57 protein-coding genes (2 of these 57 cut by a window edge) are annotated in these 56,992 nt (G+C 47.4%); 38 read left to right on the plus strand and 19 right to left on the minus strand.

Annotated features, from left to right (window positions below; genetic code table 11):
* The 4 genes in view from HQ29_RS05790 to HQ29_RS05805 are tightly spaced (at most 15 nt apart) and all read left to right on the plus strand, a layout consistent with a single transcriptional unit that may run on beyond the window.
* Positions 1-360: the 3' portion of a hypothetical protein gene (locus HQ29_RS05790; protein WP_036868207.1), read on the plus strand. It extends 477 nt beyond the left edge of the window; 360 of the gene's 837 nt are visible here — the last part of the coding sequence; its start codon lies beyond the left edge, outside the window; it ends in the stop codon at positions 358-360.
* A 15-nt stretch (positions 361-375) separates the two neighbouring features.
* Positions 376-1,134 carry an RsmE family RNA methyltransferase gene (locus HQ29_RS05795; protein WP_052089888.1) on the plus strand — a complete coding sequence of 253 codons (759 nt, stop codon included), beginning with the start codon at positions 376-378 and terminating at the stop codon, positions 1,132-1,134.
* 9 nt (positions 1,135-1,143) lie between these two features.
* Positions 1,144-2,337: a DNA recombination protein RmuC gene (locus tag HQ29_RS05800; protein WP_052089889.1), complete on the plus strand. Its 1,194-nt coding sequence runs from the start codon at positions 1,144-1,146 to the stop codon at positions 2,335-2,337.
* The gene (locus tag HQ29_RS05805; protein ID WP_036868209.1) at positions 2,312-3,544 is read left to right on the plus strand and encodes a THUMP-like domain-containing protein; all 1,233 of its coding nucleotides are present in this window, start codon (positions 2,312-2,314) and stop codon (positions 3,542-3,544) included. Before HQ29_RS05800 ends, HQ29_RS05805 begins: the two co-directional genes overlap by 26 nt.
* 605 nt (positions 3,545-4,149) lie before the next feature.
* On the opposite strand, the gene HQ29_RS10455 is transcribed toward HQ29_RS05805, so the two are convergent.
* Positions 4,150-4,329 carry a hypothetical protein gene (locus tag HQ29_RS10455; protein WP_162531363.1) on the minus strand — a complete coding sequence of 60 codons (180 nt, stop codon included), beginning with the start codon at positions 4,327-4,329 and terminating at the stop codon, positions 4,150-4,152.
* A 73-nt stretch (positions 4,330-4,402) separates the two neighbouring features.
* On the opposite strand from HQ29_RS10455, the gene HQ29_RS05810 reads away from it, so the two are divergent.
* Both HQ29_RS05810 and HQ29_RS05815 read left to right on the plus strand, forming a co-directional pair.
* Entirely contained in the window at positions 4,403-5,638 is a 1,236-nt protein-coding gene (locus tag HQ29_RS05810) for a site-specific integrase (RefSeq protein WP_013815804.1), read from the plus strand.
* Between the two features lie 17 nt (positions 5,639-5,655).
* Positions 5,656-6,018 (plus strand): hypothetical protein, encoded by a 363-nt coding sequence (locus HQ29_RS05815; protein WP_036850025.1) that lies wholly within the window; start codon positions 5,656-5,658, stop codon positions 6,016-6,018.
* A gap of 49 nt (positions 6,019-6,067) precedes the next feature.
* Here the strand turns inward: HQ29_RS05815 and HQ29_RS05820 are convergent, their stop codons facing one another.
* Positions 6,068-6,370 (minus strand): helix-turn-helix domain-containing protein, encoded by a 303-nt coding sequence (locus HQ29_RS05820; protein WP_025837558.1) that lies wholly within the window; start codon positions 6,368-6,370, stop codon positions 6,068-6,070.
* Between the two features lie 36 nt (positions 6,371-6,406).
* Positions 6,407-6,685, minus strand: coding sequence for a helix-turn-helix domain-containing protein (locus HQ29_RS05825; RefSeq protein WP_004584305.1), 279 nt, complete (start codon positions 6,683-6,685; stop codon positions 6,407-6,409).
* A 221-nt stretch (positions 6,686-6,906) separates the two neighbouring features.
* On the opposite strand from HQ29_RS05825, the gene HQ29_RS05830 reads away from it, so the two are divergent.
* Both HQ29_RS05830 and HQ29_RS05835 read left to right on the plus strand, forming a co-directional pair.
* Positions 6,907-7,260 carry a helix-turn-helix domain-containing protein gene (locus HQ29_RS05830; RefSeq protein ID WP_004584306.1) on the plus strand — a complete coding sequence of 118 codons (354 nt, stop codon included), beginning with the start codon at positions 6,907-6,909 and terminating at the stop codon, positions 7,258-7,260.
* Entirely contained in the window at positions 7,244-7,561 is a 318-nt protein-coding gene (locus HQ29_RS05835; RefSeq protein WP_013815805.1) for a helix-turn-helix domain-containing protein, read from the plus strand. Before HQ29_RS05830 ends, HQ29_RS05835 begins: the two co-directional genes overlap by 17 nt.
* A gap of 104 nt (positions 7,562-7,665) precedes the next feature.
* Here the strand turns inward: HQ29_RS05835 and HQ29_RS05840 are convergent, their stop codons facing one another.
* The 4 genes from HQ29_RS05840 to HQ29_RS05855 all read right to left on the minus strand — a co-directional run bounded on the left by HQ29_RS05840 (position 7,666) and on the right by HQ29_RS05855 (position 17,272).
* Positions 7,666-13,158 (minus strand): helicase-related protein, encoded by a 5,493-nt coding sequence (locus tag HQ29_RS05840; RefSeq protein WP_036868215.1) that lies wholly within the window; start codon positions 13,156-13,158, stop codon positions 7,666-7,668.
* Positions 13,145-13,576, minus strand: a complete 432-nt coding sequence (locus HQ29_RS05845; RefSeq protein WP_013815807.1) for a DUF1896 family protein — start codon at positions 13,574-13,576, stop codon at positions 13,145-13,147. The genes HQ29_RS05840 and HQ29_RS05845 overlap by 14 nt, the downstream gene beginning before the upstream one ends.
* 137 nt (positions 13,577-13,713) lie before the next feature.
* Positions 13,714-15,843: a type IA DNA topoisomerase gene (locus HQ29_RS05850; RefSeq protein WP_036868224.1), complete on the minus strand. Its 2,130-nt coding sequence runs from the start codon at positions 15,841-15,843 to the stop codon at positions 13,714-13,716.
* 34 nt (positions 15,844-15,877) lie between these two features.
* A complete protein-coding gene (locus tag HQ29_RS05855; protein ID WP_036868227.1) occupies positions 15,878-17,272 on the minus strand; it encodes a DUF3945 domain-containing protein in 1,395 nt (464 codons plus the stop codon).
* 249 nt (positions 17,273-17,521) lie between these two features.
* Between HQ29_RS05855 and HQ29_RS05860 the strand changes: the two genes are divergently transcribed.
* The 10 genes from HQ29_RS05860 to HQ29_RS05915 all read left to right on the plus strand — a co-directional run bounded on the left by HQ29_RS05860 (position 17,522) and on the right by HQ29_RS05915 (position 32,376).
* Positions 17,522-18,211, plus strand: coding sequence for a TetR/AcrR family transcriptional regulator (locus HQ29_RS05860; RefSeq protein ID WP_052089891.1), 690 nt, complete (start codon positions 17,522-17,524; stop codon positions 18,209-18,211).
* Positions 18,212-18,611: 400 nt separating this feature from the next.
* On the plus strand, positions 18,612-20,981 hold the full coding sequence (locus tag HQ29_RS05870; RefSeq protein WP_036845235.1) for an efflux RND transporter permease subunit: 2,370 nt from the start codon (positions 18,612-18,614) through the stop codon (positions 20,979-20,981).
* Between the two features lie 20 nt (positions 20,982-21,001).
* A complete protein-coding gene (locus HQ29_RS05875) occupies positions 21,002-22,780 on the plus strand; it encodes an ABC transporter ATP-binding protein (protein ID WP_036845234.1) in 1,779 nt (592 codons plus the stop codon).
* The gene (locus tag HQ29_RS05880) at positions 22,773-24,497 is read left to right on the plus strand and encodes an ABC transporter ATP-binding protein (protein ID WP_036868230.1); all 1,725 of its coding nucleotides are present in this window, start codon (positions 22,773-22,775) and stop codon (positions 24,495-24,497) included. The genes HQ29_RS05875 and HQ29_RS05880 overlap by 8 nt, the downstream gene beginning before the upstream one ends.
* A gap of 22 nt (positions 24,498-24,519) precedes the next feature.
* Positions 24,520-25,305 (plus strand): outer membrane lipoprotein-sorting protein, encoded by a 786-nt coding sequence (locus tag HQ29_RS05885; RefSeq protein ID WP_036845232.1) that lies wholly within the window; start codon positions 24,520-24,522, stop codon positions 25,303-25,305.
* Positions 25,305-26,564, plus strand: coding sequence for a DUF1302 family protein (locus HQ29_RS05890; protein ID WP_036845229.1), 1,260 nt, complete (start codon positions 25,305-25,307; stop codon positions 26,562-26,564). Before HQ29_RS05885 ends, HQ29_RS05890 begins: the two co-directional genes overlap by 1 nt.
* A gap of 10 nt (positions 26,565-26,574) precedes the next feature.
* On the plus strand, positions 26,575-28,917 hold the full coding sequence (locus HQ29_RS05895) for a TonB-dependent receptor (protein ID WP_036845226.1): 2,343 nt from the start codon (positions 26,575-26,577) through the stop codon (positions 28,915-28,917).
* Positions 28,918-28,952: 35 nt separating this feature from the next.
* Positions 28,953-30,191: a DUF5074 domain-containing protein gene (locus HQ29_RS05900; RefSeq protein ID WP_036845220.1), complete on the plus strand. Its 1,239-nt coding sequence runs from the start codon at positions 28,953-28,955 to the stop codon at positions 30,189-30,191.
* A gap of 485 nt (positions 30,192-30,676) precedes the next feature.
* Positions 30,677-31,012 (plus strand): RteC domain-containing protein, encoded by a 336-nt coding sequence (locus tag HQ29_RS05910; protein ID WP_036845210.1) that lies wholly within the window; start codon positions 30,677-30,679, stop codon positions 31,010-31,012.
* 152 nt (positions 31,013-31,164) lie between these two features.
* Positions 31,165-32,376 carry an ATP-binding protein gene (locus HQ29_RS05915; RefSeq protein WP_036845207.1) on the plus strand — a complete coding sequence of 404 codons (1,212 nt, stop codon included), beginning with the start codon at positions 31,165-31,167 and terminating at the stop codon, positions 32,374-32,376.
* A gap of 263 nt (positions 32,377-32,639) precedes the next feature.
* Here the strand turns inward: HQ29_RS05915 and HQ29_RS05920 are convergent, their stop codons facing one another.
* The 4 genes from HQ29_RS05920 to mobA form a co-directional block, all read right to left on the minus strand.
* Positions 32,640-32,843 (minus strand): hypothetical protein, encoded by a 204-nt coding sequence (locus HQ29_RS05920; protein ID WP_028897442.1) that lies wholly within the window; start codon positions 32,841-32,843, stop codon positions 32,640-32,642.
* A gap of 303 nt (positions 32,844-33,146) precedes the next feature.
* Positions 33,147-35,159, minus strand: coding sequence for a conjugal transfer protein MobC (gene mobC / locus HQ29_RS05925; RefSeq protein WP_036868233.1), 2,013 nt, complete (start codon positions 35,157-35,159; stop codon positions 33,147-33,149).
* A 14-nt stretch (positions 35,160-35,173) separates the two neighbouring features.
* On the minus strand, positions 35,174-36,403 hold the full coding sequence (gene mobB / locus HQ29_RS05930; RefSeq protein ID WP_036868236.1) for a conjugal transfer protein MobB: 1,230 nt from the start codon (positions 36,401-36,403) through the stop codon (positions 35,174-35,176).
* On the minus strand, positions 36,388-36,801 hold the full coding sequence (gene mobA, locus HQ29_RS05935; protein WP_013815816.1) for a conjugal transfer protein MobA: 414 nt from the start codon (positions 36,799-36,801) through the stop codon (positions 36,388-36,390). The genes mobB and mobA overlap by 16 nt, the downstream gene beginning before the upstream one ends.
* A 794-nt stretch (positions 36,802-37,595) precedes the next feature.
* Here mobA and HQ29_RS05940 point away from each other — a divergent pair.
* The 20 genes from HQ29_RS05940 (at position 37,596) to HQ29_RS06035 (ending at position 53,369) form a co-directional block, all read left to right on the plus strand.
* Complete coding sequence (locus HQ29_RS05940) at positions 37,596-38,378, plus strand: ParA family protein (protein WP_036868239.1); 783 nt, start codon at positions 37,596-37,598, stop codon at positions 38,376-38,378.
* Positions 38,362-38,790, plus strand: coding sequence for a DUF3408 domain-containing protein (locus tag HQ29_RS05945; RefSeq protein WP_036868241.1), 429 nt, complete (start codon positions 38,362-38,364; stop codon positions 38,788-38,790). Before HQ29_RS05940 ends, HQ29_RS05945 begins: the two co-directional genes overlap by 17 nt.
* Before the next feature lie 25 nt (positions 38,791-38,815).
* Positions 38,816-39,169 (plus strand): DUF3408 domain-containing protein, encoded by a 354-nt coding sequence (locus tag HQ29_RS05950; RefSeq protein ID WP_036868445.1) that lies wholly within the window; start codon positions 38,816-38,818, stop codon positions 39,167-39,169.
* Positions 39,166-39,756, plus strand: coding sequence for a hypothetical protein (locus HQ29_RS05955; protein WP_036868243.1), 591 nt, complete (start codon positions 39,166-39,168; stop codon positions 39,754-39,756). The genes HQ29_RS05950 and HQ29_RS05955 overlap by 4 nt, the downstream gene beginning before the upstream one ends.
* A 29-nt stretch (positions 39,757-39,785) precedes the next feature.
* Positions 39,786-40,526 carry a ParA family protein gene (locus HQ29_RS05960; protein WP_036868244.1) on the plus strand — a complete coding sequence of 247 codons (741 nt, stop codon included), beginning with the start codon at positions 39,786-39,788 and terminating at the stop codon, positions 40,524-40,526.
* Positions 40,514-41,101 carry a conjugal transfer protein gene (locus HQ29_RS05965; protein ID WP_036868246.1) on the plus strand — a complete coding sequence of 196 codons (588 nt, stop codon included), beginning with the start codon at positions 40,514-40,516 and terminating at the stop codon, positions 41,099-41,101. Before HQ29_RS05960 ends, HQ29_RS05965 begins: the two co-directional genes overlap by 13 nt.
* 175 nt (positions 41,102-41,276) lie before the next feature.
* Positions 41,277-41,576, plus strand: a complete 300-nt coding sequence (locus HQ29_RS05970; protein WP_036868249.1) for a DUF4134 domain-containing protein — start codon at positions 41,277-41,279, stop codon at positions 41,574-41,576.
* A gap of 4 nt (positions 41,577-41,580) precedes the next feature.
* A complete protein-coding gene (locus HQ29_RS05975; RefSeq protein WP_036845177.1) occupies positions 41,581-41,958 on the plus strand; it encodes a DUF4133 domain-containing protein in 378 nt (125 codons plus the stop codon).
* The gene (locus HQ29_RS05980; RefSeq protein ID WP_036868252.1) at positions 41,955-44,441 is read left to right on the plus strand and encodes a TraG family conjugative transposon ATPase; all 2,487 of its coding nucleotides are present in this window, start codon (positions 41,955-41,957) and stop codon (positions 44,439-44,441) included. Before HQ29_RS05975 ends, HQ29_RS05980 begins: the two co-directional genes overlap by 4 nt.
* A 33-nt stretch (positions 44,442-44,474) precedes the next feature.
* On the plus strand, positions 44,475-45,104 hold the full coding sequence (locus HQ29_RS05985) for a DUF4141 domain-containing protein (protein ID WP_052089894.1): 630 nt from the start codon (positions 44,475-44,477) through the stop codon (positions 45,102-45,104).
* Positions 45,105-45,106: 2 nt separating this feature from the next.
* Positions 45,107-46,198, plus strand: coding sequence for a conjugative transposon protein TraJ (gene traJ, locus HQ29_RS05990; protein WP_036868255.1), 1,092 nt, complete (start codon positions 45,107-45,109; stop codon positions 46,196-46,198).
* 6 nt (positions 46,199-46,204) lie between these two features.
* Positions 46,205-46,828 carry a conjugative transposon protein TraK gene (gene traK, locus HQ29_RS05995; protein WP_036868258.1) on the plus strand — a complete coding sequence of 208 codons (624 nt, stop codon included), beginning with the start codon at positions 46,205-46,207 and terminating at the stop codon, positions 46,826-46,828.
* Positions 46,825-47,157, plus strand: a complete 333-nt coding sequence (locus HQ29_RS06000) for a TraL conjugative transposon family protein (protein WP_036868260.1) — start codon at positions 46,825-46,827, stop codon at positions 47,155-47,157. The genes traK and HQ29_RS06000 overlap by 4 nt, the downstream gene beginning before the upstream one ends.
* Positions 47,108-48,469, plus strand: a complete 1,362-nt coding sequence (gene traM / locus HQ29_RS06005) for a conjugative transposon protein TraM (protein WP_082226850.1) — start codon at positions 47,108-47,110, stop codon at positions 48,467-48,469. The genes HQ29_RS06000 and traM overlap by 50 nt, the downstream gene beginning before the upstream one ends.
* A gap of 37 nt (positions 48,470-48,506) precedes the next feature.
* On the plus strand, positions 48,507-49,427 hold the full coding sequence (gene traN, locus HQ29_RS06010) for a conjugative transposon protein TraN (protein WP_036868263.1): 921 nt from the start codon (positions 48,507-48,509) through the stop codon (positions 49,425-49,427).
* 1 nt (position 49,428) lies between these two features.
* The gene (locus HQ29_RS06015; protein WP_036868265.1) at positions 49,429-50,013 is read left to right on the plus strand and encodes a conjugal transfer protein TraO; all 585 of its coding nucleotides are present in this window, start codon (positions 49,429-49,431) and stop codon (positions 50,011-50,013) included.
* Positions 50,013-50,867, plus strand: a complete 855-nt coding sequence (locus HQ29_RS06020; protein ID WP_036868268.1) for a toprim domain-containing protein — start codon at positions 50,013-50,015, stop codon at positions 50,865-50,867. The genes HQ29_RS06015 and HQ29_RS06020 overlap by 1 nt, the downstream gene beginning before the upstream one ends.
* Before the next feature lie 20 nt (positions 50,868-50,887).
* Complete coding sequence (locus HQ29_RS06025) at positions 50,888-51,349, plus strand: DUF3872 domain-containing protein (protein WP_036868271.1); 462 nt, start codon at positions 50,888-50,890, stop codon at positions 51,347-51,349.
* Complete coding sequence (locus HQ29_RS06030) at positions 51,333-51,842, plus strand: glycoside hydrolase family protein (RefSeq protein ID WP_036868274.1); 510 nt, start codon at positions 51,333-51,335, stop codon at positions 51,840-51,842. Before HQ29_RS06025 ends, HQ29_RS06030 begins: the two co-directional genes overlap by 17 nt.
* Positions 51,843-52,175: 333 nt before the next feature.
* Positions 52,176-53,369, plus strand: a complete 1,194-nt coding sequence (locus tag HQ29_RS06035; protein ID WP_036868277.1) for a hypothetical protein — start codon at positions 52,176-52,178, stop codon at positions 53,367-53,369.
* A gap of 233 nt (positions 53,370-53,602) precedes the next feature.
* Here HQ29_RS06035 and HQ29_RS06040 read toward each other — a convergent pair whose 3' ends face one another.
* The 8 genes in view from HQ29_RS06040 to HQ29_RS06075 are tightly spaced (at most 26 nt apart) and all read right to left on the minus strand, a layout consistent with a single transcriptional unit that may run on beyond the window.
* The gene (locus HQ29_RS06040) at positions 53,603-53,833 is read right to left on the minus strand and encodes a hypothetical protein (protein WP_036868280.1); all 231 of its coding nucleotides are present in this window, start codon (positions 53,831-53,833) and stop codon (positions 53,603-53,605) included.
* Between the two features lie 4 nt (positions 53,834-53,837).
* A complete protein-coding gene (locus HQ29_RS06045; protein ID WP_036868283.1) occupies positions 53,838-54,092 on the minus strand; it encodes a hypothetical protein in 255 nt (84 codons plus the stop codon).
* A 26-nt stretch (positions 54,093-54,118) separates the two neighbouring features.
* Positions 54,119-55,393 (minus strand): PcfJ domain-containing protein, encoded by a 1,275-nt coding sequence (locus tag HQ29_RS06050; protein ID WP_036868286.1) that lies wholly within the window; start codon positions 55,391-55,393, stop codon positions 54,119-54,121.
* Positions 55,394-55,415: 22 nt separating this feature from the next.
* Positions 55,416-55,835, minus strand: coding sequence for a PcfK-like family protein (locus tag HQ29_RS06055; protein ID WP_036868291.1), 420 nt, complete (start codon positions 55,833-55,835; stop codon positions 55,416-55,418).
* A 15-nt stretch (positions 55,836-55,850) separates the two neighbouring features.
* Positions 55,851-56,441, minus strand: coding sequence for a hypothetical protein (locus HQ29_RS06060; RefSeq protein WP_036868293.1), 591 nt, complete (start codon positions 56,439-56,441; stop codon positions 55,851-55,853).
* Between the two features lie 12 nt (positions 56,442-56,453).
* Positions 56,454-56,735: a hypothetical protein gene (locus HQ29_RS06065; RefSeq protein ID WP_004584360.1), complete on the minus strand. Its 282-nt coding sequence runs from the start codon at positions 56,733-56,735 to the stop codon at positions 56,454-56,456.
* An 11-nt stretch (positions 56,736-56,746) separates the two neighbouring features.
* Positions 56,747-56,965 carry a hypothetical protein gene (locus HQ29_RS06070; protein WP_004584361.1) on the minus strand — a complete coding sequence of 73 codons (219 nt, stop codon included), beginning with the start codon at positions 56,963-56,965 and terminating at the stop codon, positions 56,747-56,749.
* Between the two features lie 12 nt (positions 56,966-56,977).
* A protein-coding gene (locus HQ29_RS06075) for a hypothetical protein (RefSeq protein WP_036868295.1) crosses the window boundary here: on the minus strand, positions 56,978-56,992 show its 3' portion. The gene runs 195 nt beyond the window's last position; 15 of the gene's 210 nt are visible here — the last part of the coding sequence; its start codon lies beyond the right edge, outside the window; its stop codon occupies positions 56,978-56,980.

Raw genomic sequence — 56,992 nt, forward strand, 5'->3', positions numbered from 1 at the left:
GATCACATTATTATAAGATTGAATTTGGAAGACAGCAAGCAAAAGTCTTCTTTGATAGCTCTTGGAGAGAATAGTGGGAAAGGGAATACTATTAGACGTGTCTTCAATGAGACTTACGCTGTCTTAGGAAAGGAAATCTCTGATGAACAGCTTGAGAGACTGCATATTTTAGAAGTCTTTCAAGAGAAGATAGAAAGTACTATTCCGGATCAGATCCCTTTGATAGACTTGTTGGTTGAGGCTGATATGAAAGATCTAAAAGAGGTCTTGGGTACTATGGTGAAGGAAGAAAAGTATGAATGGGCATCCATCCTTCATGATGTTATTAAACAGAAAGGATGTTCTGATGATATTTCTTAGTAAAGCTAAACTGAGATGAAAAAGGGAACAAGAGCTACGAAGATGATTTTTAATGAGTTGCCTTCTTTTTATTGTCCTGACGTAGAACTCTCTCCGGTGCTCTCTTTGGAAGAGTCCGCTCATGCCGTAAAGGTGCTTCGATTGCAATCCGGAGACCGGTGCAATGTTTTGGACGGTAAAGGCAAAATGTATGCTTGCACTCTTGCAGAGACAGATCCGAAGGCAGCAATAGTTTCGGTAGATTCTGTTATTCAGGAAATCGAAAAAGGAGAGATTTCTAAGTGTATAGTTTGTATGGCTCCCACTAAAAACAGAGATCGTACGGAGTGGTTCATCGAGAAAGCTGTCGAACTGGGCGTTTCGGATATTATTCTTTTGCATTGTGATCGTTCCGAAAGAGAAAAAGTAAGCGTAGAGCGTCTTGAGAAGATAATGGTATCGGCAATGAAGCAGAGCAGGCATCTTTTCCTGCCTTCATTGAGCGTTGGTCTTTCCGTTGAAGATGTGTGCTTGAAATGGAAGGATATAGAGCAAAAATTCATAGCTTATTGCGCTGAAACTTATCCTAAGAGAGACCTTGCTTCAACCATGACAGCCGGTAGTGATAGTATAATAATGATAGGTCCGGAAGGAGATTTTACGGATACTGAGGTTAAGAAAGCAGTGGATAATGGTTATATCCCTGTTTCTTTGGGTACATATCGCTTACGAACAGAGACAGCGGCTCTCTATGCTCTTGCGTCTTTCAGATGTATCAATGATAGAAAACAATAATTCCACCTTATGGATATCTTTATTTTTCTTACTATTCTCTTCGCCATTGCGGTTGTTGTTTTGCTTTACTTTTTATCTGCCTTAAAGACGGAAAACAGATTTTTGAAGCAGACTTGTGAGCAGGAGAAGCAGCGACAATCAGATTTGAAACAGGAAGTAGAAAAAGGTTTTGCTTCCGTAGCTCGTGAGATATTGGATGAGAAGGCAGAATCACTGGAAAAAGGAAACAGAATTACCATACAGGAGATTCTTTCTCCTCTGAGTAAAGATATTCAGCAGTTCAGACAGCAAGTGGAGAATGTCTATATCAACGAAGCAAAAGAGAGACATCTGCTTAAAGGTGTTATAGAGAATCTCATGGAGCAGAATAAAAGCATCTCAAAGGAGGCCAATAATCTGACTCAAGCACTTCGAGGTAAAAATAAAGTACAGGGAGACTGGGGAGAAATGATCTTGGAGCGCGTCTTGGAAGACTCCGGTCTTATTCGCGGAAGAGAATATGATCTGCAACACACGATAGTGGAAGGCTCCGGCGTAGTAAGAAATGAAGAGACAGCAAGAGCCATGCGCCCTGATGCCATCGTTCATTATCCTCAGGAGCGCGATGTCATAATAGACTCTAAAGTATCGTTGTCTGCCTATTATGACTTCTTCTCTGCGGAGTCGGAAGATGAAAGAAAAGATGCAATGAAGCGTCATCTGACATCTGTGAAGAGCCATATCAGGGAGTTGAGTGTTAAAGATTACTCGCGTTATCACTCGACATCGTTGGAGTTTGTCGTTTTGTTCTTCCCGAACGAAGGTGCATTCAATCTTGCATTGCAGTTGGACCCGAACCTTTGGATGGATGCTTACAATAAAAAGGTTGTCCTCATGGGGCCTCTCAACCTCATCGCGATGCTTCGCTCTTTACTGGATTTATGGAAGAAAGAGTATCAGATCCATAACATACAAGACATTGTTTCGGAGGCAAACAAGCTTTATGATAAGTTTGTTTCGTATGCAGAGAAGTTCAGTCGGGTAGGCTCGCAGATAGAATCCTTGCAGAAGACTTATGACGAAGCATATAATCAGCTCACCGCCGGGCGGGGAAATATTGTGAGCCGATTAGAGAAAATGCGTGCGCTTGGGCTTTCTCCGAGTAAATCTCTTCCATCCAATATGCAAAATCTTGACAATGGAAGTGCCGGCGAAGATTCTTAATCTGATCGAACAATACAAGTCCGAGAATGCTTATGAGCTGAGCATGCGTCTGAAGGACTTTACTCCTGAAGAGCGGATGCAGATCTCAACAGGAGTCCTTTCCAAGCAGAAGATCCGACACAAGCTCCCTCTCTGGTACGAGAACCGGGACGTTTATATCCCCGATCCGACCATTGCCGAGCAAGCCTCATCCCATATCACCGCGACAGAGAAGTGCAGATGGATATCTTCCTACGACATTATCATTGATCTGACCGGAGGCTTAGGAGCCGACACCATCGCCTTTTCTGCCAAAGCGAAACAGCTTATCTACGTGGAGCCTTCTTCCGAGAGGGCGGATGCTTTCAGGCGCAATGCCGAAGTTTTGAGACAGAAGGTGGAGGTGTACAATGCAACGGCGGAAGATTTCATTCGCAACACTTTTCCGAGCATAGACATAGAGCAGAAGAAGATACTCCTTTACGCGGATCCCGACAGACGCCCCGATGGCAGCGGTAGGAGAGAGCAGGATCCGCGCAACTGTGTGCCGGACATCATCGAAACAGAATCTCATCTTCGCTCCCACCATCCTTCTGCGGACTTGTTGGTAAAACTCTCGCCGATAGCAGACATATCACTGCTGAACCGGCTGTTCTCTTCCGCGCCCTCCGTCATTCATGCTTTGGCTTTGGATGGGGAGCTTAAAGAGGTCTGTCTGCTTTTCGACAGAGCCGCCTCCGAAGATTCGTTCCTCACCGCCACTCACATTTCCCACGGCATTTCGGAGAGCACCACTAAGCCCAACAAGAGATACCCCGACCTTCCGATCTTGCAAGACTTGGACTCGTTCCGATACCTCTACATCCCGAATCCTGCCCTTAGTAAGATCGGGCTGGGCGGTACTCCATGGGCGGATCGGCTGTTCAAGATCGCACCCTCCACCCATCTCTACTTCTCCAAAGAGCCGATGCCGTTTCCCGGAAGAGTGTACGAGATTCTCTGCGAGCACTCTTGGAACAAACGAACGATAGCCTCTTTTTCCGGAAAATCTTATGGATTGATCGCCAAAAATTTCGATCTGAAAGCCGAAGAGCTGCGCAAGAAGCTCAAGATCCGGGAGGGCGATCACAGTTATCTCTTTGCATTCAGAGACTCCGACTCCAAGCGCCGCCTCTTGGAAGCTCAAAAGATTGTCATCAAAGAAGGCTCCAACAAAGAGAGCCGATAAATCACCTCTCTCCTCTTTCATAATTACCGTTTCACGGATTAGTAATTACCATTTTTAGAAAGGAAACTAACCTCATTCTGGAAAGCACTAAAGGTTTTGGAGAAAAGCACTAAAGGTTTTAGAGAAAAGCACTAAAGGTTTTGTGGAAAAGCACTAAAGGTTTTGTGGAAAAGCACTAAAGGTTTCGGGGAAAAGCACTAAAGGTTTCTGGAAAAAGCACTAAAGGTTTCGGGGAAAAGCACTAAAGGTTTCGGGGAAAAGCACTAAAGGTTTCGGGGAAAAGCACTAAAGGTTTCGGGGAAAAGCACTAAAGGTTNGGGGAAAAGCACTAAAGGTTTCGGGGAAAAGCACTAAAGGTTTCGGGGAAAAGCACTAAAGGTTTCGGGGAAAAGCACTAAAGGTTTTGGAGGAAAGCACTAAAGGTTTTGGAGAAAAGCACTAAAGGTTTCAGGGAAAAGCACTAAAGGTTTCGGGGAAAAGTACCTAATCTTTTATGAAAAAATCTATCCTCAAGGTTCAAGAAAAGGCGAAATGGCGCAAATGAATTGTGAGTCAGTCAGTTTTGGATTTTAAGCCATTTGGCGGAGAACTTCGAAAAGACGGATTTATGCCACCTCCGGACAGAGCAGCGTTACCAAAACATTACCACCTCCTTTGCAAGTGAGGGTTGGGAAAAGCGGTAACGAACAGCGCAATATCCGACCTGAACTTCGGGGATTACCTCCTGCAAAGGTACTTCGATGAAAGGAAACAGGCAAATAAATTGCGGACTGCTTCTTTACCATTGAACGACAATGTTTTGCGTAGCAACAAATAACCTGACAATAAATAGTTTTGTAAACCATAAAAGTCAGAGTTATGCGTAGTACGTTTAAGGTTCTGTTCTACCTCAAAAAGAACGCTCCCAAGAAGAATGGTTCCGTTCCCGTGATGTGTCGTATCACCATTGACGGCACCATTGCCCAGTTCAGTTGCAAATGCGACATCCATCCCGATTTGTGGGACATCAAGAGCAATCGCGCTTCTGGAAAAAGTACCGTTGCGTTGGAAACCAACCGTTTCTTGGACAAGATACGTGTCGGTATCAATGCCAAATACAAGGAGATAGCCGAGCGGGATAACTATGTCACTGCCGAGAAAGTAAAGAACGCTTTCTTGGGTTTGGAAATGCGGCATGAAACCTTGCTGAAAGTCTTCGCGCAGCACAATGAGGACTTCGCCAAACTGCTCAATGCCGGTTTGCGAAGCAAATCTACCTACGAAAAATACTGTACGGTCTACAAGCATTTGGAGGAGTTCATCAAGATGCGTTACCATGTCAGCGATATTGCTTTGAAAGAACTCACTCCGCCTTTCATTACGGACTTTGACATCTTCCTGCGCACCGAAAAGCAATGCTGTAACAATACGGTATGGATTTACATGATGCCCCTGCGCCGTATGATTGCCATTGCCCAGAACCACGGATGGATAGTCCGTGACCCTTTTGTCGATTACAGCATATCTGCCGAGAGTACCGATAGAGATTATCTGACGAAAGAAGAGATTCGCAGGCTGTTGGATTTGAGATTCCGCCGCAAGTCGATGGAGCTGGTTCGGGATTTATACATCTTTTGTTGCTTTACAGGTTTGTCCTTTACCGATATGAAGAACCTGACCAAGGATAATCTTCAAACCTCCTTTGACGGGAAACTCTGGATTATGACCAAGCGACAAAAGACAGGGGTGGAGTCCAACATCATGCTCTTAGATATTCCTAAGCAGATTATCGAGAAATACGATGGTATGGCGAATGATAATTTGCTTCTGCCCGTTCCGACGTATATAACCGCTTGCAAGAACATCAAGAAAATCATCGGACTCTGCGGTATCGAAAAAGAGATTACGTGGCATACCAGTCGCCATACCATGGCAACGGAAATCTGCCTGACCAACGGCGTTCCTATCGAAACCCTTTCCAAGATGCTCGGACACACGAATATCCGCACCACGCAGATTTACGCTAAAATCACCCACGAAAAGGAGAGTCGGGACATGGCGGCACTCTCCGATAAACTGAGTAAGGTAGAACAGTTCAATGAGATCACGATATAATACGAGGAGGACAAACGATGAAAAGAGAAATCATAACCATTGGAGAAAGCGGAAAGGTACATATTCCGACAAGCCCTGTTTGGATGTCGGCTTGTGAAATAGCCGATTTGTTCGGCGTATTCTCCGGTAAGGTAAGCAACCACATCAAGTCTATCTTCAAAGAGGGCTTACTCAGGGAAGATGAGGTGATGCGAAGGTTAATGTTTAAGGACGGTGCTGTAGAGTTATACAATCTTGAAATGATAACGATGCTATCGTTTCGATTTGCCTCTCCAGAAGCCAAGAGCTTCCGTAAATGGATAATCGGAAGAGTGACCGAAAAGAAGAGAACAAGTTCTCCACTACTTGTGTGTTATGGCAAAGGTGGATGGTACAACTGAATATGAGAACAGGCAGTAAGAAAAATGCTTCTTGCTGCCTGTTTTTCTGTCAAGGCTTCTCAAACCGAGGGCGATAATTCTCTTGCAACAGCTTTTCCACATCCTCTTCTCGGTAGAGTACCTTTCCGCCTAACTTGATAAAGGAAATCCTTCCCATGTTGCGATAGTCTTGCAACGTGCGTCGATTGATATGCAATAGACGGGACAACTCATCATCCGTCAGGTAGCGATGACCGTTAAGCAGAGGTCTGTTCTTTTTCCGCAGAGCATCTATGCCTTTTATCATGCGGTCACCGGCGTTGAAAAAGTACGCAATCTCTTTGTCGTTCTTTGTCTTTACGTCATTGTTCATATTTACGTTGGATTTAGTGGTTAGATTGTTTATTGGTTATAAAGCGGAGGATCGTTCGAGCAGTTTTCCGACATCCTCCGGTTTATAGAACATCTTATACCCTATTTGCGTGTAGGGCAACATTCGGTTGCTACGATAGGTTTGCAGGGTACGCAAACTGATGTTCAGGATTTGGCAGACATCCTGATTGTCCAGCCACCTGCCCATACGCTTCTCGTCACACTCCCGACACAGGGCATCGACTTTGGCTGTCAGAATGCGGAAATGCTCCATCATGGCTTCATACGTTTTCCTCTCTATTGCTATTACTTCCATAATTCTTGTCCGTTTTAATTTTCACTTCCACACAAATGTAGTTACGAAAAGAGACTCCTGCCCCTGATTATCCATTATAGCGTACTTGTGGCTTCGATATGGATGCCTTTGTCGAAGAATATTTGAAACTGAGGCGAAAAATCTTTATTCAGTACATATTTACCATACAATTCATCCTATTGTCCCTCCCGAACTTTGTGCCATAATCAAGTCAAATAGTTATGGATGTCATTACACTAGAAAGCAGAGCCTTTCAGGAACTGATAGGTAAGATAGAAAAGATTCTTCGGTATGTGGAGCAGGAGAAAAAGGCAAAGACGGAGTATGAAAACCGCCTTATCTCCAATGATGAGTTAGCCGAGATACTCGGTATCAGTAAACGTACCCTCCAGCGTATGCGCAGTGCAGACCGAATCGGCTACAAGATAATCTATGGGCGTTGCTACTACGACCTACATGACATCGAGGAGGCGATACGCAACAGAAGTCTCTACTGTAATCCGAAGAACATGGAAGAACTACGGCATAACTTCAAACTTAAAAGTAGGAAGATAAAGGATGGAACTATTGGATAGAGAGACCTTTCTTGACTGGATGGAACGCATCATGAAGCGTTTCGATGAGTTGAAACAGACGACTCCCGACATTCCCCAACGTCCGATGATAGATGGAGAACCGTTGTTGGATAACCAAGAGGTATGTATGATGCTTCAAATCAGCAAGCGTACTCTGCAACGTTACCGTGCTTCCGGGACACTTCCTTTCCACATTATCTACCATAAAACTTGGTACTTGGAATCGGAAATTCTCTCTTTCATGAAAGCCCACTTTACCGAAAACCTAAAACGAAAAAGAACAAAGAAAAAACCTATGTGACTTTAGAGTGAGTAGATTGATTGTGCACAGTCGTTAAGCCCCCGTTTTGTCGTGATGACAAGGCGGGGGCTGCTGTTTGAGGTATTAATTAGAGAGAAATCATTTTATAGTTTAGGTCTGACAATAAACACTTTTCTTGCCAGAGACGGCGGTAGTCTGTCCATTGCGGACTGTGTAGCGGAGCTACTCTGCCCGTTGCTTTCCAACGGTCTGTCGGATTGAGCCACAGAAGTATCGACAGAGGGAGCAATGACGGACGGCTCAATCGGACATGACTGTTCCATTTCCTTCGTCTCTCCTGCTTCATCTTGCATCATCTCCATTCCCTCCTGTTGGCTTTCTCCCTCTTCAATCGGCTTTAGGGAAAGCTGTATTTTTCGGTCAAGTGCGGCAAGTTCCGTTTTGAGCTCTTTGAGCTGCTCTTCTTTCTTCCAAGAACCATTTACCACCTCCAGCAAAACAGGAATATCCTTGGCTATCTTTTCGGTGTCTGCCTGATATTTCTCAATCAAGCCGGGTATCTTCTCCAATGCATTCAGGAAATTCATACAGGCGAGTTGCGGGTCTGTCGCAATCTTGCCGTTGTTGTAACTGTACTTCATTCCGCTTTCTCCCATCACGAAGAATTTGTTCTGTGAAAGGTCAAACAGATCTTTGGAAGAGGATTCTGTCTTGACCACGAGATTAAATCCGTAGAGGCTTCCAATACTAAAGTATTCTCCCTGAGTACGAGCTTTTTCATTGATTTCTGTCAGTTTAGCTGCAATGCGTTTGGGGTCTCTACCCTCTACTCCTTTGAGGGTTATCGGGTTGAGTATGTTGCCCTCTTTATCTTTTTGCACTCGGCTTTGATATAAATCCCAATCGCTTCTGAAACGACCAATCAGTTCCCTATTGCTATCCACTGCTCGCATAACCTCCTCCAAACGACTTCGGGAGGATGATTTACTGCGGATGAAGGCCTGTCGCTCACTCTCCAAACCGGCTATTTTCTTTTCCAATTTCGCCTTTTCCAACAAGTCGGTATTTCCTGAAAGAATGGCTACATACTCGGAAAAATTCATTCCCGACTTCTCGTCCATACTGCCCTCATCGATGGTACGACTACCCATACGGTTGTTTTTCAGCTGTTCGATGAAAAGCTGCTTATTGTGCAACAGGTTGAATTTATAGCTGTCAAGTGACTTCTCCACCGCATAGATGATAACATCCACCTTATTGTCTGCATAGAGTTTGGCTACCTCGTTTCCCTTACGCACGGCTCGTCCATCCCTTTGCTCTAAATCAGAAGGACGCCATGGTGTATCCAAATGATGGATAGCGACAGCACGCTTTTGGGCGTTTACACCCGTTCCGAGCATTGAAGTAGAGCCGAACAATACTCGGATTGAACCTTCATTCATGCCTGCGATGAGCGTCTTTCTTGCCTTGTCAGTCTTGGCTTCCTGAATGAAGCGTATCTCCTGAGCGGGTATGCCGTGATCTTCCACCAACTTGCGCTTGATTTCGGAATAGGGATTCCATTCGCCCGGCTTGTAGGTGCCTAGATCACTGAATACAAATTGCGTTCCTTTCTGTTCCTCAAACTTGTGGTAATACTCCGCAATCTTGGCAGCACAGTGGGAGGCTTTGTTGTCCACATGATCTCCGTACTTGTTAGGATCAATAAGTCTCAAATCTAAGCTCATCTTTCGAGCCATGTCCGTTGCGATAAGCATCTTGGCTTTCTCCTCTCTATCGGAGAGTTTCTCTCGTCCCAATAATTCCGCATTACCTGTCTTGGCAAACTCCACCAACTTGGCTATGAACTCCTCCTGTTCGGGTGTAGGCGGTATGTTGTGCATAATCTCATTCTTTTCGGGGCGGTCTATGCCGATCTCCTTTGCCGTTCGATAATCGGTGATTTGAGCGTAGAATGCCGCCAACTCCGGCACTTTGATGAAATAGCGGAAACGCTCTTTCTGTACAATCTCATTGGTAACGGAGAACTCATAGTCCACAGACTTCTTGGCGAAGATGGCAGCCCATGCGTCAAAGGTCTTGATGTTCTGTGCTTCGAGGGCTTGGGGACGTAGGTATTTGAAAAGCAGGTACAACTCCGTAAGCGAGTTCGATATGGTCGTACCCGAAAGGAAGGTGGCTCCCAAGTCTTTCCCCGTCCGCTCTTGTATCGTGCGTATGGCAAAGAGCATATTCAAGGCACGCTGACTACCCTCACTGTTCCCAAGCCCTGCCACTCTGTCGTGGCGAGTATTGAACATCAGGTTCTTGAACGTATGCGACTCGTCTACGAAAAGATGGTCTATACCCATGGTCTTGAAATCCACTATATCGTCCTTTCGGTTCTCTATCTTGAACTTGATTTCATCCAACTTCGCCTGCAAATTCATCTGTCGCTTGACAAGCCCCTTTTCCATGGCACGAGAGATACTGCGCCCCTGCTGACGCAGGACATCCAAGTTCTCCTCTACACTGTCCAACTCATCCTGAAGGATTTTCTGCTGTATCTCGTCCGATTGCGGTATCATACCGAATTGGTCGTGTGTGAGGACAATGCAATCCCAGTTGTTATTCTTGATATCGTGGAAAATCCTTTGCCGTTTGTCGGGGGTGAAGTCGTTTTTGCCCGGATAGAGCAGTTTTGCATTCGGGTAAGCCGTTTGGAAGGTCTGTGCTATCTCCTGCACGTTAGCCTTGAGAGCGAGTATCATCGGCTTGTTTGCCAAGCCGAGCCGTTTCATCTCATAGGCTGCAGTACACATGATAAGCGTTTTCCCTGCCCCTACTTGATGGTCACAGATACCCCCTCCGTTAAGCTTCAACATCCACACGGCATCCTTCTGACTGTCGTACAGGCTTTCGATACCCAAGCCTTTCAGGTTGAGGTCGGGGAATGTCTGATGGGATCCATTATACTGAGGACGAACAAAACAATTGAAAGTATCATTATATAGTTTCTCCAATCGCTTCTTGAACTCATCGCTCTGCTCGTTCAACCAATCAGTAAAGCCGTTTCGTATCTCATCGATTTTAGCGTTTGCCATCTGTATGGCTTCGGTATCTCGTACCTTGACTTCTTTGTCTCCGACCATGATTTTCTTGGTGATGTCCGGCGTTGTATTCAGCAGGGCATGCTTCATCAGGGCAATACCATCGTAGCGACGATGCTGTCCCCGCACACAGAATCTGTCCCAGATGTTGGCATTGTGGCCCCGTGCATCCACGGAGTATTCATCCGCACTCGAATTGTAGCGTATCGTCACCTCGGTATCGAAGAGGTGCGAGGCATAATCAGAGTAAAGGTTTACGGGAATCCATCGCTCCCCGAAGTTGAAATCCAAGTCCACGAAAGGAATCGGTTCGGGGATGGCATCTTTCAGGGCCTGCAAGGAGACTTGCGCCCTTGTGTCCTCCGGATGCTCCAAGAGATATTGTTCGATACGTTCCGATGCGGCAACCACATTGCCCGATATGAACTTTTCGGCGATTTCATACTCTCCCTCCAAGGGATTGTAATAAATTTTGCCGTGCAAGTCGGAGAGCATCTCCTCTTCGGAACTTTCGGGAAGCAAAGAGAGCATATATCCGGTGTCCACCGCTCCGAATTTATTGAGTGAAGCCGAAAGTGCTTCTTGGGCATTGCTCACCTCTGTCACTTCGTGCAGACTGAACGAAACGGGCTGATGGAAAATATCGGCTTTGAGCGTTTCTTTATCTACCTTTCGTTCCAAAAAGAGAATTTCCCTGCCACCCGCATCCATCAGGATCTGCTCGTGGTTCTTGCGGTCATTCAGATGCCCGTACAGCCGCACGAAACGGTCGTACAGTTCATTGAGGTTCTGTCGCAAGGATTCATTCGCCACCTTACGTTCCGCTTCATAATCATAGAGGGCGTGGTAGGCATCCCGCAGGTCTATGTAGAGCAACATCTTCTGCCGTTCTTGGGAAGAGAGGTCTATGGGCTGGAACATTCGGTTGTCCTCCATATCACGGACAAGCATTCCGACTTGAAAGTCCGAGGCAAGCAAAGAACCTTCTCTGAGGTGTTCATGCCATAAGCCCTCATAGGGACGCAGCCGCATACCTTTCTCCTTGTCCTGCTGCCACCACAACTCTCCTGTCTCCAACAGTCCCATAGCAGTCTCTTGTTGCTTTATTTCGACAGTGGGAGAAGGGGCGGAAGCCACGGCACGTTTCATCGAGGAGTTTTTTCGTTTGGGCTTCTCCTCTTGAATGATATTGCCAAAAAGGTCGAGTAGTTGTACCTGTGGTGCAACACTGCTTCGGGGTTGCTCTGTCGGCTGTTCCTTTTTCAGTTGCACCACCTCTTGGTGTGATTGCTCTTCTTCCGAAGTGGCAGACGTAAGCGTCACTTCTCGCTGTTTTATTTCGGGAGGAACGGCAATGCTAACTTGGGGTTGCTCCTGTATGAAGATATGCTTTTGGTACAACGCCATATCCAAGCGTTTGGCTAAATCAGCCCGTAGGATTTTACCCATATCGGTGGCGATGCCTTCCGCTCCACCCTCGTGATGGAACAGAATGGCAGGCTTGCCGTAAGGGTCGGTGTCCTGCTTCCACTCAGTATGTACGATCTGTGACATACTTCGCAGATAAGTGTTGAACAGCACCCCGCTAGGGCGTTTCTCACTCTTGATGAAACGCAGTTCCTCTTCGGTCAAACTTGTCTTGCCACTCTGCTTTTGCAGGACGATAAGGTCACTGCCCACTTCTGTCCCCGCATTTTCCGAGAAGAGATTATTAGGAAGGCGAATCGCCGAGACAAGTCGGGTATGGTTCATCAGCCACTCCCTTACAGGCTCGTTCGTTGGCGCGTTCATAACGCCTTGCGAGGTGATGAATGCCAGCACGCCACCCTCACGGAGCATATCTACCCCCTTGACGAAAAAGTAATTGTGCAGGGATGTGCGGGCGACCTTTCGGGCTGGTTCGTCCGTCTTGCTGAAAACAGGGTCGAAGACAGCCATATCTCCGAAAGGAATGTTGCTGCTAACCACGTCGAAATAACCGTTGAGCTTGGATTCGATTTCCTCGAAGCCCCGGATGCGTATCTTGTCTTCGGGATGCAGTGCGGAGAGCATCTGTCCCGTGAGGATGTCTTTCTCAAAACCGAAGGTCGTATGCTCTTCGGCTGCAATGGCATCAAAAGAGCGGATGAACTCGCCCATTCCCGCCGAAGGGTCAAGGATTCGCTTGGGGACGATACCTGCCTCCTGTAAGGCAACGGCAATCTCCCGTACTATGGGCGCAGGAGTATAGAAAGCGGTCATCACGGAGTTTTTCAGGCTCTGCATATAACTCTTGTATTGCGATTCGGAAGCGGTGTTGTCTCTAATGATGCTGTGCAACTCCATCACCAAGGGGAAAAGCTCCAGCTCCGACTTGTTCCATCGGGCGATGTCCTCCATCGTGTTGGCAGGAGAGAGGATACACTTCAAAGCCCCGAAGCCCGTATAGGCTTCCAATATCGTACGCTCTTCGGGTGTCGCCGTGCGCTGTTCCCGATGCAGGGCAAAGACCGTCTTGATGGCTTCTATGTTTGCCCTTAGATGCTCCTTCTTATTATAGCTTGCCATCTTCTTCGAGTTTTAGTTGAACAAAACCCGTAATCTCCGTATAGAGGGAGTTGTATTCGGGCATATAGGCGAACTCGTCCGAAATCGGATACTTGGCGAAGATGCTTTCTAAGAGCGGGCGCAGGCGGATAGCTGTCTCCCTGACCGCTTCAAGCGGCACTTCAGCAGAGAACTCGTTCCAAAGAACAGAGGAGATGGTATCGTGGTGGGAAAAGTGCAAACCCGCATAGAGCGTCTTGTTGGCGATACCGATACATTCGGTTATGGGAAGTCCGGCATCGAAGGCTTCGGCATAGGCTTCGGAAGCAGCTGCCGCACGCTCTTTGATAAAAGAAATATCACCGGCTTTTTCGGGATGACTTTCCCGAAGAAAGGAGAGCAGAGATAGCTCGTAATAGGAAAATCGAATGGCTGTCATATCTGTGATTTTAATGGGTATATAATGCAAAGGCACTCGACGTCCCCGCCGAGTGCCACCACTAAAATCCGCAGTAAAAACAACAGGATTGTTTATGACCGCATCATTCAGTGGCAAAATTAGCAAATTACGGGGAGTTACCTTCGGGATTTGCCCGTTTTCTTGCGTTCAGGGAAGATGAAGACCGTCTTGAACTCTCCGTCCAAAGAGAGCGAAGCCTCGAAGCTCTTACCTGCTTTGGAGGTAAAGCCCTTAATGACACCTGTCTCCCCGTTCACCGCCAATTGCGTCAGTTGTTCGTCTGTGAGGCTCTTGCCTGCCACATTGCGGAAAAGGGTTAGCCCGCAATCGGCCTCGGAACATTTGGCACATCGAGGATAGAAGACCAGTGAGCCTTTTCCGCATTTGGGGCAATGGATGTCGCTCTGTTTCTTGGGAAAGAGGATTTTGGAGGAGAGCAGTTCGTCGGTAATCTGTGTGGCATAGCTTTCGATGCCCTTGCGGAAGTCTCGCTCTTTCAATTCTCCCCGTTCGATTTTCGCCAAGTCCGCTTCCCACTGTCCGGTCATCTCGGCATTGCCGATTTTCATCTCCCGAACGATGGAATAGACGGCAAGTCCTTTCTCCGTGGGGACGAGCGACTTCTTTTGGCGCACCATGTACTCGCGAGCAAAGAGGGTTTCGATGATGGCTGCACGGGTAGCGGGCGTCCCGATGCCGCAATCCTTGAGTTGCGCACGCAGTTCCTCGTCCTCCAACTCCTTACCTGCCGTCTCCATAGCTGCCAACAGTGAACTTTCCGTATGCAGGGGCTTGGGCTTGGTCGTCCCTTGTGCCAGCGAACAGGCGCAGAGCGGGAGTTGCTCGCCTTCCTCCCATTGGGGGATGATGATGCCTTCCCCATTTTCTCGACTTTCTCGTTCTTCAGCTTCCTCCTGCTCCTTGTCTTTTTTCCTGCTGTTTTTGAGGATGGCACGCCAACCCTCTTCCTTGATGATTTCACCTTTGAGGATGAACTTCACACCTTCACAGATGGCAGTAACCGTACTGACATCTTTCACGCAACGGGCGGAAAAGGCTTCAAGCATACGTCCGACTATCATATCGTAAATGACCGCCTCGTCTCCAAACATGTCTATCGGCTTCTTGCCCGTGATGAGCAGGGCATGGTGGTCGGTCACTTTCTTGCCGTCCACAGAATGCGTATTGAGGTCGGTCAGTCGGCGGGCATGAATGCCCCAGACGGGATGGTCGTGCAAAAAGGCTATCAAAGCGGGAATTTCGGCAAAGACATCTTCGGGAATATATCGGCTACCCGTGCGAGGATAGGTGATGTATGCCTTTTCGTAGAGTTTCTGCGCCAAAGAAAGGGTCTGTTCTGCCGAATAGCCGAACCGGCTGTTCGCTTCTTTCTGTAAGGTGGTCAAGTCATACAGAAGCGGTGGTTCCTGTTTGGTCTCTTTGCGTATTACCGTCTCCACGGTGGCAACAGAAGCATTTCGGAGTTTCTCATACAGGGCGGTGGCTTCTGCCTTATCGAACCAGCGGTCAGCGGAGGAGAAGCGGAAGCTCTCATCTCCCTCCTTTACAGCAAGGCTGAGTTGCCAGAATGGCTGTGGCTCGAACTTCTTGTTCTCCAAGAAACGGGAGCAGACCATACAGAGAGTCGGAGTCTGAACCCTGCCCAAGGAGTAGGTGCCACGCCCGGCGGCAATGGATATGGCTTGGGTGGCATTGATGCCCACCAACCAGTCGGCTTCGCTGCGGGCACGGGCGGCATAATAGAGATTGTCATACGCCGCTCCGCTTTGAAGATGGGCGAGCCCCTCTTTGATGGCTTTGTCCGTAAGCGAGCTGATCCACAGACGTTCGAAGGGTTTAGAGATGCCGAGATACTCGTAGATGAACCTGAAGATTAACTCACCTTCCCTTCCTGCGTCGGTGGCGACGATAATGCCTTCGCACGCTCGGAAGAGTTTTTCAATGACTTTCAATTGGGCGACTGCCGCAGCGTCGGCTTTATAGCCTTTATCATCCTTGATTTGACGGGGAATAAGGGTAAATACGGGAGGAAGAATCGGCAGGTTTTCTTTGTGGAAACCCTTGATGCCGTAGGCTTCGGGCATGGCTGCCGTTATCAGGTGTCCCAATGCCCACGTAACGGCATAGCCGCCTCCTTCGATATAGCCGTTTTTCTTGTTGGTTGCCCGAACAACGCGAGCGATTTCACGAGCTACGCTCGGCTTTTCTGCTATAATGACTTTCATTTGTTCTTACTTTTTGGATGTTAGTGGTGGCGGATTACATTTTCATTCCCTTGGAACGTTTTTTCTCTTCTTGCTTTTGTTCCTGCCCTGTGGTAGGCTCTGTCTGTCCCTGCTTGAGCGGCTCCCTCACATGCTTGGTAGCCTCGTTGGTCTTGCCTTCGGAATTGACAGCGACCTGCGTGCGGGAAGCATTGTCGGGAATGACCTCTTTGGTTTGGGACTTGTCGGGATTCCATTTGAGGAAATTGAACTTGTTCTGCTCGAAATTCGGACGCACATAGGCATTGAAAGGTTCTCCCTTCTTGTCGATAAGCCCGGTCATATAGACCGTCTGCCCTGCTTTGAGCTTCGCTTGTTCTTCGGGAGAGATGTCGCGTCCCAGCATCTTCTTGGGGACACGCAGTTCTTTCTGCTCTGTCTGTTCCTGCCCTTCGGAGACTTGTCTTTGTCGTTGTCCCTGCTTGGGAGAGCCGAAACGAAATTCAATCGACCGCTTGTCGGCATTGAATTGAAGGTTGGCATTGAAATGCTTTCCCGTTTTGGAGGTCATACCCTCCACGTAGATACTCTTGCCTTCCGACAACTCCTTTTTCTGCTCGTCGCTCAGCTTCACGCCTTTGATTTCATCGGGGATGCGTACCCTATCGGCACTCAGGGCGATGATGTCGTTCGTCAGGCGGTCAATGCTTACGAAACTGCGGGTCGGCTCATCTTTGCCGGGGAAGGTCAGCTCCACGGTACGACCGAGGTTGCCCGTTTCTCTGAGGGCTTTCTTGTCCTCGTCGGTGAAGGTATGCCCGAAGAATTCACGCTCCAATTGCGGCTCCTTGCGGATGGCATGGACGACAGGGATAAACGTACCGTCTCCGGAGGCTTTCAGAGAAAGACGGGCATCGGTGTAGAGGGAGACTTCGCCGATTTTAATGCTGATGGGAACAAGCGGAGTCTTGCGGTATTGAAGCAGGTCATCAAGATGCTTGCCTTTTTCCAAACTCTCACGGCTCACGCCCATCTGCTCGAACTGATCCCACTTCACCTTATCGGGGTCAATGCCTTGGAAGGACTGTTTCTGCTCCCCTGCATAGTCCGCAGGATTGATACGGGCAGAGTCCAGCATCTCCTTATTGGAGGGGACATCCGGTGCTTTGAGCATCTCCGAGAGTACGCGTGCACTGGCAACGGCACTCTCAAAAGGCACTTTGAAGAAGTTCAGCGGTGTGGGGTTCTTGAACTGCCGCATGAAGTTGGAAAGGAAGTTCTCCAGCGCATTGCTGTGCTTGTCGAACTTCAGGAAACTCTGTTCATGCTCGGCGGTGGGCGGTACGGTTTTCAGTCCACCTTTTTCATCTGCTCCGGCTACGGCTCGGAGGCTCTCGTTCTTCTGATCCTTGACCAAAAGGATTTCTTGGTCCTTGATTTTTTCGTCCATATTACAATGTGTTTAATGACACCAACATCGGTGCATGGGCAAAAGTAAATCAAAGAAACAGTGTATGTTAGAGGGTTGAGATAACTGCGTACTTGTGGCGTCGATATGGATAGAAGTGGCTCCTTACACTGTGTGTGGGCAAAACTATAGCATCACGAAGAACCGACAAAAATCACCTTTTTTAGGTATTGTCTATGCAAGGAAATATTAAGAACTTTGCAACTAAATTGAGACAATGTATATCGATCTATGCAAACGCCAAAGGATTATACACGCAAGTTATTGCTAAAAACAGCTCGGGAAGCCTTTCTCCAAAAAGGATACAAGGCTGTGTCTATGCGTGGAATTTCCAAACTATCGGGTGTTGGTCTGAGCAATATATACAATTACTATCCCTGTAAAGATGATTTGCTGGCTGTTGTCCTACATCCGCTTTTAGAGGCGATGAACGGCATGCTGGACAATCATAACCGGAACGAAAGTCTTTCCCTTGAAATTTTCACCTCTGAGGAGTATCATCGTAAATCCATGCAGGAGGTGATGGGCATTATAACCCGTTATCGCAAAGAGTTTAAGTTGCTGTTTCTCGACACACAAGATTCCCGATTCAATGACTTTTGGGAGCGGTGGATTGAAAAAAGCACTGCAATCGGCATGGAATATTTGGAGAGAATGAAAGAACTCTATCCGGACTTACACACCCAGATTTCTCCATTCTTTATACATTTCACTTGTTCTTGGTGGATTAATATGATGAAAGAAGTGGTACTGCATGAAGAACTCTCCCAAGAGGAAATAGAATGTTTTATTGGTGAGTATATCCACTTTAGCACGGGAGGATGGAAAAAGCTCATGAATGTGGAATGTAACAGAGAAAAGAAAATGGTTGGAAGTAAGACTTCCTCCTATTCCAGTAGAATAAAAACAAACAGTATATGAGTGTCACTAATATTATTAACAATGAAGAATTAACTCTTATACAGGGAGTAGGTGGACTTTTCCTTTGTGAGGAATCTTGGGTTACGCAAAATCGGAGAAACGCCCATCGCAAAGAGATTTCGGATAAAGATATAATTACAATGAAAAACGAAAGTAACGGAACTGAATGTTCTCGGACAGAATTATGGCACTTACCTTAACTATCAAATGTATGAAACGGGATGTTTCAATAACATATATATTCCATAGAACGAGTCGCCCACTTAGGGCGGCTCGCTTTGTTTTTGAACAGGACGGACTTTTGTTCGTTTTTGAGCCAACAACCACGAAGCGATTATCAGAAGCCGGATCGCTTTTATCCGCCTTCAATGAATGAAACAACTTACAAATAACAAGTGATATGAAAATAGAAAAAATCAACGATTGGTTTGCCCGTCGGGGCAAATGGATGGTACAAAGACGATGGCTGGTACTAAGCTTATTTATCCTCTTCTTTGCCATAGGATTTACAGGATTAAGATACTTCAAAGTGAGTGCTTCGTGGGAGGATTACTTCCTCGAAGATGATCCGATGCTTGTCAAGACCGAAGAGTTTAAGGAGATATTCGGCAATGACAATTTCGCCGCAGTACTGACCCGATGCGACAATTTGTTTACGAAAGAGAATTTGGAACTTATCCGTGAACTCACCAACGAGATGATGGACAGCCTTTCGTATGCCGACAAAATAACGTCGCTCACCGACATCGAATTTATGGTGGGCAGTGAGGAGGGTATGACTATCGAACAGATTGTCCCCGAAACAATACCGTCAGATCCGGCAAAACTAGAAGAGATACGCCACAAGGCTTACCTGAAACCCCACGTTGCAGAACGGCTCGTTTCCAAAGATGGAACGCTCTCATGGATCATACTCAAGCTGCGTACTTTCCCAGAAGACTCGGTGTGGAACAAGGGGAAGAATGCCGTTGCTCCTGAGGTGCTGACGGGTAACGAGCTGGAGCATATCATCACCAAGGACAAATACCAAAAGCTCCATCCCAAGGGAACGGGACTGCCCTATGTTACCGCTATGAAAATGAAATGGATAAGTAAGGAAATGCCCCGTGTACTGGGTATCGCCACCCTAATCTCCATACTTATCCTGCTATTAGTAACGCGCTCCTTTAGAGGAGTGGTCGTGCCGCTTGTCACAGCTGTAGGCTCCATCATCATCGTGTACGGTATGTTAGGTTACGTGGGTATGACGATAGATAGTGGCATGGTGATGATTCCCATGCTATTGACATTTGCCGTTTCCATTGCATACAACATCCACGTGTATTCTTATTTCAAACGCCAATTCCTCATACATGGAAAGAGGACACAAGCAGTAGAAGAAACTGTCAGGGAAATGGGATGGCCGGTGCTGTTCAGCGCACTCACCACCTTTGCCGCCTTGCTTTCCTTCCTCGCCATACCGATGCAGCCTATGCGTTTTATCGGTATAGCTACTTCTTCATGCGTGATGATGGCGTTCTTTATAGCCATTACATTGATGCCTGTGCTCCTTAGTTTTGGTAAGGACGGAAAACCGCATCCCAAAATGCAGGAAACAGGAGGACGATGGTTGGACAGAAAATTAGAGAAGGTAGGTATCGGTGTACTTAAACATGGTACTTTGATACTATGGCTTACCGGAGTGATCACAGTCGCTCTTATCTATCAATTCACAAAAATAGAGACCGCCTTTGACGTGGAGCGAACCATGGGGCGAAAGATAGCTTACGTCAATAACCTTTTGGAAGTGGGTGAAAGCGAACTTGGGTCTGTCTATACCTATGATGTGATGATAGAACTGCCTGATAATGGATTGGCAAAATCGCCCGAAATCCTAGTGCGATTAGATTCCTTAGCACAACACGTAGACAGGTATAAATTAACCAAGCGCACAACCACGGTATTGAATATCCTCAAAGACCTGAACCAAACCCTGCACGATGGGGATGCCTCTTATTATACTATCCCTCACAATCCTGAAGAGGTGGCACAGTTGCTACTCCTTTATGAAAATGCAGGAGGTAGTGAGGCAGAGTACTGGATCGATTATGATTATCGGCGCCTTCGCCTGATGGTCGAGATGAATTCATACGATTCCGGAGAAACAGAACGGGAGTTGAACGATATAGTTGCTCATGCCAAAAAGCTTTTCCCGAAAGCCACAGTCACTACCGTAGGCAGCATTCCACAGTTTACGGCGATGATGCAGTATGTAGCTCGCGGACAGATGGTTTCTTTCGCTATTTCACTTCTGATTATCGGCATCCTGATGATGCTTGTCTTCGGCAGTGTACGTATCGGACTTATCGGTTTGATACCCAACCTTACCCCGGCTTTGGTGGTAGGCGGTCTGATGGGATGGTTTGGCTATCCGTTGGATATGATGACCGCCACCATCATGCCGATGATTCTCGGATTGGCAGTAGATGATACCATTCACTTTATCAACCACGGGCATTTGGAGTTCGACCGCCGGGGCAATTACCGGGAGGCTATCCTCCGTTCGTTCCGCACTATTGGAACACCGATTGTGCTGACAAGCATAGTGATCTGTACCAACTTTGCCGTCTATACTACTTCTGAAAGCCTTTCCTTTATACACATGGGGGTACTCTCCGTGGCAGGTATTGTATCGGCACTGCTTGCCGATCTCTGTGTCACTCCCATATTGTTCCAAAAGTTCAACCTGTTCGGTAAGGAGACAAATACAAACGAAACTCGGGTTGAATGAACAAACATAATTGAATACAAATGAATACTACAAAAAAACAGAAGAAAACGCCCGTTTTGAAGCGGTTGCTGCCATACGCAGGCAAGAAGGGCTATATGCTTCCGCTGGCGATGATTTTTTCAGCCCTATCGGGTATTATGGTGCTGATGCCTATGGTTTATATCCATAAGATTGTCAGCGGGATTATTTTGAGCAATAGTGTCGATGGAGTTTCCATACGGTACTATGCAATTCTGGCGGCGAGTTTTGCCGCAGCAGGAATGCTGCTCTATTTCTTTGCGCTAATGGTATCCCACCTCTTCGCTTTTGAGGTAGAGGCGAACATCATCAAGCTCAGTGTGAAGAAGATGATGGCGAAACCGTTGGGCTTTTTCGCCAACCGCGAAAGCGGTAACCTACGCAAAACCATTGTCGATGGAGCGGGCGAGACCCACACCATACTGGCGCATCAGCTGCCGGACTTTGCCATGACCATCGTTTCGCCCATCGTGCTGTTGGTATTCTTCTTCCTTTTCGACTGGCGATTAGGCTTGGTGAGCCTGATACCGATGGTCATAAGCATGTTGTTGATGGCAACCATGAGCACCAAAAAGGGTATGAAGATGCGGGAAGAATACTACGAAGGACTTGCCAACCTTTCCGCCGAGTCGGTGGAGTACGTGCGCGGCATACCGGTCGTGAAAACCTTTGCCCAGAGCGTGGAGAGTTTCGAACGTTTCTATTCGCTCATCGTAAAGATGAAAGATTTCGTGGTACGGTGGAGCATGGGATTCAAAAACAAAATGTCGCTGTACGAGGCAATTTCAAGTTCCACAGCATTCTTCTTGGTACCCGTTGCCATCATGCTGTTCACCACAGGCGGCGACATGCGGCAGGTGCTGGGCAATTCTGTTATCTATCTGTTGATAGGTCCAGTATTCGGTGTTTTTATGATGCGTAGTGCATCTATTCAAAACTTCATCTACTTGGCCGAGTTGGCATTGGATAAAATTGACGTCGCTTTGGATTACGACGACTTCGCTTATGGCAGAAAAACTGCAATTGAAGATGGTCTGGAGTTCAGGAACGTCTCGTTTTCATACGGGAAAGAAAAAGTGCTGGACAATGTGTCTTTCAAAGTGAACAAAGGAGAAACTGTTGCCTTGGTCGGTGTTTCTGGAGGCGGAAAAACCACCGTGGCACGTCTGGCAGCCCGTTTCTATGATGCCGATGAAGGCGAAATTTTAGTCGGAGGCACCAACATCAAGGAATATGAGAAAACGGCGCTGATGCGAAAGATCGCTTTTGTATTCCAAATGTCCAAGCTCTTTAAGATGAGCCTGCGCGAGAATTTATTGTTGGGTAATCCCAACGCCAGCAATGAGGAGATAGAGCAAGCTCTTGTCAGGGCCGGAGCCAAAGAGATTGTCGATAATTTAGAAAAGAGCTTGGATACGGTTTACGGTACCAAGGGGACCTATTTCTCAGGCGGTGAAGCCCAACGACTTTCCATTGCGAGAGCTTTCCTGAAGAACGCCGATTTTGTCATCCTTGACGAGGCGACCGCTTTTGCCGACCCCGAAAATGAGCATATTATTCAGGCTTCGTTCAGGGAACTGTCAAAGGACAAAACCACATTAATGATTGCCCATAGGCTCTCTTCCGTGGTTAATGCCGATAGAATCCTTGTGATGGAGAACGGCAAAATAGTGGAAAGCGGTACACATAACGAATTATTAACCCAAGGTGGTGCCTACAAAAAGCTGTGGAACGAATATCAAAAAGCTGCCAACTGGAAAATAGGAGGTAAAAATGAATAATTTCTTAAAGCAAAAATATGCCATGTCGGATCAGGGAGCGAAGAACTTGAAAAAATCTATCTTCTCGCACACGATCCTGAATCTGACCAAGATGTTTCCACCCATCGTCGGATTTATGTTTCTGTTTCAGTATCTGGGCGGTCTGGAAGGCATTCCCGCACCGGCAGAACTAACTCTTGCCGACTATATTGTCATCATCGTAGTGATGCTGTTGGTGATGTTTATCGTGGCAAGGTGGGACTATGTGCGCCTTTACGACAATGTTTATAACGAGAGTGCCAACTCGCGCATCGACATAGCCAACCGCCTGAAGAAACTGCCACTTTCTTATTTCGGCAAGCGCGATGTGTCCGACCTTTCGGCAACCATGATGAGCGACTTGCAACTTTATGAACAGATATTTTCGCACTCCGTACCGCATATCTATGCCACTTCCATTTCCACGATTATCGTTTCCATTATGATACTCGCCTACAATTGGCAGCTCGGATTGGCGGCATTGTGGGTTATTCCCGTCTCGTTGCTGCTCTTTTCCCTTTCTAAAAGGAAACAACGGAAAGCCATGGACGCATGCGTGAAAACCGGTCGCGAAGTGTTCGACGATTTGCAAGAGAAAATAGACCAAATACAAGAAATCAAATCCTATAACCTGGAAGATCGGTCACTAAACGAGTTCTGCCACAAGCTGGACAGCAATACCCGTACAAAGATGAAAGGGGAGTTCTACGCCGGTATTGCCACGTCATTGGCAGGCATGTTGATGAAGCTCGGCATCGTCACGGTGGCGATTGTCGGCGCCAATATGCTGATTGCCGGACAAATCAACATCCTCGTCTATATCGCCTATCTCATCCTTACGGCAAGCATCTACCTGCCTATCGAGGGAATCCTCACCTTTATGGCGATGATCGTGGCGCTCGACGGCGTGGTGACGCGTATCAAAGAGATTAAAACCATGCCCGTTCAGGAAGGCAAACAGGAAATGAGTCCCAAGGATTACAGCATTGATTTCGAAGACGTCGTGTTCGGCTACGAGGACCATACCGTCATCAACGGCGTGAGCTTCACCGCCAAGCAAGGCGAAGTTACCGCCTTGATCGGTCCTTCCGGAAGCGGCAAAACCACCCTCACCAAATTAGCAGCTCGTTTCTGGGATATTCAGCAGGGTAAGATACTGTTGGGTGGCGAGGACATCAGCCGGATAGACCCCGAAACGCTGCTGAAAAACTACGCCATTGTCTTTCAGGATGTGGTGCTGTTCAACACCAGCATAAAAGAGAATATCCGCGTAGGAAGAAAGGGAGCTACGGACGAGGAGGTGGCCCGCGTTGCCAAAATAGCCCGCTGCGATGAGTTTATCGACCGCATGCCCGAAGGCATGGACACCATTATCGGCGAAAACGGCGAGCGGCTTTCCGGCGGCGAGCGCCAGCGCATCTCCATAGCAAGGGCCATACTGAAAGATGCTCCCATCATCCTGATGGACGAGGCCACCGCCTCGCTCGACGTGGAAAACGAAAACCTGATACAGGAGGCTTTGTCGGAGCTGATTAAAAACAAGACGGTCATTGTCATCGCCCATCGGATGCGTACTATTCGCGGAGCCGATAAAATAGTGCTGCTTAATCAAGGCAAGATTGAGGCTATGGGCACTGACGCAGAGTTGCAGGCACAATCAGCGACCTATCGGAAGATGCTTGAAAAGTCAATGGTATAAAATCAACAACAAAATATCAATCATGATGAAAAGAATTATTTTAACAAGTTTGGTGGTATTGGCTTTTGCCGCCACGGCAATGGCTCAGACGGGCAGAGAGATTGCCCAAAAAGTAAAAGACCGTCCCGATGGCGATACCCGTCAATCGGAATTGGTGATGAAACTGATTAATAAGCGCGGAGCAGTGCGCGAGCGCAAACTGATTTCTTATTCCATCGACGTGGGCAAAGGAAAGAAAGACCGCAAGAGCATTATGTTCTTCCAATACCCCGGTGACGTAAAAGGTACGGGGTTTCTCACGTGGGATTATGACAACCCCGACAAGGACGATGATAAATGGCTCTACCTGCCCGCCATGAAGAAAACCCGACGTATCAGCGGCTCGTCTGCTAAGCAAGATTACTTTATGGGCAGTGACTTTACCTATGATGATATGGGCAGTCGCAACGTGGATGAGGACACGCACAAACTGCTGGGTAAAGAAGAAATAGATGGGCATAAGTGTTGGAAATTGGAATCTACGCCCAAAGACAAACGCGAGATTTATTCCAAGAAAATAGCCTTCATACGCCAAGACTGTCTGATAGCCGTCAAGGTGGAGTATTATGACAAAATGGGGAAGCTGCACCGCCGTCTTGAATTATCGGACATTGCCAAAGTAGCAGGATTCTGGGTTGCACAGAAGCTACACATGACAAATGTGCAGACAGAGCATCAAACGATTCTTGAAATTAAGAATCCCAAGTATGACCTTCCCATGGAGGAGACAAAATTCAATGTTACCACTTTGGAGAAAGGTAGGTTCTGATGACAAACACAAGTAATCGTTCTATAAAGTTTTTGCTGCTGTTTCTCTCACTCTTGTCCCTACACGCCGCATGGGGACAGGAAGAAGGGGTTTCATCGTGGCAACTCAAAGGCTTTGTTGATACCTATCATGCCGCCCGTTCCGAGAAGCCGAACGACTTTATGTCTTCACGCACCCGGGTAAAGGGTGAAATAGGGAAAAGTTTTGGCAGTTCGACGCTCTTTGTCTCGTTCAATGCCACCCACAATGCCTTGCTGAAGGAACGCACGGGGTTTGAACTGCGGGAGGCATATCTCGACCACAGAGAGGAGCACTGGGGCTTTCGCCTCGGTCGGCAACTGGTCATTTGGGGTGTGGCAGACGGAGTGCGCATTACCGACTTGGTTTCTCCGATGGATATGACGGAGTTCTTGGCACAGGACTACGATGACATCCGTATGCCGGTCAATGCCCTGCGCTTCTTTGTCTTTAATGAGAAGATGAAGTTAGAGCTGCTTGCCGTACCGACCTTCGAGGGGTATAAGTTGCCGACCGATGCCGGAAATCCATGGAGCGTGCTGCCTAAAAATACCGTTCAGCCCCTTGTCTGGCACGAGGACGGAAGCCACCCAAAGTTCCGTTTTTCCAACATGGAATATGGAGGAAAACTTTGCTTTACCTTGCCGGGAGTGGATTTTTCCATTGCTGCCTTGCATACGTGGAACAAGATGCCTGTGATTACCTACCGATCTTCAGGTACCCACATGGCCGTATCTCCACGATATTACCGCATGGGATTCTTCGGAGGAGATATATCCAAGCCGTTGGGGCAGTTTGTCCTACGTGGCGAAGCAGCATTCAATGTGGACAAGCATTTCAGCTACAAACCCGAGGCGGGAGCTATGGAGCAGAAGGGCTTCAACACGGTGAATTATCTCGTGGGCGTGGATTGGTATGCGCCTCATGAATGGATGGTGATGGCGCAGTTTTCTTCGGAAAGTATTCTGCGATATGAAAATCAAATAGCACAACCTCGTCATCAGTCACTCCTCACGCTCAATGTGTCTAAAAAACTGTTGGACAGCACATTGCAATTATCCAACTTCACCTATTTCGACCTCAACCACAAGGGATGGTTCAGCCGCTTTACCTCCTCCTATGCGCTGAATGACCACATCCAACTATCGGTAGGTTATGATTGGTTTGGAGGCAATGAGGGGATATTCGGTAGGTACAAAAACAATTCAGAAATATGGGCAAAGGCAAAATATAATTTTTAGCAATAAAACAATGAAACAGAAAGTACTCTATCTTTTCTTATCACTAATGCTCATGAGCCTTAGTGTCTCCGCTCAAACAGGGGGAGGACGGATTGCGGGCATAGTTATCGACGATTCAGGCGAAGAACCGCTACCCGGTGCAACCATCTTTATAGAGGAACTGAAAAAGGGCGTTGCAGCAAATGGGCATGGGGAGTTCTCTTTTTCTGACATCCCCCCAGCCACCTATACGCTTACCGTGAAATTTATGGGTTACCACGCGCAAACCAGTAAGATCACAGTAGGTAAGGAGAGAGGCAAGAAAATCATCATCCGCATGAAAGCCCAATCCCAATCGCTTGAAGAGGTTATTGTGATGGGCAAGAGCGAAGCCCGTAAGATACGGGAGCAGGCAATGCCTATATCCGTAATCAGCATGAGTCAGATACAAGGAACGGTCAACAATGTGCAGGATGTTCTGGCAAAGACTGCCGGTATCACCGTGCGGACGATGGGTGGTGTGGGCAGTGCTTCTCGTATTTCGGTACGTGGGTTGGAAGGAAAACGTATTGGACTTTTCATTGACGGGCATCCGATGAACGATAATTCCGATTTTATCGACATCAATGATATTCCGGTGGAAATGATTGATCGCATTGAGATATATAAAGGTGTTGTTCCCGCCAAGTTCGGAGGATCTGCCGTGGGAGGAGCCGTAAACATTGTCGTCAAAGAGTATCCTCCCAAGTATTTGGACGTGAATTATTCTTATGGAAGTTTCAATACCCACAAAGCATCTGTGGTGAGCAAGATGAACATTGCTTCAAAAGGTATCGAGTTCGGGTTAGGAGGTTTTTATAACCATTCCGACAATAACTACAAGATGAAGTCTCCCTTCCAGGAGGGGCTTACGATAACCCGAGATCACGACAAGTTTAAGAAGACGGTTATCGGCGGCAGCTTTAAGGCTCGGAAGTGGTGGTTTGATTTGGTGGAATTTGAACCTGTCTTCATACATACCTATAAGGATATACAGGGGATAGAGTCAAATATTCAGTATGCCCACAGCCATTCCAACGCTTTTATTTTCGCCAATAAGATGGAGAAGGACAACTTTCTCTTGGAAGGGCTGGACTTGGATTGGCAACTGGGATATATTTACACCAACTATAATTTTGCCGATACCGCCTCTCATCGCACACATTGGGACGGAACGCATTATCCGGCGGCTTCCAAATTTGGTGGCGAAATCGGCAAATGGGCTTCATTATTGACGAATGATAAGCACCAATTACAGCACAAATTGAATCTCAACTATCTTGTCAATGAAAACCATTCGGTCAACTTTAACTCTTTGCTGAAATATGCCCGTGCCAACCCCAAGGATGTAATAAAGGACAAGGTCATTGGCTACCGTACTGAATTTCCAAGCAATATGCTCAACTGGGTGGCGGGATTGAACTACGACTATCGCTCTTCAGACGATAAGTTCCTCAATTCTGTCAATATCAAGTATTACCACTATTTGATGAAAACGCGGATGGCAAGTATTCTTACAAATTCAGCGGAAGATATAGATACTCGCAAGAATGATTTCGGCATCAGCAATGCGCTTCGTTACCGTATCACTCCCACCCTGATGGCAAAAGCGTCACTCGGGTATGATGTAAGGCTTCCATCGGAAGAAGAACTGCTGGGCGATGGATATGTAATAGCTCCTGCGGGCAATTTGATTCCTGAACGCAACACAAGTGTAAACGTGGGAATGATGTTTGACCTGACAGGAAAGTCTCCCAGCAACATGCAAGTAGAAGTAAATGGTTTTTACATGTATCTACAGGACATGATTCGCTTTACGGGAGGCTTCTTGCAATCGCAGTATCAAAATTTTGGCGAGATGAGGACTCTTGGTGTGGAAGCAGAGGTGAAAGCCGATGTCACACGTTGGCTCTATGGTTACGTAAACGCGACCTATCAAGACCTGCGAGATATGCGTAGGTATGAACAAAACACCACCATTGCCAATCCGACGAAGGGCAGCCGTATGCCCAATATACCTTATCTGATGGCAAATGCAGGACTGGAGTTTCACAAGGAGAATCTATTCGGAGGCAGAGGAATGAACACGCGCATATTTACCGATGCCTCATTCGTGGAAGAATACCTTTATGATTTCGAGCAAAGCCAGTTCCAGCAGCATCGCATACCGAGAACCTTCTCATGCAGTATGGGCTTTGAGCAGAGTTTCGGCAATGGACGCTACTTCATTATGGGGAAAATAAACAACCTGACCGATACGCAAATGATCAGCGAATTCAATCGCCCCTTGCCAGGACGTAGTTTCATCGTCAGATTCAGATATGTGTTCAAGTAATCAATCATCTAATAATCAATTAAACAAAAAAAGCAATGAAAAAGAAAATGATTTTCGCAGCAGCCATGTTTGCTGCACTGTGTCTCAACTCATGTGACAAGAACGATCCGGACACTCCCATAGCAGGAGGTACGGGAAATGTACTGCTACTGACAGCCTTGCCCAATGCTACGGGCATGGATGGAACAGTCTATATGCAACTCATTGACGAGCCCAAGTTGGGCACGACGATGGCTGTTGACAATAAAAATGGCATAAATGTTCCCTTTGGCAGTTCTTACCCCATGGTAATAGGTGATGAGGTCTATGTCTTCCCAAGCTATCACATGACTATGGACAAGAATGAACTGATCAAGTATCGCCGCACAAACAGTGGTTTGCAGAAAGTGGGCAGTATGCCATTGCCTGCCAACAACAGTGCCAACAGCCTCGTCAAGCTGTCTCCGACAAAGGCGTATCTGTCGCTTGCCGGATTGGGGGTAATCTACATTTTCAATCCCGAGACAATGCAGAAGACGGGAGAGATAGACCTGACATCTTTGGGCATACAGGACAATAATCCCGACATAGGAATTATGATAGAACGTGACGGATACGTGTTTGCAGGTCTAAGTCAGATGGTGGGAGGCTGGACAAGCCCTAAAGATTACAAACAAGCAGATGTAGCCGTCATTGACTCGAAGACGGACAAGCTGGTCAAGATGATTTCGGAGAAAGCCAGTGGTTTCTCTCAAGCTACACGTCCCATTGACCCGAAGTCTTTGTTCATGGATGAAAAAGGGGATATATACATCTCTTGTCTCGGCAATTTCGGAATGGTAGCAGGACATAAGGCTGGCATACTGCGAATCAAAAAGGGCGAAACGGATTTTGACCCCACATATCATTGGACGATAACCGGAGCAACTATTGAAGGAGAAGAGAAAACGGCCGGATTTGCGGCTTCTATCTGTTATATAGCCAGCGGCAAAGCCTACGGATACATTGATGTTCCGGGCTATTACAAGCCTGGCGAAACAGGGCATGCCGCTATCGCAAGCAGAGCCGTTGTATTTGACCTGTACAATCAGAAGATGACGAAAATTGAAGGACTGGAATTGTCCAACGGCTATGGTGTATTGGTCTCTAAGTATAAAGACGGCTTGGCCATCTGCAATGCTTCAGCAACGACCAAAGGAATCTATTATCTCAATCCTCGGACATCTGAGGTCAATCCAACTCCTATGATAACCACTGTAGGAAACCCTATGGCAATAGAATGGATTGGCAAGTAAATCATAGCCTATAACCAAGAGGGCGAAGACGGGAGCAGAACCCTCTGCTTTCTTCTTTGCCCTCTTTTTTATCCTCTAGTTCAAGTTAGAACCGATACGGATACTACAAATCTCCATCATTTGCCTCTGTATGTGGAGAACCTGCAATCGAACAAAAAGATGAACAATTGAAATACAAAGAGGAAAACGAGATTATAATGAATAAATTATCAATATGAAACGACTTATACAAACAACTGCATTTGAACAACTAATTTCAAATGATTTGACAGCAATCCAAATGAGGGCTGTTTGTGATAGTTTTATCAAGGATGTAATAAAACTAAGCGAAACGGAAAGAAATCCACAATCTTTATTTCGGGCTCTTTGTTACACTCGATTCCATTTACAAACAATCTACGAAAAGAGCGGATTAACAACGGAGATGGGGAAAAAATGTATCAGAGCTGCTATACGTCATTGACAAAGAGTTAGAATTATGGTATATGCGAATGCAAGGAGTTTTATCTTTATCACCTCCGAGTTTGCAATCCAATTCCTTCTGTATCCATTGGACAGGTAAAGCAACCGACTTGGTCGAACTACTCTATGCACTCGATACCTGTGACTGTATTAACGATGGTGAAATCGGTATAGAAGAATTGGCAGATACCTTTTCTGAAATCTTTGGTGTAGAAATCAAGAACTGCTACAACGTCTATATGAACATGAAACGCCGCAAGGATGACAGCCGAACCTACTTTCTTGATGAACTCCGAGAGAAGCTGAACAAGCGTATGGTGGAGAGCGACCTGAAAGGCGGCAAGTTCAAGAAACGGTGAATCAAAAGGAGGAACTCTCTCCCTCTCATTTGCCGATTACCTTAAGTTTACGGCAATTTTATTTGGAGAAACAGAGAGAATTGAGTATTTTTACATGCAGAATTGAGTAAAATACTCATCACAATTGAGTAAATCCATCATTAGATTTGAGCATGAACTATATTCGCAAACAATATCACACGCTGAAAGCACGCATTCAGGAGCCAAGGCGTTTTATGCAAGTATTGGCAGGTCCGAGACAAGTAGGCAAATCTACTCTCGTAGGGCAGGTGCTGCAGGACGTACCTATTCCATATTCGGTAGAAGTAGCAGATGCCGTCGATCCGAAAGACAGCGACTGGATACGCCGAGTGTGGGAAGGAGCACGAACCACCATGACACTCCGTGGAGAGGCTGAACGCCTGCTTGTGATTGATGAAATCCAGAAGATTGACAATTGGAGCGAGGTGGTCAAGAGAGAATGGGACGAGGACACGCGCAAGCATGTCAATCTGAAGGTGGTACTGCTGGGCAGCAGCCGTCTGTTGCTCAAGAGAGGACTTACGGAGTCGTTGGCAGGGCGTTTTGAACTTATTCGCCTCGGGCATTGGAGCTATCAGGAGATGCACGACGCTTTCGGAGTGACACTCGACGAGTACATCTACTTTGGCGGCTATCCCGGTGCTGCCCACATGATTGGTGACGAAAAGCGTTGGCGTAAGTATATCAAGGATTCGTTGGTGGCTCCCGCCATCGAAAAGGATGTACTGATGACCTCCAACATCTACAAGCCTGCCCTTATGAAACAATTGTTTGAGTTAGGGTGCGGTTATTCTGCCGAAATACTTTCTCTGACAAAACTGATGGGACAACTGCAGGATGCCGGCAACGTGACTACGTTGGCTTCGTATTTGGAGATACTCGACCAGTGTGCATTGCTGACGGGATTGCAAAAGTATGCCAATGATGATGCCCGAAAGCGTGGCTCCATTCCCAAATACCAAGTGTACAACAACGCCTTGCTGACGGCATATAAAGGCAGGTCGTTCCTTATGGACAGAACGGACACGACGCTTTGGGGGCGATGGGTGGAGAGTGCGGTAGGTGCTCATTTGCTGGGCATGGCAGAGGAGGCAGACTATCAAGTGTATTACTGGCGAGAGCCTGCAAGGAACAAGGCAGATAAGGACAAAGAGGTGGATTTCATCATCGTAAACGATGGTGAGGTGACAGCTATTGAGGTGAAAAGCGGTCGTCGCGGGATGAACTCAGGTCTTCCTGTCTTTGTGGAGGCATTCCATCCCAAGAAATCTTTTGTCGTGGGCTCGGGAGGCGTTTCGTTGGAAGACTTTCTGAGGTGTGACATAGAGGTATTGTTGGGATGATGTTATACTTCTCTGCAGGATATAACTAAAAGACAATAAGCCTCTCAGGCGCGTCGAAAGACAGCATACTTGAGGGGCGTTCTTCATTTATAAGGGAGCCGAAATGAAGAGAACACAAGATGCAGTAAATCAAAAGGGAGGTATTCCGGTTTCGGAGTACCTCCCTTGATTTAGTTTCTGCAACTATTGGTCGCAGAAACTCTTCGTGTCTCGCAAAAGAAGATTAGAAAAATCCAACCCTTAGTTGGAGAATTTGCATCCTCTTACCGAAAAGCCCTGATAACTCTGTAGACAGCCCACAGGCAGGTGAAAGGTGCGGTGAAAACTCCTATGACGACAAAGAGGAGCAGTTTGATAATATAGTAAACAATCCACTGTCCATTTGTCCCCGCAACCATCTTATAGGGAATAAACTTCTCCACGAAGAGATAGCCCGACCATATCGCCATCAGCACATATCCGGACATCCATCTCATATCCTCAAAGCCTTTGGTCGCCAAGAAGTTCCACTTGAAACCTATGACAAACAAGGCGATGAGAAACAACATACAGAAGATACTTCGCCAAATCTCGCTGCGTTTTCTATTCTGAAAACAAGGTGTACAGAGTATCGGCTGATACTTTCCCGCACATTCGGAGCACAGCCCTTTCCCGCAATCGGAACACTGGGCTACCGCCGGTTCTTGGGTATGATTAAAAAATTCATAGTGTCATCATTTTGTGTGTTCAAAAGTACGAAAATCCAGCCTTAGAGCCAAGAAAAACAGCCATTATTTCTTGGTATTGAGTAGTTTGGAGAGTTCCGGGTCGTCGGAAATCCGTTGCAACTCCCGTTCCACGATTTCCCGCACCTCCGTCTTCACTCGGTCATAGTTTGCCTTGATTTCCTGTTCCATCATATCCACTCCGTTTTCATCCTTGAAATCTGTTAGAATGGGTATCGGTAGATAAGCGGCCGTTTCCTTTGCCACTTTCGCATTGTCCACCACAATCTCACAGTGGAATATCTTCTGCTCGATACGTTCGGAGAAGTTGTCAGCGACCGCTCCCACGAACATTCCCTGCGTGAGCGTGGAAATCTTGCTCTGAGGAATAAGGCTGTCCATCTGCGTGGAGATGGAGGTTGTTTTGTCGCTTCGAGTGATGCTCATGCTCTGCCGTTTTTGAAGCACTTTTCCGAAACGCTCCGATAAGGTCTTTGCCGTCTCGCCGACCACCTGACCGGAGAAAATATTCCCGACGGTGTTCATCACTACAGCAGCTTCCTTGTCTCCATAATCGCGCTTCAGTTGCGAAAAGTCTTGAAAACCTAAACAGACCGCCACCTTGTTGCTTCGAGCAGTGGCAATCAGATTGTCAAGCCCTTTGAAGTATATGGTAGGCAACTCGTCAATGAGCACCGAACTTTTCAGCATTCCTTTCTTATTGATGAGCTTGACAATGCGCGAATTATACAACCCCAATGCTGCTCCATAGATATTCTGTCTGTCAGGGTTATTCCCTACACACAGGATTTTAGGCTCTTTGGGGTTATTGATGTCCAGCGTGAAATCATCGCCCGTCATAATCCAATAGAGCTGCGGGCTTATCATCCTTGACAAGGGAATCTTAGCGGAGGCTATCTGCCCCTGCAACTGGTCAGCGGCTCCTCCGAGCCAAGCGTCCATAAAGGGAGAGAGGTAATTCTCCAATTCGGGGTAAGAGGTCAGGATGGGAAATATATCCTCGTATTTTCGGCAGAGAAACTCAATGGCATGGGGAAAGGTACAGTATTTCCCTCCTTCGAAAATGCGGAGATACCAAATGATGGCGGCAAAGAGAACGATGGGAGATTCTACGAAGAAATCACCCTGCTTCTGTACCCATGTTTTGTTGAGGTTGAGCATAATCGTATAAGCCGATTCGTAGGCATCCGATATATCGCTCATGAAATCGGGGTGTATCGGATTGCAGCGGTGCGATCGACGAGGGTCGTCGAAGTTGATCACGTAAAACTTCGGCTTGACTTTATACCCTTCCGAATGATGCAGCAGATGGTTGTAAACAATCGTGGAGAGGTCGGGATACTTGAAGTCATAGCAGTAGATGGCAAAACCTTTTTCGATTTGCTGCTTGATGAAATTATTGATGATGGCATAGGACTTACCGCTGCCCGGCGTTCCCAAGACGGAGACCGCACGGAAAGGATTGACCACGTTTATCCAGCCCTTGTTCCATTTCTTGCGATAATAGAAACGGGTCGGAAGATTGACCGAATACTCGTTTTCCAAGAGCCTTGTCTCTTGCATAAAGGATTCGTTCTCCTGATTGAAGACATCCTCCATCAGGTTGTTTTTCAACAGACGGCTCATGTAGAGTCCGGCCATCAGCAGACACACATATCCTACAGTTATCGTAAAGGTGTAGAGAGCCGCATTGGCTTCAATGGGCAGCGGCAAGGCGAGTATCCACCAATTGAGGAAGAAAAAGACAAAGCCGACACCCATGAATGCCCCTATCTTCGACCAAGTGATATGCTCCTCTTTCACACCTTTCGTACCTAAGCAGGAAAGTCCCATCAGTACCAGCGCAAAGAGTTTGGTGTAGAGCATATTGCCGAACAGTCCCGCCGTGCGGTGGAAATTCATCAGTATCCTGTCCACCACACCGATATTCACGCCCCATAGTTGTATCGCTTCATAGCAATACCAATAGAGGTGGGCAACCACCAATATAATACTTACGGCACGTAGAAAATCCATAATTTTCGCCAATGCCCTCAAATCGTCTTCTTGTTGTGACATAATCTTTCTGTTTTTTAGAGTTTACGTTGTTTTCTTTTCTTGCGCTGCATCCGTCTGCGGAACTGCTCTTCCTCCCAATCCGTTCCGTGTGCTTCCAAGGGCAAATCGAGAAGACCACCCAAGACGGAATCTCCGTCCGAAGTCTGAGTTTGGGAAATACTGCCTTTCTCACTCTGCTGTATTGGAGCAGACAGTTCGGGATGCGGGCGGTCGAACCACTCGGAAACGGCGTTTGCCGAAAGCTCCTTGCCCAATCGTGAGCCATTGACCACACAGCCGTTGTTATGGTCTATGAAGGTGATGCCATAGAGCCGCCCTTCGTCGTTCTCACGAAAGAGGACATCAATCCCCTTGTGATAGAGATTATCCCTGAAATCCACTCTTGTGGCAGAATGCCTCAATGCTCCGGCTACGACAGCTTTGGTCTTGGGAGCAAGATGTTTTTCTTTCACTTTCTCCTTTGAAGCCTTGAACCTGTTTTGTAGGGCTTCATATCCGACAGCTTTCCCGAAAAGAGAAGCCTTGAAAGGATTCCCCACCTTTTTACCTTTATCATCGGTAGCAAAATAGACCAATCCATTATAGGGCTTTCCATATATTTCTCCCTTCACCTCTTCCACGCATATATTATAGGTGGAGAGCAAGGCTCTGTATTCTTTGAAGCTCGGACAATGATAGAACTTCGCTGCAGGTTTGATAACCGAAGCCAGTTGTTTTTTGAGATTTCCCTCTTCAGGACGGACTCTTTGCAGTCGAAAAGTCTCTTTTGCCCGTTGCCTTTCGGCAGGCAGCAAGCCATATTTCTGCTCTATCTCTCGGGTGATATGCTTACTCTTGTAGAAGTTGTTGCCATCGTTAATCTTCTTCCCTTGTTCATCAACGGCTAAGGTGACAATATGCAAATGATGTCTGTCTATGTCCTCGTGTTTATACACGACAAAGGGCTGGTTGCCGTAGCCCATCTTTTCGATATACTCCTGTGCGATGGCAGAGAACTGCTCATCAGAGAGTTTATCATCAGGATGCGGGTTCAGGGAAATATGAATAATGGGCTTCTTCGTGCGAACTTGGCTCGGCATATATGCCAGAAAGTCCTGCATATAGGCTGCAATATCGTGTGTGCCATCGGCAGAACAAAACACTTTGTTGGTCTCCAAAATCTTCGCGACACCCTCGTTTACCTTTTCTCCATTGTATGCCAACGCCCCGAAAAGGGAAATTCCATAGCTTATTTTTGCGACCATTTCTCCTGAAATTCACGGGTGAGTTGTACGATTTCGCCTCCGATAGTTGCCAATTCAAGTGTCAGTTTCTCCAGTTGGGCAAGCATGGCGTAGGCTTTTTTCTCGGTGAAATTGCTTTTTAAGGCGACCACTACTTGGTTGTAATTGACCCCTACGCTCCGAAACTGCCCGTACAAAGTCGTCAATTTTTGATAGTAGTCAAGCAAGGAGCGGTCTACTTTTATGACACGAAAAGTCTTGTCAAAGACCCTTGCCTTGATGAAAGCCGACTGACTTTGTACGCCCGCCGTCTCTTTCATGGAGAGAAACTCGGCAAATTCCATCGCCGTAAAATTGACCGAGACCCGTTTCTCGGTCTTCACTTTGGAGCTTATGCCCCGCATTTTCTTTTGTTTCATTTTCTACTTTGGATTTTAGTGTTTCACGGCATCACCGGCATTCGAGACAAGGCATTCTCCCTTCCAAGAAAAAACGACTTCGGAGTTTTTTCAGCCCTCTGCAAGAGCAAGGGTTTTATGCTGCAAAAACGGAGTCGTGCTGCATAAAACATACCTTGCTATTTGCTCCGACGCAAATAAATCCGTCCGCGAAGGACGGAAGTCGAGTATCTCAAAAAAGAACGCTTTATACCTCGAAAGCTTCGGCTTTCCGCTTAGGTGCAAAGTTACTACCCATTGTAGCTAAGACACTTACCTCATAAGTAGCCACAAGTACGCATATCGACGCCACAAGTACGCAGTTAGCAAAAAGGGTAGAAAAGAGGCTTTGAGGGCATCTATATTTGCTCCGTCGAACAGGGGCAGGTTGGTGGACATACCTGCCTATCCAAGTCTAAAAACCTGTCCACAGCAATTTGAACAGACAATTACGGAAATGAAAATAGGAATGAGAATATCTACAAGTTATTGCCCCCGTCGCTCCTTATACCCTTGCGCAAGGGTACAAGTGCGGACGTATGGATGGGTGGACGTGTGCAAGTATGCCTCCCGTCATATATCTCCACCCTTATACAAAGAGGGACATATCCCCCAAAGTGGGTCTATGTTCTCTTATCGGAATACCTTATCGTATGCCCGTCCAGAGATTTATTCCCTCACGGACTCATTTCCATATCTGCCTTTTCAAGGAAACAAGCCAAGGCGTGCATGCGCCTTTCCTCACATATATGTAGAACCATTAAACAGAAAATGAAATGAAAAAGAAACCTGTTTTCATTGCCTTCTCCACCCAGAAGGGCGGTGTCGGCAAAACGACCTTTACGGTCTTGACGGCGAGTTACCTGCACTATACCTGCGGGTATAACCTTATTGTGGTGGATTGCGACTATCCGCAATTCAGCATCAATGCGATGCGTCAGCGTGACGCACAGGGGGTGGATCGCAACCCCGCGCTGCAGGAATTGGCAGCCACCCAGTTCTCCGAGTTGCAAAAGCCCACGTACACCATCCTTTGTGCCACGGCAGAGGCAGCCGTGGATACGGTCAGGGAATATCTGGAAACACATGAGTCGGATACGGATTTCGTCTTTTTTGACCTGCCCGGAACCATCAACAATGACGGTGTGCTGACCACTCTCTCCGGTATGGATTACATTTTCACACCCATTTCTGCCGACCGTATCTCCTTGGAAAGCACGCTGAGCTTTTCAGCCATCATCAAGGAGGCGATAACCGACAATACAGACACTGCCAACAAAGGGATTTACCTCTTTTGGAACATGGTGGATGGCAGAGAGAAAACACCCCTCTATGCGATGTATGAAAAAGTCATTGCCGAGTTGGGACTTCCTCTCTTGAGGACGGCAGTCCCCAATACGACCCGCTACAAAAAGGAAATGATGGATGAGGGTACGACCCTTTTCCGTTCAACAATCTTTCCCGCCTCTCGCACGCTGCTTAGAGGCAGTCGTCTGAAAGAGCTCGTGGAGGAAATCTTGTCCATCGTAAAACCTGAAACATATGGCAGAGAAGAATAAAGGGGCGATAGACCCCGTCGCCATCCGAGAACTGATTTCGCAGGGTATCCCGATGAAAAAGAAAGAGAGCGAGATGATACCACCTGCCACTGTTGAAGAGGTGGATGCGTCTATTCCGGAAACAGGGAAAGAGGTCTCGGAAGAACCGCAACTACCCATTCGAACACGTCGCAGGAATCCCGCCAAAGGAGATTACATCTCACTCTTCATGCACCGCAATGACCTGTATGACCGCAAGGCAATCTACATCTCCAAAGAGTTGCAGGACAAACTCTCGGAAATCGTCCTCTTCATCCGAAAGAGGGAGATGACATTGGGCATGTACGTGGAAAACATCCTTCTCAAACATTTGGAGGACTACAAGGAGGAAATCAACCGATTAAGTGAAAAGAACTTCAAGAAATTATTGTGATATGAAACAGAAAAAAGATCGACCAATGGCAGGTCATAAGTCCTGCAGAGAACGAAAAAGCGTCTCTTCAAAAGTAACCATCCGTAACTCCACCACGCTCATTGAACATTCCGAGGGACATCCTACAGGTCTCCTTCAGGAAGAGAGATGCGATTATGAAACCGCCTTTCTGCAACCCCTGAACATTGGAGACCGAAAGGGGGTATTCATTTCCAAAAAGACACAGGAAGAGATTGCCGAAATCGTCTATGTGGCAGCCGCAGGCAAACTGACGATCGGGGCATTCGTAGAACACATCCTCCGGCACCACTTAGAGAGTCATCGCGATGAGATAGACGTCTTGTTCGAGCAACAATTCCGTAAACGTTTCGAGCGATGAAGCAGATCGTATTTATTCTGCTGCTGGTCAGCTTAGCCTATCTCGGCAGCGTACAGGTCGCCCGTTTTCTGTACGGACGCTATCGGAGTGCCATAAAACTCTACCGTGACTTGCAACTCTTTTTCAAGGAACGGGGCAAGGGGAAAGTCGTCGTCACCATCCGTATCCCCCAAAAGGAATCCTCCCAAGAGGAGAATGTCCTTTTAGCCGAGTTGCCCATTGACGAAGAGTTACAGGAACAGATGCCTGAAACGGGAATGTCGGAAGAGACCTCTCCGGACATTTCCGAAGAGGATGAGAAATATGTACTGGTGGAAGTCCAAGGTGAAAGCCACTCCCTTTCGGAAAGCATCACGGCGGAAGAGCTGCAACAAATGGGTAATGTCCTCTCCTGCAAAAATGCTCCGATAGAGGAAGCTGCGAAAGCCGCCGAAACCATCTATAAAATACACGACTCCCCGATGTTCCAAGCGATTAAGAAAGCGGCCGGAGAACGTGTCCGCGAACTGCTGGAGCGCGTTGCCGAAGAAGCTCCGAAAGAGGTTCAGTCAGGCAACTTCGATTACAAACGATTTATCAAGACATAGTATTCACCCGTTCAAAGAAAAGAGAAAATATGAGTAAACCCATTTATCTCGCCATCGCTTCCCCCAAGGGAGGTGTCGGCAAAACTTCGCTTACGGTACTTGCCGCAAGCATTCTGCAATACCACAGAGGGTACGATGTCGTTGTCGTGGATTGCAACCATCCCGTCTATACCATCGCCCGTCTGCGGCAACAAGAGTCGGAGGAACTGAATCATCAAAGCCTGATGCGTCTGAAGCATCGGACACCCTGCACCCCTTATCCGATTATCTACACTCCGGTGCGAGAAGCCCTGAATCGGGTGGAACGATACTGTGCGGACAATCCTCCTCGCTGCATCCTCTTCGACCTCCCTGCATTGATGCGTACCGAAGGGACAGTGGAACTGCTTTCGGCAATGGACGCCGTCGTCTTTCCCGTTACGGGCAGTCCGATGGATATGGAAGCCGTCCGCCGTTTCATCGACATCTTGGGAGAGCAGATACTGACGATGGGCAAGGGCAATATCAGAGAACTTTATCTGCTTCGCAATATGATACAGGCTTGGGAACGCGAGGAAGCCGATGAACGCTGTCGAACCCTTGCCGATGAAACGGGAGCATTGCTGATGCAGACCTCATTAAGCCACTCCCGTTTGTATCGTCCGTTGCTTTCCGAGCGCAAAAGAGGGGTATGCACCCTCTTCCCTCCTCACGGAGGAAAGTTAAGTCAGCTATGCAACGGGTTGGGCGATGAACTTCACGAAATCCTGCAACGCCTATGTACCGAATAGTCCTTGCCGCTCTCTTGCTCTATCTCCTGTGGCTATTTCTTTTTCTCTTGTATGAGCGGAAAAGAGGAAGGAAGGGAGCACCCAAAAAGCCTTGCCAAATAGTCTCTGAAGCAGAAATCATCGGTAAAAGTCGCTTTAAGAGAGGCCATTCAACGCCACAAGTACGCAGTTATGCCAAAGGCGAGGCGGAAGCAAAAAAGGCATCTACATTTGCCCTCGAAAACGGACAAGAGCCATCGGAAGAGCCGGATAATCTGCCCGACATGGATGAGATTCCTTTAACGTATGAATCTTCGGATGCACCATCGTTTGAAGAGGAGGACGAAGAACTTCCCATACAGGGGGAAAGAGAATACGCCATGGGAATTGATTTTGAACGGGTGCTGGAAGCCTTGTCGGTCATTCACCGCCACGCCCACACCGAAGCAGAGCGACAGAGTACCGGCGATACGCTGAGAGCGTTGGAAGGAACCCATCTGATGGAAACGCTCCGAAGCGATGCGAAACGTTCGGCCACGATCGATGAAATCGTCCGTGCCCGTTTCGAGGAGCTTTACAGCGGCAAAAAAGCGTAACGCCCCTTCCGATCGGTTTTAACCCCAATAGTATGAACCCTTTAATATAACAGGAACAATGAAAGAAAAAGAGTACGGCTGACTCTAAGAGAGCCACCACTAACATCCGAAAGTAACAACAGTATTCATCCGTCGGGAGGACATATCCAATCCTTCTGGCACAAAACAAAGATTTATGACCAAGAAACATTTTCTTTTCGCAGCCATTCTGCTGCTTTCCATTTCCTCTGCCTTTGCCCAAGGGAACGGCTTGTCGGGTATCAACCAAGCCACCAACATGGTGACGAGTTATTTCGACCCAGCCACGAAACTCATCTATGCCATCGGTGCGGTTGTGGGACTTATCGGAGGGGTAAAAGTCTATTCAAAGTTCTCGTCCGGAGATCCAGACACTTCGAAGACCGCCGCGAGCTGGTTCGGGGCCTGTATCTTCCTCATTGTCGCAGCCACCATTCTAAGAAGTTTCTTCCTCTAAGCCTATGGAGACCTATCCCATCAACAAGGGAATCGGTCGCTCGGTAGAGTTTCAGGGACTCAAAAGCCAGTATCTGTTCATCTTCGCCGGAGGGCTACTCGCCCTTTTCGTGCTGTTTGTCATCCTCTACATGGCGGGTGTCAATCAATGGATCTGTATCGGCTTCGGAGGGACTGCCGCATCCGTTCTGGTGTGGCAGACCTTCTCCCTGAACAGGAAGTATGGGGAATATGGGCTGATGAAGCGTTCCGCGCTGCACAGCCATCCCCGATATCTTATCAACCGTCGTCGCATTCCTCGTCTGTTCCGACATAAGGAACAGAGAAGAGTAAAGAGAGAACAGGAAGAAAGGAAAAACAAAGAAAAGGAGAAAAGGCAATGAGAAATATACTGAAAGCCACCACGCTGGAGAATCGCTTTCCGCTGCTTGCCGTTGAAGAGGGGTGCATCCTCTCGAAGGACGCCGACATCACGGTCGCTTTTCGGGTCGAACTTCCCGAACTCTATACGGTGACAAGTGCGGAGTATGTCGCCATTCATTCGGCTTGGGTGAAGGCAATCAAGGTGTTGCCGACCTACAGCATCGTACACAAACAGGATTGGTTCGTCAAGGAGGGCTACCGCCCAGAATTGCAAAAGGAGGATATGAGCTTCCTTTCCCGAAGTTTCGAGCGGCACTTCAACGAGCGACCATTCCTTCATCACGACTGTTATCTGTTCCTGACTAAGACAACCAAGAACCGCAGCCGACAGCAGAGCAACTTCTCCACCCTCTGCCGGGGGCATATCATCCCCAAGGAGGTACGGGACAAGGATACCGCCCGCAAGTTCCTCGAAGCGACCGAGCAATTCGAGCGGATTATGAACGAATGCGGTTTTGTTCGTCTTATCCGACTGAACGACGAAGAGATTGTCGGAACGGAGGAAAAACCGGGACTGATAGAGAAGTATTTCTCGCTCTCCCTCTCCGACACGACGGTATTGGAGGACATCGACCTGAGAGCCGACCGTATGCGTATCGGCGACAAACGGCTCTGCCTGCATACGCTCTCCGATACGGAAGACCTGCCCGGACAGGTCGCAACGGATATGCGCTATGAGCGTCTCTCCACCGACCGAAGCGATTGCCGCCTTTCCTTTGCCGCTCCCGTTGGGCTGTTACTCCCGTGCAACCATATCTATAACCAGTATGTGCTGATTGACGACAGTGCGGAGAACCTGCAACGCTTCGAGAAGAGCGCACGGAATATGCACTCGCTCTCCCGTTACAGCCGAAGCAACCAGATCAACAAACAGTGGATTGACGAGTATCTGAACGAGGCGCACAGCTTCGGGCTTACCTCCGTCCGCTGTCATTGCAATGTCTTGGCGTGGAGCGAGGATGAGGAGGAACTCCGCCTTATCCGCAATGATGTGGGTAGTCAGCTGGCACTGATGGAGTGCAAGCCACGACACAACACAGTGGATGTGCCGACGCTCTTCTGGGCGGGCATTCCCGGCAATGAAGCCGACTTCCCTGCCGAAGAGAGTTTCTACACCTTCATCGAACAGGCGGTCTGCTTCTTCAATGAGGAGACCAACTACCGTGATTCACTCTCACCGTTCGGTATCAAGATGGCTGACCGCAGCGGCAAGCCCATCCATCTCGACATCTCCGATCTGCCGATGAAGCAAGGCATCATCACGAACCGCAACAAGTTCATCTTGGGACCGTCGGGTTCGGGCAAGTCGTTCTTCACCAACCACCTACTAAGGCAGTACTGGGAACAGAACACCCATATCGTCTTGGTAGACACGGGAAACAGCTATCAGGGCTTGTGCGAGATGATACGCCACAAAACGCAGGGCGAGGATGGGGTCTATTTCACCTACTCAGACGAGAGTCCCATCAGCTTCAATCCCTTCTACACGACGGACAAGATTTTTGATGTGGAGAAGCGAGAGAGCATCAAGACCCTACTGCTGACCCTATGGAAAAAAGACAACGAGCCTGCCACCCGTTCGGAGGAGGTTGCCCTCTCCAATGCCGTTTCGCTCTTTATCGAGCGGATCAAGACGGATGATGGTATCGTCCCTTCGTTCAACAGCTTTTACGAGTATCTCACCACCGATTACTCGGCTCTGCTTCGTGAGAAAAAGGTCAGGGAAAAGGATTTTGACTTGGCCAATTTTCTCAACGTGCTGGAGCCGTACTACAAGGGTGGCGAATACGACTATCTGCTGAACTCGGACAAGCAACTCGACCTCTTAAATGCACGCTTCATCGTTTTCGAAATCGACGCGATAAAGGATCATCCCATCCTCTTTCCCATCACGACTATCATCATTATGGAGTTGTTCATCAATAAGATGCGACGACTGAAAGGGGTTCGGAAAGTCATCCTCATCGAGGAGGCTTGGAAAGCGATAGCCTCCGCAAACATGGCGGGATACATACGCTACCTCTACAAAACCGTGCGTAAGTTCTTTGGCGAGGCGGTCGTGGTGACACAGGAAGTGGACGACATCATCTCATCGCCCGTGGTCAAGGAGTCCATCATCAATAATAGTGATTGCAAGATACTGCTTGACCAGCGCAAGTACATGAACAAGTTCGACCAGATTCAGGCACTCTTGGGACTGACGGACAAGGAACGGGGGCAAATCCTCTCCATCAACCAGAGCAACGATGCCACGAGGTCATACAAGGAGGTATGGATCGGACTGGGTGGTGTACAATCCGCTGTCTATGCCACCGAAGTATCAAAAGCCGAATACCTCACCTACACAACGGAGGAGACAGAGAAGATGCGCGTACTGGCCCGTGCCGAGCAACTCGGCGGCAACATGGAGCTTGCCATCAGGCAGCTCACTGAAGAAGAATAGTCAAGAATAATCATCACTAAAATCCAACGTAAAATGAGAAAGAGAATTTTAATGCTTATCACGTGCGGTTGCCTCCTGGCCGGCAGCGCACACGCCCAGTGGGTAGTCACAGACCCCACCAACCTTGCACAGAGCATCATCAACACGACCAAGGAAATCATACAAACCTCCAAAACGGTCAAGAACACGCTCAACAACTTCAAAGAGGTGGAGAAACTCTACAATGAGAGCAAGAAGTACTACGACGCTCTGAAAAAAGTGAATGACCTCGTGCGGGATGCCCAACGAGTCAAAGAGACCATCCTGATGGTCGGGGAAATCTCCGACATCTATGTGAACAACTACAAGAAGATGCTCTCCGACCCGAACTTCCGACCGGAGGAGCTGGTTGCCATCGCCAACGGCTACACCAAACTGCTCGGAGAGAGCAACAACCTGCTCAAGGAGCTGAAGCAGGTGGTGAACATCACCACGCTGAAAATGACCGACAAGGAGCGTATGGACGTGGTGGATCGCTGCTACAAGGAGGTGCGGGACTACCGCAACCTCGTGCGTTACTACACGAACAAGAACATCTCCGTAAGCTACCTCAGAGCCAAGAAGCAGCAGGATACCGACCGGGTGCTTTCGCTCTATGGAACGGACAACGAAAGGTATTGGTAGGTATGGGAGCGGAATTTGATAACCTGCACCAAGTCCTCCGTACCCTTTACACGGAGATGATGCCGATGTGCGGCGACATGATAGGCGTCGCCAAAGGCATTGCGGGCTTGGGCGCGCTCTTCTATGTGGCACTCAGAGTATGGCAAACGCTTGCCCGTGCCGAACCCATCGACGTCTATCCGTTGCTCCGTCCGTTTGCGCTCGGTCTCTGTATCCTCTTCTTTCCGATGGTGCTGGAGACCATCAACGGGGTGCTCAGTCCCATTGTACAGGGTACACACAAGATGCTCGAAAAGCAGACCTTCAGCATGGACGAATACCGCAAGTTACGGGACAAGCTGGAGTACGAGGCGATGGTAAAAAATCCCGAAACAGCCTATTTGGTCAGTAACGAGGAGTTCGACAAGAAACTGGATGAACTCGGTATCGCTCCCTCGGACATGGCGACGATGGCAGGGATGTATGTGGAGCGAGGTATGTATAACCTGAAGAAATCTATTCGCAATATGGTGCGGGAACTTTTAGAACTGCTTTTCGCCGCTGCCGCCCTGCTTATCGACACGCTCCGGACATTCTTCCTGATTGTCCTCTCCATCTTGGGTCCGATAGCCTTTGCCATCTCCGTGTGGGACGGTTTTCAGAGTACCCTCACGCAGTGGTTCACAAGGTACATCTCCATCTATTTGTGGTTGCCTGTGGCGGACTTGTTCAGCTCGATGCTGGCGAAGATTCAGGAGCTGATGCTCAAGCATGACATCACACAGCTACAAAATGACCCTACCTATACGATAGATGCCTCGAATGGGGTCTACCTTGTATTTATGATTATCGGCATCATCGGCTACTTCACCATTCCTACGGTTGCGGGCTGGGTGATACAGGCAGGTGGAGCAGGTAATTTCGGAAAGAACGTGAACTATGCGGCAGGAAAGGGTGCTGGTATCGCAGGAGCCGTGGGTGGAGCCGCAGGAGGCTTTGCCGTGGGACACGGACGAAGCATGATGAACCATGCGGGCAGCAAAGCCAAAGAGATTGCCGGAAAATTATTTCATCGAGGAGGAAACCAATCATCAGAATCATCTGAACAAAACTAAAAAGTCATGGAATTTAAGTCATTAAAGAATATCGAAACAAGTTTCAGGCAGATACGCCTTTTTACTTTGGTTGTCGTCTGTCTGTGTGCCGCCCTTGCGGGCTATTCGGTATGGAGAGCCTACTCCTTTGCCGAAGCCCAAAGGCAGAAAATCTATGTGCTGGATGGCGGTAAGTCGCTGATGCTCGCCTTGTCGCAGGATCTGTCGCAGAACAGACCCGCCGAGGCAAAAGAGCACGTGCGCCGCTTCCACGAGTTGTTCTTCACCCTTTCGCCCGATAAGAGTGCCATCGAGGGGAATATCTCCCGTGCGCTGCTCTTGGCGGACAAAAGTGCCTACAATTACTATCGGGATTTCTCCGAGAAAGGGTACTACAACCGTATCGTGGCAGGAAACATCAATCAGGTCGTGCAGGTGGACAGCGTACTCTGTGACTTTGACCACTATCCCTATTCGGTACGGACGTACGCCCGGCAGATGATTATCCGTGCCACCAACGTGACTGAGCGCAGCCTCGTGACCGTCTGCCGCCTGCTCAATACGAGTCGCAGCGACGACAATCCGAACGGGTTCAACATCGAGGGATTCGAGATAGTGGAGAACAAGGACATCAGTACCCGTAAGCGATGAAAAATAGAAGTCTGTTCCGAATGATGCAGGAGAGAGCGGAGGCAAGACTCCGCCGCCTGTGCGGACGCATCCCCATTCATCTGAGGCTGTATGTTGTCCTGACAATGCTTCTCTTTTTCGCTTTTCTTACCAACTACGTTTTCTTCAACGGTTTGTATCGCATCTTCTCCGATGGAGACACTAAGGAGGAAGCATTACCCTCAATCAAGCATATCGAAGCCCCTGAAGTAAGGCGGCTCTATCCGAATGACAGTATCAACCTATTAAAGTATTATGATTATGTTCCCATTCAAAAGAAAGACAGCCTCCGATACGAGTACCTCGCCTGAACTGACGGAGGAAGAGAGACAAAGGCGAAAGAAGTTTGTCATTTACCCCCTGATGTTCCTGCTTTTTGCAGGCTCTATGTGGCTCATCTTCGCTCCATCGGAGAAAGAAGAGGAGAAACAGGCGAAGGGATTCAACACGGAAGTGCCCGACCCGACAGCAGCCGAACTGATCGGTGATAAGAAGAAAGCCTACGAAAAGGAGATGATGGAGGAGAAAGAGCAGGAGCGCAGCCGTGCGATGCAAAGCCTCAGTTCCATGTTCGGGGAAATGACAGGAGGACAACCGGCGCAGAGTTCCGAAGAGTTGGCATTAAAAACGGATTTGTCGGAAAGAGATAACGGCTTTGGCTCTCGCACTGCTGCTCCGCAAGAGGGATTCCACGCCTCTGCATCAGCCTACCAAGACATCAACCGCACGCTCGGCAGTTTCTATGAAGCACCGAGGAAAGACCCTGAAAAGGAAGAATTGCGTGCCCGATTGGCAGAGTTGGAAAACCGTATGAGCAGCGAACAGCAGTCGCCCGCCATAACCGTGAACGACCAGATGGCACTACTTGAAAAGTCCTATCAGTTGGCGGCAAAATATATGCCGTCGGGTGGTGGACAGTCCTCTTCCAATATGGCATTGGCATCGGATGGGGAGACGGCTTCCGAAAGGAAAGCGGTCGTAACTACCCGAAACGGGAAGGCGGTAGCCTTTCCCGTTTCCCCCGTGAGCGAACAAGTGGTGTCGGCTCTGGCACAGCCGATGAGCGACTCGACTTTCCGCTCCGAATATGTCAAGGAGAGAAATTTCCTATTTCAAACTGCTATCGGGACAGCCTCACAGACGGAGAGAAACACCATATCAGCCTGTGTGCATAACAACCAGACGGTTACGGACGGGCAAATCGTACGTTTCCGTCTCTTGGAGCCGATGTTGGTATCGGGCTGGGAGATTCCACGCAACGCCCTTGTCGTGGGAACGACAAAGCTACAGGGCGAACGGCTCGCCGTTGTCATTTCTTCACTGGAATATCGTGGGAATATCATCCCCGTAGAGCTGACAGTGTACGACACGGACGGACAGGCGGGGATATTCATTCCCGGATCAATGGAACGCAGTGCAGCCAAGGAGATTGCCGCCGGGATGGGCACGTCCGTGGGCAGCAGCGTGAATATCTCCACCGATGCGGGAGCACAACTTGCCGCCGACTTGGGCAAGGGGCTGATACAGGGAACGAGCCAATATTTCGCCAAGAAGATGCGCACCGTCAAGGTGCATCTCAAAGCAGGATACAAGGTATTGCTCTACCAACCTGAAAACAAGTAATTCACAGTTATTATTCACCACTTTAATCCAAAGTAAAATGAAAAGAACAGTTTTAGCCATCGCCCTGATGCTGGGCGCAGTCTGTGCCAACGCACAGGAAACAACTTCAACGGGAGACCTCTATCAGGGGCTGACTCGCAAGATTGCCTTTGAGCGGATGATACCGCCCCACGGCTTGGAAATCACCTACGACAAGACGGTGCACATTATCTTCCCCTCTGCCGTGCGCTATGTGGATTTGGGTTCGCCCAACCTCATTGCAGGGAAGGCGGACGGAGCGGAGAACGTTATCCGTGTGAAGGCGACGGTCAAGGACTTCCACGAGGAGACGAATATGAGTGTCATCACGGAGGACGGGGCATTCTACACCTTCAATGTTAAGTATGCCAACGAGCCGCTACTACTCAATGTGGAAATGGCGGACTTCATCCATGACGGTGCGAGCGTAAACCGCCCGAACAACGCCATGGAGGTCTATCTCAAGGAACTCGGAAGCGAAAGCCCAATGCTGGTACGGCTCATTATGAAATCCATTCACAAGGAGGACAGGCGGACGGTGAAGCACATCGGCAGCAAGTCCTTCAGTATTCAGTATTTGCTCAAAGGGTTATACTCGCACAACGGACTGCTGTACTTCCATACGGAACTGCGCAACAAGTCCAACGTGCCGTTCGACATCGACTTCATCACGTTTAAGATTGTGGACAAGAAAGTTGCCAAGCAGACGGCTATGCAGGAGCAGGTTCTGCTTCCGCTGCGTGCCTATAACTATGTTACCTGTGTGGCTGGACAAAAGAGCGATCGCACGGTGTTCACGCTTCAGAAGTTCACCATCCCCGACGATAAGCAGCTTATTGTGGAGATGCACGAGAAGAACGGCGGAAGACACCAGTCCTTTGTCGTGGAGAACGAAGACCTTGTGCGTGCGAGGGAAATCAACGAACTCAAAGTGAAGTGATATGAAAAAGCTCGCATTTTTCCTGTTTGTCGTGTTGCTTGCCCTCTTTGCAGGGCAGGCGCACGCCCAACGCTGTCTGCCCAAGATGAAGGGTATACGCCTGACCACAGGCATGGCGGACGGTTTTTATTCTCCCTCTTCCAAGAATGAGACGGGCTATTCGTTCGGGGCTTCGCTTGCCACCTACACGAAAGGAGGACATCAATGGGTGTTCGGGGCGGAGTATCTTCGAAGATACCATCCCTATCGCGAAAGCCGTATTCCTATGGAGCAGTTCACGGGCGAGGGAGGCTTCTTCTTTGGTGTGCTTTCGGACGGTAGCAAGACCTTCTTCCTCTCCGCAGGTGTTTCCGCCTTGGCAGGCTATGAGACGATCAATGGCGGAGAGAAACGGCTCTTTGACGGTTCGACGCTCCATAACAAAGATGGCTTTATCTATGGTGGGGCAATCACCCTACAGGCGGAGACCTATCTGACGGACAGACTGGTATTGCTGTTCTATGGCAGGGAGCGTTGCCTGTGGGGCGGCTCTATGGAGCGTTTCCATGCCCAGTACGGTGTCGGATTGAAGATCATGCTGGACTGATGGACGTGCGACAGATGAGGGAGATTCCCATTGCAGACTTCCTCAGCGCAATGGGGATTCATCCGACCAGACAGAAAGGAAACGCCTTGTGGTATTCCGCCCCTTACCGCACGGAACGGACACCCTCCTTCAAAGTCGATACCGTCAAGAATGTCTGGTTCGATTTTGGGACGGGCAAAGGCGGTGATATTTTCGACTTGGCGGGAGAGTTTATCGGAAGCGGTGATTTTCTTCTGCGGGCGGCTTTCATCGCCAAGAGCGGAACGTGTCCGCTGCCTGCTTTGAAACAACCGCAAAGAAGCGAAAAGAAAGAACCCGTCTTTGAGGATATTTGGGTGCGACCGTTGCAGGATGCCAAACTGCTGGGCTACTTAAAAGAACGGGGCATCAATGCCCACGTTGCCATACCCAACTGCGAGGAGGTTCGATACCGTGTGCGTGGCAAACGGTACTATGCCATCGGCTTTCGCAACGATGCCGGAGGATTGGAACTTCGCAACCGCTTCTTCAAGGGCTGCATACCACCGAAGGATATTTCACTGAGGCATGACGGTTCGGACGTATGTGCCGTATTCGAGGGCTTTATGGATTATCTCTCGGCTATGCAAATGGGAATCATTGCTTCGGACTGGCTTGTGCTTAATTCCGTCTCCAACGTGGAGAAGGCTGTAAGAGCCTTGCACGGCTATCGAAGGATAGAATGCTATCTCGACAATGACGAGGCGGGACGAAGGACTTTTCAGAGATTGCACGAGTGTTTTGGAGAGAAAGTCATCGACCGTTCCTCCCTGTATGCCGACCACAAGGATTTGAATGAGTTTCTGCTTTCCAAGAATGCAGGGAACAATGTATAACAACAAAACGATAACAAACAATGAAGAAGAAAATTATAAACACAATATGGGTAATGGGAGTGCTTGCCCTCGCCGGGTTTTGTTTATCTGCTTGTGATCATGAGTTGGATATTCAGCAGGCGTACCCGTTCACGGTAGAGACGATGCCGGTGCAGAAGCACATTGCCAAAGGGCAGACGGCAGAGATACGCTGCACGCTCAAACGGCAGGGACGGTTTGAGGATGCACGCTATACTATCCGTTATTTTCAGCCCGATGGAAAGGGACAGTTGAAGATGGATGATGGTACGGTCTTCAAGCCCAATGACCGTTATCCGCTCAACAAGGAGGAGTTCAGGCTCTACTACACATCCGCTTCCACCGACCAACAGACGATAGACGTGTATGTGGAGGATAATTTCGGACAGACGGCAAAACTCTCGTTTGAGTTCAACAGCCAAAAGGACGAGGAAAAGGAGAATCCGAATGAGAGCAAGAAGTAAACTTGTCGTCTTGTGTCTTGTCTGCCTTTTCTGCTTACGGCTTTCTACTCAAAACAGAAGAAATGTACTTCTTTCGTTGCCACCCTTTGAGCGTGCTGTTGTCTGTATCAAGCATTTTGAGGGTCTGCACGGCAGGAAGGATTACCCATACGTTGGATACGGGCATCAGCTCTTACCGGGAGAACACTTTACGGCAGCGATGACGGAACGGCAGGCAGACTCCTTGCTTCGGGCTGACCTAATGAAGCGTCTAATGATGTTCAAGGACTACGGTAAGGATGCTTTGCTGCTTGCTGTCTTGTCCTACAACGTTGGAACGGGTAGGTTGCTGGGATACGGTAAGCATCCCAAGAGCTGTTTGCTACGGAAGATAGAGCTGGGCGACAGGAATTTCTACCGTGAATTTGTCTATCTCTTCCGATACAAGGGCAAAGTCCTGCGAGGATTGGTCAAACGGCGAAATGTGGAGTTTGCCCTGTTTTATGTACCCTGACTTCACAAAGCATCCCTATAAAAAAGTTTGAAGTGTACCCCGAAAGTTAGACATAAAACTTTTGGGGTACACTTCTGTTGTTATCGGCTTACAGGGGGCAGTTTTCACTATCTTATGAGCTAGCGAAAAGAAGTAATAGAGTAATCCCTCCAAAGTGACGTAAATTTCTCTATAACTTACGTCACTTCTTGAAGTTTGTTTTCGACTGTTTTATGATAAATTGAATACATTTGTACTTTTGCTATAGGAAGTCTCTTCTATAGGTATAGGCGAAATACTCTAATCTGGAAAGGAAAATAAACCTTGAAATATAGTTTGTAATAAGATAAATGAATGGGAAAAGAGATAGTAATATATTATCCATATTTTGAATTAGAGAAAGATAGGTTAATTCAAAAAACAAACCATGAATTTAACCTGAAAGTGTTATCTCTAATCTGTGATAGTATACTCTTACCTCCCTCGCATCTATTGGACTTGTCGTTATCTTCATTAGATTTTCTTAAAGTCCGATTTAAGCCTTTTTTTGATAATCAAATATTCACAACAAGTGTTGGCAGTAATCAGACCAATTTAAACGAATTTTATTTCGAGAAAAAACTTCAAGCAATTGATTGGGACGAAATAAAGGAAAGGAAATCTCTCGAAATTATTGAATTGTTTAACAATACAGATTGTTTTAGAAAAAGAGACATAACTCGACAGAGTTTTGTATTCTATGAGCATTTGAAAGATTTGATACTAACAGAAAGTGAATACATAGAGAATGTATTCACAAAGAGAAAAATAAATATACTTGAAACAGAGATTGATAAAATACTTAATAAAAAAGGGGTTTTTATATCGAAAATGGATTTTGATAACCTCATAGATAGGTTAAAAGGAAGTCGTCGACTACTTTCAATTCAACATAAAATTCTAAAAGATTTTTCTAATTCAGCATATTACTACGCAGGTGGATTAGGGAATAATTCTGTTATTGGACATTCATCATACTTTCAGAAAATCCAGATTAATTTATTAAAATCAAACACGGAATACAACCCTACAATACTCTATAATCCCAGTTTCTTTTGTGATGTATTGAAAAAATTAAGGGTCATTGAATCTGAAGAAGACATTTTGAAATTATCACCATTGGATATCAACGAATTACGACAATCTGATGCTTTTGAGAAATTCATACTACAGTATAATAAATTCAGCCAAATTTGTCAGCAAACGATTGACAACAAAAGCTTAAGAGATGCCATCACAAAGAGTATTGATTTGAAAATAAAGACCTATAAATGGGCCTTTTCTTTTAGTTCATTTATCTCTACATTTGGTTTACTTGTTTCTCAAGATGCATTTATATTATCAATGTATCTTTTGGGACTTTTAGAAAGTTATATTTCCAATTTTAATTTTTCGAAGAAATTCTATGCGAAAACAATAGATAAAGTAAGAAGTAGTTTGGTTGAACGAATAGACCCATTTGCAGGGTTTTGCTTGAATATAGAGCGTATAATAAAAGAGATTAAATGAAATGCATAATAATATGCTGTTTTACTGCATGTAGAATAATTCTTTAAGGCAATACAGTGTTACACTTATACTTAGAATAGTTGAAGGAAAAAGAAGTGGCTTTTTGTTACTTTTGAGCCGTTCTAACTCACTGTCAAAAGTAACGAAGTTTTTTCATTGGGTTTCTTTGCTACTTTCTTTGTCCGCCCGAAGCTCACGAAAGAAAGTAGCGGTCGGCAAATCTGCCGACCGCTTTACTCTGTCCGTTTTTCTTGAACGGTTATCCGTTCCGTCCTTACTTCGGGGTGAGAGGAAAAAGCCCAATTCACCTCCTCATCGGATAGGGTGCTGTGAATGTTCCCACCCATTACTAATCCGCAATTCTGAATGACCTTCTGTCGTGCGTCCTCTCTGCTTTCGGCAACTACCTCAAACACTCCCTCGAAGATATATTGCGTCCGTACTCTGTAAACTTTCTTCTTCATATTCTCAAAACTCAACCTTTAATAATCTGTGTTCCATCGGCTCACCATTCGATAACCTGCGGTGGGTAAGCCAAAAATGATGTGTGCCGTAACCATAGGCAAAGAACTTGTCAAGTTCTGTTTCTTCGGCTATTCGTTTGACGGCTGCCCTCAGTTCCTCTTCATTGGCAGATAGGGTAATGGCATTGATTATCCTTACAAGGATATGGGGTATCTCGTCTGCCCAGTCGCATACGATGCTTTCTATTTCTGCTTTCATATCTGTAATGTTTTGGTGATTGTTGCTTATGCTGTCGCTCTCATTCTCTGCCTTATCAATTTGCGATTGGCATTGACAAGGCTCACGATTTGGTCGTGATATTCCGTGTTCTTGTTGCACACGCCACGACTTTGCACCACTTTGAGCGTGTCCAAATTGACCTCAATCGTTTCTATCCGTCTGCCCTCAATGGTTGCCGAAAGGATAAGCGAGTTTTCTTTGAGATAGTACTCGTTGGAGAATACGCAATGGTGCATTGCCGTGCCTTCCTCCAAATATTCCTGCACACTCTCCAATACGTGGACTTGGATTGTGCCGTCCGTGAAACGGATACCGAAGAACTTGGATTTGAGTTCTTGGAAACGCTCTTCGTCCTCCATAGCCTTTTTGCGTTTCTTCTCTATTTCCTCCTTTTCTCTCTGTTTGCGAAGTTCGTTTTGTCTGCGGTCGTGTTCCCAATATAGGTCGGTGGGGCAAACATACTTGGGGCTGTGTATGTCCTTGCCCAATCTGCGGAGCATATCCACATAGTCGCACCATATCGAAATGTCCTCTATGTCATAGCCGTTGCGGACTGCTATTTTATAGGATTGCCAACAGGCGTCAAAAGTCCTTGAATTATTAAGAAAGTATTTCAGATGCTCGGCTCTGCCTGCTTTCAGCAAGGTTTCCGCCCGTCTGTCGGACAATATAGAGGGGATAAGGATAGTCGGGGCTATGCCGTGAAAATCATCCTTAAATCCATTCCTGCGGAGTGTGTCCGTAACCTTGAACTTGGGATATATCTGTGAGTACGATATATGGCGGTAGGCTTCGTTATCGTTGCGTACTGCCATTGGCGAGCAGAAAGAAAAGGTGTCAATGTATCTGCCTAATGTTCGTTGAACGGCAATAATCGTCTTTCTCCCTTGTGCGTTCCACCAATACTGACCAATTTCAATAGCATAGGGAGTTGCCCTGCAACCCTTTTCCATTTCCACGACAAGGAGGTACATACGCAATACTTGGTATTCTCCACAAGTGGTTAGAATGGTGAAATACTGCTTTTGTTGCAACTTTCGTTGGAATGTTTCCCGAACTTGCAACCTTGCCCTACATTGAGGGCAGGTGCAAGTGTCCGTTGGCTTTTCCATTGTCCAACTATGCCCACAATCCATACACGTTGTGCGACCTTTGGGCAGTCGGTAGGCAAAATGGTCTATACATTCACGGAATGCCCATTTGCTTTGTGTCTTGGTTATCGAGCGAAGATGCTTACTCTCGGCAAGGACTGCCTGCTCATATTTGTTTCTCGGTTTCATTTTCCTTTCGTTATTTAAGGGGTTAAAACTCGAATAGAGAGGGTTGTGATACTATTTCCGTTGTCTCCGCTTTCTTTGGTCTTGTGTTACGGCTCTTTATTTTGGAGAATTCCTCACGCTGAAATTGCTCTACGGCTCTCTGTCTGGCTTCCGCCTTCTCCTCCTCCGTGAGTTCGATGGTATGGTTCACCACTACTTTGCAGGAATTGGGTTTGCTGACCTCTATGTCGTCCTCGTCATAGTAATGCACTGCCATAGAGTAGATTTCATCGTCTGAAAATCCCGAACAACCGCTTTTCTGCACCTCGTTGAGGATATAGGTTACACACTCGTCTATGTTCTTGTTTTCCTTACGGAAACTCTCCGCAAAGAGTTCATCGTATGATGCTCTATTCTCCAAGTAACATTGGATTACGCTTTTGAAATGCTCTGTACCTTTCACTGTTTTTGTTCTTTATTAGTTAAACATAGTTCCGTCTGATAGGAACTCATAATCGTTTGCTTCGCAACTCTCGGCAAAGGCTCTCTCGCTGAATTGATATTCCATATCGTCCCTGCAAGCCTTGAAAAATCCATCCAAACACTTGTCCATAAGTTTGTATAGGGTGGTATCATCGGGGGCTTTCAGAAAATCGTATATGGGTTTCAAGATTTCATAGTCTATGCAGTAGCCCGTCAGCACACAATCGTCCGAAACAAATACACGGCTCTTGCGTTTCTTCTTGTAGTTTCTGCTCCAATAAATCTTGGGTGGATACAAGTCTTCCCAATAGTTATTGACAAGGTATTTCAGAAGTCTTATCCCTTTCAGATTGTCTTCCTCCTCGCTGTAATGGGAAGTGAAACGATAGGTATAGGTACAACTGTCGTATGACCATCTGTTCACCTTGATATTGAATATCTGTTCAAAGGCTTGCAATGTCTTTCGGTTTTCTTCGTCCCAACCATAGTTAAAATGTTCCGCCCAATGGCTGTGTGCCTTTGCTTGTGCCTCTCTTGTCAGTTCATGGAGGTTATATACCTCGTATGTTCTTGTTTCCGTTCTCATATTCGTTTGGTGTTATAGGGTTGTATTATTGATGATGTCTTCTCCATTGTCCGCAAAGACCTCGATAGTAGGTTTCCCTCCATTTTCCTTTACGGATAGGCTTTCGGAGGTTTCATATAAGGTCTCGTCGTCCATAATGATGACTTTCTCGTTGTCTTCAAAACAAAGTACATCCTCTCCCTGCCACGACTTGACAATAGCAACGGCTTCCTCGTAATTCTCTGCTGTTACTTCAAAGTGGGTGCGCTCCCAACAAGTAACCTTTCTATCTTGATAAAATCTGAATGCTTCCATTGCTCCCACTATTAGATTGTTGCTAAAATGATTTCTTGGATATGAATAGGTTCAACTTCTGAGAAGAGATAGAGGATAAATTCCTTTCTGTCCTTCCGATTGAGTTCTTTGTATAGTTCCCTAAAGGCGGATATATTCCCATTGAGGTAAACCGATACCATATACTCGAAAATGTTGTCCACTTCGTAGTATCTGCATTGCTGTGCGATTGTCTTGCTTCTTCTTTTCATATATCTGTCTGTCTAAGAAATGAGTAT

Origin of the sequence: Porphyromonas canoris (assembly GCF_000765975.1) — a bacterium.
Classification (GTDB): Bacteria; Bacteroidota; Bacteroidia; order Bacteroidales; family Porphyromonadaceae; genus Porphyromonas_A; species Porphyromonas_A canoris.

What these genes read in the sequence shown, in the direction of transcription:
- HQ29_RS05980 (WP_036868252.1), top strand. Translation starts at nt 41,955, where the DNA reads ATGAGAAATATACTGAAAGCCACCACGCTGGAGAATCGCTTTCCGCTG.
- traM (WP_082226850.1), top strand. Translation starts at nt 47,108, where the DNA reads ATGTTCCCATTCAAAAGAAAGACAGCCTCCGATACGAGTACCTCGCCT.
- HQ29_RS05860 (WP_052089891.1), top strand. Translation starts at nt 17,522, where the DNA reads ATGCAAACGCCAAAGGATTATACACGCAAGTTATTGCTAAAAACAGCT.
- HQ29_RS06050 (WP_036868286.1), bottom strand. Translation starts at nt 55,393, where the DNA reads ATGAAACCGAGAAACAAATATGAGCAGGCAGTCCTTGCCGAGAGTAAG.
- traN (WP_036868263.1), top strand. Translation starts at nt 48,507, where the DNA reads ATGAAAAGAACAGTTTTAGCCATCGCCCTGATGCTGGGCGCAGTCTGT.
- HQ29_RS06045 (WP_036868283.1), bottom strand. Translation starts at nt 54,092, where the DNA reads ATGAAAGCAGAAATAGAAAGCATCGTATGCGACTGGGCAGACGAGATA.
- HQ29_RS05910 (WP_036845210.1), top strand. Translation starts at nt 30,677, where the DNA reads ATGCGAATGCAAGGAGTTTTATCTTTATCACCTCCGAGTTTGCAATCC.
- HQ29_RS05960 (WP_036868244.1), top strand. Translation starts at nt 39,786, where the DNA reads ATGAGTAAACCCATTTATCTCGCCATCGCTTCCCCCAAGGGAGGTGTC.
- HQ29_RS05845 (WP_013815807.1), bottom strand. Translation starts at nt 13,576, where the DNA reads ATGACAGCCATTCGATTTTCCTATTACGAGCTATCTCTGCTCTCCTTT.
- mobA (WP_013815816.1), bottom strand. Translation starts at nt 36,801, where the DNA reads ATGAAACAAAAGAAAATGCGGGGCATAAGCTCCAAAGTGAAGACCGAG.
- HQ29_RS05800 (WP_052089889.1), top strand. Translation starts at nt 1,144, where the DNA reads ATGGATATCTTTATTTTTCTTACTATTCTCTTCGCCATTGCGGTTGTT.
- HQ29_RS06040 (WP_036868280.1), bottom strand. Translation starts at nt 53,833, where the DNA reads ATGAAGAAGAAAGTTTACAGAGTACGGACGCAATATATCTTCGAGGGA.
- HQ29_RS06020 (WP_036868268.1), top strand. Translation starts at nt 50,013, where the DNA reads ATGGACGTGCGACAGATGAGGGAGATTCCCATTGCAGACTTCCTCAGC.
- HQ29_RS05815 (WP_036850025.1), top strand. Translation starts at nt 5,656, where the DNA reads ATGAAAAGAGAAATCATAACCATTGGAGAAAGCGGAAAGGTACATATT.
- HQ29_RS05900 (WP_036845220.1), top strand. Translation starts at nt 28,953, where the DNA reads ATGAAAAAGAAAATGATTTTCGCAGCAGCCATGTTTGCTGCACTGTGT.
- HQ29_RS05805 (WP_036868209.1), top strand. Translation starts at nt 2,312, where the DNA reads ATGGAAGTGCCGGCGAAGATTCTTAATCTGATCGAACAATACAAGTCC.
- mobC (WP_036868233.1), bottom strand. Translation starts at nt 35,159, where the DNA reads ATGTCACAACAAGAAGACGATTTGAGGGCATTGGCGAAAATTATGGAT.
- HQ29_RS06070 (WP_004584361.1), bottom strand. Translation starts at nt 56,965, where the DNA reads ATGAAAAGAAGAAGCAAGACAATCGCACAGCAATGCAGATACTACGAA.
- HQ29_RS05835 (WP_013815805.1), top strand. Translation starts at nt 7,244, where the DNA reads ATGGAACTATTGGATAGAGAGACCTTTCTTGACTGGATGGAACGCATC.
- HQ29_RS05940 (WP_036868239.1), top strand. Translation starts at nt 37,596, where the DNA reads ATGAAAAAGAAACCTGTTTTCATTGCCTTCTCCACCCAGAAGGGCGGT.
- HQ29_RS05985 (WP_052089894.1), top strand. Translation starts at nt 44,475, where the DNA reads ATGAGAAAGAGAATTTTAATGCTTATCACGTGCGGTTGCCTCCTGGCC.
- HQ29_RS10455 (WP_162531363.1), bottom strand. Translation starts at nt 4,329, where the DNA reads ATGGTAAAGAAGCAGTCCGCAATTTATTTGCCTGTTTCCTTTCATCGA.
- HQ29_RS06060 (WP_036868293.1), bottom strand. Translation starts at nt 56,441, where the DNA reads ATGAGAACGGAAACAAGAACATACGAGGTATATAACCTCCATGAACTG.
- HQ29_RS06030 (WP_036868274.1), top strand. Translation starts at nt 51,333, where the DNA reads ATGAGAGCAAGAAGTAAACTTGTCGTCTTGTGTCTTGTCTGCCTTTTC.
- HQ29_RS06025 (WP_036868271.1), top strand. Translation starts at nt 50,888, where the DNA reads ATGAAGAAGAAAATTATAAACACAATATGGGTAATGGGAGTGCTTGCC.
- HQ29_RS05810 (WP_013815804.1), top strand. Translation starts at nt 4,403, where the DNA reads ATGCGTAGTACGTTTAAGGTTCTGTTCTACCTCAAAAAGAACGCTCCC.
- HQ29_RS06015 (WP_036868265.1), top strand. Translation starts at nt 49,429, where the DNA reads ATGAAAAAGCTCGCATTTTTCCTGTTTGTCGTGTTGCTTGCCCTCTTT.
- mobB (WP_036868236.1), bottom strand. Translation starts at nt 36,403, where the DNA reads ATGGTCGCAAAAATAAGCTATGGAATTTCCCTTTTCGGGGCGTTGGCA.
- HQ29_RS05880 (WP_036868230.1), top strand. Translation starts at nt 22,773, where the DNA reads ATGAATAATTTCTTAAAGCAAAAATATGCCATGTCGGATCAGGGAGCG.
- HQ29_RS05850 (WP_036868224.1), bottom strand. Translation starts at nt 15,843, where the DNA reads ATGAAAGTCATTATAGCAGAAAAGCCGAGCGTAGCTCGTGAAATCGCT.
- HQ29_RS06065 (WP_004584360.1), bottom strand. Translation starts at nt 56,735, where the DNA reads ATGGAAGCATTCAGATTTTATCAAGATAGAAAGGTTACTTGTTGGGAG.
- HQ29_RS05885 (WP_036845232.1), top strand. Translation starts at nt 24,520, where the DNA reads ATGATGAAAAGAATTATTTTAACAAGTTTGGTGGTATTGGCTTTTGCC.
- HQ29_RS05950 (WP_036868445.1), top strand. Translation starts at nt 38,816, where the DNA reads ATGGCAGGTCATAAGTCCTGCAGAGAACGAAAAAGCGTCTCTTCAAAA.
- HQ29_RS05915 (WP_036845207.1), top strand. Translation starts at nt 31,165, where the DNA reads ATGAACTATATTCGCAAACAATATCACACGCTGAAAGCACGCATTCAG.
- traK (WP_036868258.1), top strand. Translation starts at nt 46,205, where the DNA reads ATGGAATTTAAGTCATTAAAGAATATCGAAACAAGTTTCAGGCAGATA.
- HQ29_RS05920 (WP_028897442.1), bottom strand. Translation starts at nt 32,843, where the DNA reads ATGTCCGGATATGTGCTGATGGCGATATGGTCGGGCTATCTCTTCGTG.
- HQ29_RS05890 (WP_036845229.1), top strand. Translation starts at nt 25,305, where the DNA reads ATGACAAACACAAGTAATCGTTCTATAAAGTTTTTGCTGCTGTTTCTC.
- HQ29_RS06000 (WP_036868260.1), top strand. Translation starts at nt 46,825, where the DNA reads ATGAAAAATAGAAGTCTGTTCCGAATGATGCAGGAGAGAGCGGAGGCA.
- HQ29_RS05970 (WP_036868249.1), top strand. Translation starts at nt 41,277, where the DNA reads ATGACCAAGAAACATTTTCTTTTCGCAGCCATTCTGCTGCTTTCCATT.
- HQ29_RS05870 (WP_036845235.1), top strand. Translation starts at nt 18,612, where the DNA reads ATGAAAATAGAAAAAATCAACGATTGGTTTGCCCGTCGGGGCAAATGG.
- HQ29_RS05825 (WP_004584305.1), bottom strand. Translation starts at nt 6,685, where the DNA reads ATGGAAGTAATAGCAATAGAGAGGAAAACGTATGAAGCCATGATGGAG.
- HQ29_RS05945 (WP_036868241.1), top strand. Translation starts at nt 38,362, where the DNA reads ATGGCAGAGAAGAATAAAGGGGCGATAGACCCCGTCGCCATCCGAGAA.
- HQ29_RS06035 (WP_036868277.1), top strand. Translation starts at nt 52,176, where the DNA reads ATGGGAAAAGAGATAGTAATATATTATCCATATTTTGAATTAGAGAAA.
- HQ29_RS05795 (WP_052089888.1), top strand. Translation starts at nt 376, where the DNA reads ATGAAAAAGGGAACAAGAGCTACGAAGATGATTTTTAATGAGTTGCCT.
- HQ29_RS05820 (WP_025837558.1), bottom strand. Translation starts at nt 6,370, where the DNA reads ATGAACAATGACGTAAAGACAAAGAACGACAAAGAGATTGCGTACTTT.
- HQ29_RS05840 (WP_036868215.1), bottom strand. Translation starts at nt 13,158, where the DNA reads ATGGCAAGCTATAATAAGAAGGAGCATCTAAGGGCAAACATAGAAGCC.
- HQ29_RS05830 (WP_004584306.1), top strand. Translation starts at nt 6,907, where the DNA reads ATGGATGTCATTACACTAGAAAGCAGAGCCTTTCAGGAACTGATAGGT.
- HQ29_RS05955 (WP_036868243.1), top strand. Translation starts at nt 39,166, where the DNA reads ATGAAGCAGATCGTATTTATTCTGCTGCTGGTCAGCTTAGCCTATCTC.
- traJ (WP_036868255.1), top strand. Translation starts at nt 45,107, where the DNA reads ATGGGAGCGGAATTTGATAACCTGCACCAAGTCCTCCGTACCCTTTAC.
- HQ29_RS05855 (WP_036868227.1), bottom strand. Translation starts at nt 17,272, where the DNA reads ATGGACGAAAAAATCAAGGACCAAGAAATCCTTTTGGTCAAGGATCAG.
- HQ29_RS05895 (WP_036845226.1), top strand. Translation starts at nt 26,575, where the DNA reads ATGAAACAGAAAGTACTCTATCTTTTCTTATCACTAATGCTCATGAGC.
- HQ29_RS05965 (WP_036868246.1), top strand. Translation starts at nt 40,514, where the DNA reads ATGTACCGAATAGTCCTTGCCGCTCTCTTGCTCTATCTCCTGTGGCTA.
- HQ29_RS05975 (WP_036845177.1), top strand. Translation starts at nt 41,581, where the DNA reads ATGGAGACCTATCCCATCAACAAGGGAATCGGTCGCTCGGTAGAGTTT.
- HQ29_RS05875 (WP_036845234.1), top strand. Translation starts at nt 21,002, where the DNA reads ATGAATACTACAAAAAAACAGAAGAAAACGCCCGTTTTGAAGCGGTTG.